Raw genomic sequence first — 57,181 nt, forward strand, 5'->3', positions numbered from 1 at the left:
AGCTTGCAAATAGGTTCTATAAACCCGCCCGACCCCACGAAAAATCCTCTTATTGATATTGCTGCAAGATGTCAGTTTTAACCGACTTTAGCTATGAGACGGGGATTTCAATCCCCGGCGGACTGAAAGCAAAACCCGATCGCCCCAAAAGTGCGATCGGGGTCGATCGATGAGTCCGAGAGTCCGACAGGGATTGAAATCCCTGTCTCATAGCTGAAGTCCACTTAAGTGGACTAAATTGAACCACAGTTTGATGAGACTGAGAAATTTGATAACGGGCAGGCAAGCGTGAGAAATGGTTGGCAATTCAGTATGGTCTCTGACCCTAGTGAGTATAGGACGAAAAGAATATGGGTTTGTTGATCTAAGCTGTTGTGCATTTAATTGGTATGTTGAGGGCTGGCTTTCCTGCCCAACCCCTACTCCCCACAAGAGGAAAAATTTATTTTACTATGCAATTTAAATGCGGATTAACTGATTGATTTCGCTAATCTTAGGATTAGTAATTACAGCCCTGATTAATCGGTTAATGGGGATATAGCAACCGCCAAGGAGGTTTCTATACTAGCGTGTCTTTTTTATTCAAACTGACAACAAGGATTTTTTGTATCGGAGGCGGAATAGGGATAATTTATCGGACAATTCAGCAGAGAAAACACAATATCTTGGTTTATGAACTCGGATCGGGTGCAAGTTACCGCCCTTTATATATTCGGTTAACCGTACTAAAATAGCCACTTTGACGCGAGAACATTACCGCCCACTCTTCGTCGTTGATTTCAATATACAAAATCGCGATCGGCACAGACAGAGCGAGGGAGCATCTCATCTTTGTAAAAATACTTCTTCTGGCTCCTTCCTTCTTCTGGCTCCTTCCTTCTTCCTCTTTCCTTCTTCCTCTTTCCTTCTGCCTCCTGCCTCCTGCCTCCTGCCTCAAAACTCCAATTTCTAGCGGAGGGCTGCAAAGGTGAGATGCTCCCCAGAGCGATTGCCTAGTTATGGGGTATTAGTGACTTCCCTTCATTCCCTGTAGGCCAAAATTAGGTATAATTGGTTAGCGCGTATTATGATAAAAGTTTAAAAAAAGAATAGCCAGGGAGGGAAGAAGCCAAACCCGATAGTGATGAGTCATTACCCATCTAAAATCTCAAATCTAAAATCTAAAATCTAAAATCTCAAATTGTATGAGCTACATCAAGATATTGACCGCAAAATAAAACAGCCGAATAAACTGGTCACTTGTTCTGATTAGTAAAGTAGCGAAACGAATAAGGTATTAGGGCATAATGTTGAGAAAGATGGAACAGGGTATGGAACTAAATTTACAGAAATTTTATAGCGCCTGCAATCCCAGCTACACCCTGGCAGTAGCAAATCAAGAAGACAGACAATACTATATCGATTTCTCATCAGTGCGGGGCGGCACAATCGTAGAACAATTGGAGCGCACCATCAGCCGTCTGTCCCCGGATGCACCTACCTGTCAATTATTCACCGGTCACATCGGCTCTGGTAAATCCACAGAATTGCTGCGGCTGCAAGCTCAATTGCAGCAACAAGGATTTCATGTTGTTTACTTTGAGTCAAGTAAAGACTTAGACATGGCAGATGTAGATATCACTGACATTTTGTTGAGCGTTGCTCGTCAGGTGAGCGAAAGCATCGAGAAAATGAAAATCAAGCTGCAACCGACGGGTTTTAAAGCTTTGCTCAAAGGGGTTGCTGATGTTTTTCAAACTCAAATAGACTTGAGCGCGGAAGCTAATGTCCCTGGTTTTGGGGAAATAAATGCCAGCACGGAGGGAGAATTTTCTCTGGCGTTGGGAATTGGCAAAATTACTGCTAAGGCGAAAGATGCTCCGAATCTGCGATCGGAGTTGAGGCAATATTTGGAGCCGCGAACTAACGTAATTTTAGATGCACTGAATAAGGAGTTGTTGGAGCCGGCTAATCAAGAACTCAAACGCCAAGGAAAACAAGGACTTGTAGTAATTATCGACAATCTCGATCGCATACACCTGTGCGCGAAACCGACGGGGCGACTGCAGCCGGAATACCTGTTTGTCGATCGCGGCGAACAATTGGCAAGACTAAATTGCCACGTCGTGTATACAATTCCTTTGGTGCTGATTTTCTCTAACGATTTGGGCCAGTTGACCAATCGATTTGGGGTAGATCCGAAGGTTTTGCCGATGGTGCCGGTGCAGTTGAGCGACGGTTCTGAGTGCTCTGAGGGTGTGGAATTGCTGCAGCAGATGGTTCTGGCGCGGGCTTTTCCCACAGTGCACCCTTCGCAGCGCTATGCTTTGGTGGGCAAGGTTTTCGACTCTGCGGAAACTCTCGATCGCCTGTGTCGAGTCAGCGGTGGTCATGTCCGCAATTTGCTGCAACTGCTGTATGGCTGTCTGCAGAAACAAGACCCTCCTCTGTCGCGGGAAACTTTGGAAAATGTGATCGTCCAGCGCCGCCACCAGCTTACTTTGGCGATCGAACCCGATGAGTGGAAATTGCTGCGCCAAGTATCCGCTACCAAAACTGTGAACGGGGAAACTAAATACCAAATATTGCTGCGGAGTCTCTGGGTGTTTGAATACCGTTACGGCGAAGATTATTGGTTTGATGTCAATCCGATTTTGGCTGACGCCAAAGAGTTTCGGGAAACAGTTGAGAGTTGACGGTTGACAGTTGAGAGTTGAGAGTTGACAGTTGAGAGTTGACAGTTGACAGTTGACGGTTGAAATCGCTCTTGGGTCAAACGAAGTTCACTTCTAGCGGACTAAAGAATAAGGGCGTTATTGTAGCAGGATGTGCTATGAAAACTAACAAAAGTCAACACTCAAAAGTCAACAGCATTGCCCGATCAACAGTCAACAGTCAACAGTCAACAGTCAACCGTTAACAGTCAACCGTTAACAGTCAACAGTCAACAGTCAACTAACAAAAATGATTAAAGGCACTACTAAACTGTTGGGAGTAATTGGTCATCCCGTCGAACATTCTCTGTCGCCGGCGATGCACAATGCTGCTATTTCCCACTTGGGAGTCGATTTTGTTTACTTGCCGTTTCCAGTAAAACCAGAGGATTTAAAGGTTGCTCTTGCAGGATTTGCGGCGATCGGCGTTCGGGGATTTAGCATCACGATTCCGCACAAACAAGCAATCTTACCGCTGCTGTCGGAAGTTTCCCCGATCGCCCGATCGATCGGCGCAGTCAATACCGTGTACCTAACTGACAAAGGTTGGTGCGGCACAAATACTGACGTTGAAGGCTTTCTCGCGCCGCTGCAAACGGGGGGTTTTCAAACTTTCCAATCAGATTCAGATCCCCCTCGTAGGGCGGGCACGGGGGCACCGCCCCTACAAAGGGGGGAGAATTGTGTCAAAGTCCCCCTTCTTAAGGGGGATTTAGGGGGCTCTCCGGGTTCCGATTGGAGTCAGAAAGTAGCGGTAATTTTGGGGAATGGCGGGGCGGCGAGAGCTGTTGTGGCTGGATGCGCTCAATTGGGATGTGCAGAGATTCACGTTGTCGGCCGCAACGAACAAAATTTAGCGGAATTTCAGCAGAGTTGGGTCAATTCTCCGATGCCCGTGCAGAATTTGCAGGTGCATACTTGGGATAATTTGTCAAGTTTAATTTCGCAGGCAGATTTGCTGGTGAACACGACGCCTGTGGGGATGTATCCGCAGGGGGAAAAGTCGCCGGTTGCGGCTGGTGAGATCGATCGAATTTCAGCAGGTGCGATCGTCTATGATTTAATTTACACCCCTAATCCTACCCAGTTTCTCAAAGATGCACAGCTTAGGGGAGCGCGAGCTATTGACGGACTCGAAATGCTAGTTCAACAAGGAGCAGCCGCCTTAAAAATTTGGCTGGATAAAGAATCTGTCCCAGTCGATGTGATGCGCCAAGCTTTACGTCAGCATTTAGGTCTAGGCTAATGCCATTTCTTCAAAAAGTAGCTTTAGTTTTCCGAATTCCTATAAGTAGGAATTTGAGGCTGAATTCGCGCTAAGCTGAGAATTAAAATATACTTGCCCCGCAATTTATGAAATTTCGAGCTATCAGCCTTTTTTTTGCTACTTGCCTAATCGGAATTTTTAGTTTGGTCTTCACTCCACCTGCTTGGGCTCTGACGCAGATTAAACTTTCCGACCTTTCTTATCGCGAATGTCCCGCAGAAATGGGAGAAGGAACAGTCACCAGCGGCAGTTCTATGGAAGCTACCTGCTTTTTGATTACTGGGAAAGCTGAAAATAGCACGGGCAAACCAGTTGTCAATGCCGATATTTTCGGCCGCATTTATGATGCCGACGACAACCCGGTGATGCAAAACCGGACTCGCTTGGGTTCTATAGAAGAAGTTCCTCCCGGAGTTAGCGATTTTCAGCTCAGAATTTCCGTTGCAGCCAATCAGAGAACACCTTTGAAGCTCAAGCAATTTAAAGCTACAGGTTTTACTGGCGTGGTTCGCCGCTAACGAAACTATTTGAGATTTTAGATTGCTGATTTGAGATTTTGGGTTGGCTGGCCGTGAAATTGCGATGCAGTTTTCGATTTGAGATTTGAGATTGTTTCTGGTTGGATGGGAATGATAAAGTCAAGGTCAATAATTCCACATTTCCCCACTCCCCACTCCCCACTCCCCATCATTCCGGTAACACCGGAATTGATAGGAGATTGTTGAGTGGCTGGCAATTTCTCATTTCTCATGTACGATAAACTCCCCAGCTTTTCAACCGGGGAGTTTATCTAAAAATGTCAAATCTAAAATTTAGTTGTCGGCAGCTAGGTCGGCAAAACAATTTACGCTCGATGCTTAAAAACTTAAGCTTTTCAAACTACAAGGATGTTTGCAAGCTGGTCAAAAGACCGATCAAGAATTCAGATCCGAACTGAAGTACAAAAAACGCAATCAGTGGCGAAAAGTCAATCCCTCCCAAGGGGGGAATAATCGATCGGAATAGATTGAGGTAAGGATCAGTTAACTGACTCAAAATCGAAAACGGGGGGTCATACCAATTGATATTGGGGAACCAGCTTAACAGCACCCGAATAATCATCAGGGCTACATAGATTTGCAGAAATGTGGACAGCGTGGTTGCCAAAAGGCCTATGGAAGAACTCATAAATTTTGCTTGTAGTTTGAGTAAAGTTTACAGACACTTTAACTGTGAGTTTAGCATAGCTGGGGGAGTGACAGAGGAGGGAGAGGGGGGAGAGGGGGAGACCAAAAGCGTTTTTGTTGTTCCTTGCTCCTTCTGTCTCCCCCTTTTAGCTGGAAAGAACAAGAGAGAAATGTGCGACAGTTGACCGATCGCCCGCATTGATCTGCCAGACTAATCTAAAATTTTAAAGGGATTCAGGAGTCGGGGGCGATCGAACCCTCGCTGCCCGGCGCCGGCGCGTTGCCGTTTACGTCGCCGAGTTGCAGCCGCACGTCATCTATTGCCTGATTTAGCTGGGCAATTTTATCTTCTAAACTCAGCCTTGCTACTTCCATGCTGTCGGCTTCGAGTTGACCGGCTTTCCTCTGGCGGATCTTTCTTGTCTTTGCTTCTGAAGGTTCACTCAGCAAAGCTTCAGCAGCGCGACGCGACAGCACCGCGCCCAAAACTGCACCCACCAAGCCGCCAACTGCAGCTCCGGCAATAAATCCCCCTGTAAAACCCTCTCGATTGCTCATAGCTCAACTCAACTGCGCGATATTTCCTTGATTTGTTTATTTTGACACTATCCCGGTGAGAAACCGGGAGATTGTTAGTTGTCAGGTAGGCGTTGCAAAATTTGAGGAGGATGGTTGTGGGGTGTCCCGCCTGCTGTGAAAATACACGCCTTCGGGATCAGAGGCCCATCCCCCAAAACAATCAAAATCATCCCGCAATTATGCAACACCGTCAGGTAAGGCGAGAATTCCGACTTCAGAGTTAAAGCGGATCATTTCCAAAGATCGATCGCCATACAGATCTTCAATGTGCTCCAAGCAGCACTCGATCGCGAAATCGTTCAATTCAGTCGGCTCAACGCCGTACATATCCTGAAACACCTCTGAGTCTACCCGACAAAAGCGCGGTCGATCGGCATAAATTCCGCATTCTCGCGTCGCTCTGTCAAAATTGATACACCAACCGTCCTCTCCGACTAAGCTCAAATAGAGCGCTAATTCGTCTTGAGATAAATACTCGTCTAAGTCTGGGCGCTCTGTTGGGTCGAGGTAACAACAAGCACCGCACTGCTTTACGCAACGCCAAGTAGCCATAGTTTGATTTTAGATTTTTGATTTTAGATTTTAGATTCGGAGCATTATGTGGAAAATGCCAAACTTTAAGAGATTTGGGCTCTTCAAGTATATCAATTGCCAGCGCCGGGGACGGAGATCCCGAAGGGGCGGTTCGATTTTAGATTTTAGATTTGAGATTGGGGGGACTTTCCGGGAAGGGGCATCAAATCCCTGGTTTCCTGTGACTGAGAGGTCGATCGTAGTTTACATTTTGTTGAATTTTGTAAAGTTCCTTAAAAAATATGGTCGATCGCCCGGTAAAATCAGAAGCGGATTTTCTAATTCAACAATCTAGACTTAATCACTACAGTCAGGAGGACAAATGGACTTTATAACCGATCTTTTCAGTGGTATGGGTGGTGTAGACTACCAACTCATTGTTCAGGTAGCTTTACTCGCAGCAGTCGTGCTTTCTGGCCCGATCGTGATTTTTCTCTTGGCTGCTAAAGGCGGCGACCTGTAATTATAGCACGCTAGGCGGCGATCGATAGTTGGGAGTTTTGAGTTTTAAATTAGGCAAAATTCACAACGCTCGATCGCCAATTTTCGCTGCTGCACGAGATTTCCGATCAAATACCGACTGATCAAATACCCAGGGCGTGTTTAGCAGTTTGAATCAAATTCTCAAAAAAAGGTAGAGATACATCGACTTCTCTAGCATCTTTGCGGGAGTTGCCTAACAAACCGATGTTTTGTCCGGGTGCAACAGCCAAAACTTGCCCTTGAGAGTTGCGAATTCTCAATTCCTCGATCGAGCCTGCAGGAGATAGACTGCAAGAATAAGTGCGATCGCAGTAATCAAACTCAACTTTTCCGAACCTCGGCGGCCTCGAAGTAGCAGCATTTGCCGGTAGCCGAACGCCCAACAATTCTAACTCCACCGATGTCTTGCCATTAAAACTATTTTCCCGCAATCGGTAAGCAATATCAACCCGCCGAGGCAAAGGAAAATATTCGCCCCAACGCCAAGCAATCGCCTTCACACTAGCCGATACATTTCCATCTTGAGTTGCAGTTAGTTTAACGTGACCTCCTTTACCCACAATTTTCTGTTCTGTTATGCAAACATTAGGCGTCCAAAAGACAGGAGCCTTATTTTCAATCCCGCAAGGTTCCAGAGCATCAATTTGTCGGTAAAGGTCGAGATTAATCTCAGCCAAATCGGCTCGCACATCTACTGAAACCAGCGGTTTTAAGTGTTCCGGCTGCAAACATTGATTGGCAAAAATTGACAATTGGCTGCGGAATTGTTCGAGATTCTGGGCCGGCATAGAAAAACCGCCCGCCGCTTTGTGTCCGCCAAATTTAGTTAATAAATCCGCGCAAAAATTCAGCCCGTCAAATACATTAAACTCAGGAATTCCCCTCGCCGAACCCCTGATAATTTTAGCGGGCGGGCACGGGGGCACGGAGGAGGATGAGGTTGTAGGGGCGGTGCCCCCGTGCCCGCCCTCATCCTCAAAAGTACCAATAAACACAGGTACGCCGTAGCGTTCCACCAACCGAGAAGCTACAATCCCGATAACCCCGTGGTGCCAACCCGGTTGCACGACAACTAAAACTCGTTCTTGCTGCAAGTCGATCGCCCTTTCCTCGCACCAAGCAATTGCTTCCTGCTCAATTTCCTGGCACAACTCCTGCCTGCGCTGATTGATTTGTTCGCACTGCATCGCATTTTTGAGAGCCAATTCGCGATCGTCCGTAGTCAGCAACTCTATCACAATTTGAGGGTCAGCCAGCCGCCCCACAGCATTAATCCGGGGCCCAAGTCGAAAACCAATATCTTCAGGCTTTAAGGAATTTTGAGTAGGGGCGGTGCCCCCGTGCCCGCCCGTGAGTTTTGAGTTGAGAATAGATGAACTTTCCCCACTTCCCGGCTGCACTCCTGCCACATGAATCAAAGCCTGAATACCCGCCAATTGCGAGTGAGGCAACAGCCGCAAACCCCGCTTTACCCAACGCCGATTAACTCCTGTCAAAGGTGCTAAATCCGCAATAGTTCCCAAGGTAAATAATTCCAGCAGCGGATTCACCAATCCCCCAACTTTTTTCATATCCTGAGCCAAAGTAATCGCCAAAACATAAGCAACGCCTACGCCAGCTAAACCGCGATAAGGCGAAGATTCTGCAATTAATTTCGGGTTGAGAATAGCATCAGCCGGCGGCAGTTTTGGCGGTAAATCGTGGTGGTCTGTAATAATAACTTTGACACCGAGTTCTCGCGCTCTGGCAACCGGGCCGTAGGCTGCAATTCCGTTGTCAACCGTGAGAATGAGAGCGACACCTTCTGAGTGAAATTCTTCTACAATGCGATCGTTAATCCCATAACCTTCTCGCATCCGGCTGGGAATAGCATAATCCACATTCGCCCCCAGAGCCCTGAGAGCTCGCAGCAACAAAGCCGTGCTCGTCATCCCGTCAGCATCGTAGTCGCCGCAAATGGCAATTTTTTGCCCTCCCGAAATCGCCTCCCGCAACAATTTGACACTCGCAGCCAAATCTGGAAACTCATCCATTGGCGCCGGCAAAACCAGAGATTCCGGTTCGATAAACCCTTGCACTTCTGTAAGCGAATCGATTCCCCGGTTAATCAGTACCTGTGCCAGCAAGGGCGACAAACCGATTTCAGTGGCAAACTGTTCGGCTTGCTGTGGTTGAGGCGAATAAATTTGCCACCGTTGGTTTGGCAATCGGTGAAAATGCGGGGGTACAGATGTCGGTAGCTCTTGCACGGAAGCTGAGGTTTAAAGATACATGATTAATCTTACCGAATTAAGTGCCTCAGTCAATCAATTTTAGATTTTAGGTTTTAGGTTTTAGATTTTAGATTGATCCTAAATATGAGTTTTTTGGGTAAAATCCAAAGGTTGTTTGTAGGAAAGCTTTTTTCGGAATCTCTCACCGCACCCCAAGAGGGATACAAGCCCTGACAGCAGTCGTGAAGACCAAAAAATTTTAGACTCTAGTTCAAACCCCCCAGATTTATCTGTGGAGTCAGTCTAAAATCTCGAATCTCAAATCGACTGGCGGGAACCGCAGAACTAAGTGTAGCAGGCGTTTGCGCTGCCCGCCCTAGGGGGCAGACTACTAATTTAATCAGGAGACTTGCATGAGTGGCGATCGACCGTCGTGGTTTAAAATTGCATTACAGGTTCGAGGGTCTGTCATTCCCTCAATTTTGCCGCGCGTTTTGCTGTGCGGCGGATTTGGGGTGTTTATTTCCTTCCTGTACTTTTTCAACTTGCCAGTATCCTTGCCGATTTTGTCTAGCATTGTACCGAGTATTGTCCTCGGTTTACTGTTAGTTTTTCGGACAAACACAGCCTACGAGCGATTTTGGGAAGGTCGCAGATTGTGGGGTACTTTAAACAATAACATCCGCAATTTGGCTCGTCAAATCTGGGTAGCAATTGAGGAAAAAGACCCGCAGGATATCATAGAAAAAAAGTCAGCACTGCGCCTATTAGTTGCCTTGGCAGTGGCAATGAAACTGCACTTACGGCAAGAATCAGTCAATCCAGAGTTGGAGCCGTTAATGTCCCCAGCGCAGTACCAAAAGCTCAAATCGATGAACAATCCGCCCCTAGAAGTTGCCTTTTGGATTGAGGATTATATGCACGAGCAGTACGAGCGCAATTGCGTGGATGTTTATCAGTTAACTGGTATGAATGAGTTGCTCAACTCTATGATTGATGTATTAGGGGGCTGCGAGCGGATTTTGAAGACGCCTATCCCTTTGGCTTACGCGATTCACCTCAAACAGCTATTGTTACTTTACTCTTTGGCACTGCCCTTTCAAATGGTGAAGGATTTGGGTTGGGGAACCGGCCCTGTTGTTGCTTTAATTAGTTTTACTTTGTTCGGCATCGAAGAAATCGGCATTGAAATAGAAAATCCCTTCGGGCGCGATGCCAATGATTTGCCTTTGGACAATATGTGTGCTGCGATGCAGCGCAATATGGACGATTTAATTTCTTTATCTCCTAGCGTTCACCAACACCTGAAAGATAAGTAGAGTCATTCGATTTTAGATTTTAGATTTTAGATTTTAGATTGGTATATAAAAGATAAAATCTAAAATCTTCTGGTTAATTTTGAACCATCAACCGCATTAACCCAGGCAAGACTAACAATAAAGGCGTCAGCCAATCTCCCCGCCGCACGTACAAAGTCCGACGATTTTAGATTTTAGATTGGTATCGAAAATCTAAAATCGTATAACCTACGGGTTAATTTCTAACAATTAACCGCATTAACCCAGCCAATACTAACAATAAAGGCGTCAGCCAATCTCCCCACCGCACGTACAAAGTTCGAGTTTGCCGCCGATAAATAGTAGCATCTCGGACTTCATAGGTATTAATTCCAGACTTCCAAACCGTCTCGCCGCGAGGATTTACAAAAGCAGAGTAACCCGTATTAGTTGCGATAACTGCCCATCTATCAGTTTCAATTGCCCGCATCACATCTAGAGCATGATGTTGATCCAGCATTGGGGGTTTGTAATGGGCATTGTTGGAAGCGGTGATCATAAATTCGCCTCCCTTCGCCGCCTGATATCGGAAAATTTCAGCAAACGCCGAATCGTAACAAATTCCGACAATGGCGCGGCCAAACGGCGTATCAAACAATTGTTTAGAATTACCGGGTACTAAATGAGCATCTAAGGGAGAAAGCCGATTAATAATCCCGCCTAAAATTTCGTAAAAAGGGATATATTCGCCTAAAGGCACTAGCTTTAGTTTATCGTAGCGACCGACAATTTCTCCAGTGCGATCGATCGCCAATAAGCTGTTAGTGATACTATTATCTTGCTGTCCGAATCCTCCAACCCAAGCCACAACGCCGCGTTCGAGAATAGCTTGGTAAAAGGAAAGAGTAGAACGCTGATACTCGTTTGTCCAGATAAAAGGTAAAGCCGTCTCTGGAATTAACACAGCATCGACTTTCCTGTCGGCTAACTGTTTGTACCCAGCCGTGTAACCTTCCAAAGCGCGCCGCCACCCCCCTGAGTCAAACTTAATCTGGTTGGGAATATTGCCTTGAATGATGCCAATTTTTAATGATGTTCCCGCCTCTTGAATTAAAGGCCGATTGTACAAACTCCAGCCTGCAATATGCAAAACTAAAAATAAACCCGCAGGCAAAATATAAGCAACCGACTTCTTCCCTCGGACTTCTCCCTTCTTACCTCGGACTCTCTCCTGCTTCCATCCATCAGTTACATCAGTTACATCCGTTACACAATCCGTTGCCGAACTTCCTTCTTCCTTCTTCCTTCTTCCTTCTATAAAAGCTTCTGCGATTAAGCCATTTACTGCTACAATAGCGGCTGTTACGGCGCTGGGCCCGGAGAGTTGACCGAGGTGCAATATTGCTAAATTGTGCGGGCTTTGCGTGTAAGATAGTGATGTCCACCACAGCGAACCTGTACTCCAAATACTTTCTAAGGCACACCACAAAGCTGTGCCAATTAAAATGCGAATCACAGGCAAGATGCCTGTGCCACTAATTTTTTGGGGAATCACAGGCAAGATGCCTGTGCCACTAATTTTTTCGGAAATCACAGGCAAGATGCCTGTGCCACTAATTTTTTCGGAAATCACAGGCAAGATGCCTGTGCCACTAATTTTGGAAATTGCGATCGCAAATAGCCACGCCCAAACGGCGACTAATGCTGCTCCCCAGAGGGTGATGAATGCCCAGCAAAAAAGTGCGATCGCCAAACTCGGCCACCAAGGAACTCCCAACCAAGTCATCGGGTGAATTCCCATAATCCAAGATAAAGCTAATCCGTGATAGCCAATTCCCCAGAGTGAAGGAAGAAGGAAGAAGGAAGAAGGAAGAAGGAAGAATTTTTGTTGTTTTACTTCTTGCTTTGGTCTTTCATAACTAACAACCAAAACCCACAGGGGAGCTAATGCTACCCAAGCCAATAGCCAAGCATTTACTGGTGCGGTTGTCAATGCCATCAAAATGCCGCTGAAAAGTGCGATCGCCCAGGCTAATGTTTTGGATTTATGAACCACGAGTTTTTCAAATTTGTGCCTGTTAAATATCGCCACTTTGATGATTGCCAAAAATAATAATTCTTAATCAATATATCAGATCGATCGGGAAGAAGGAAGCTCGGCAACGCGCAGTGTACGAGATTTAACAGATTTAACGGATTTAACTGAGAAGTTGCACCATTCTCAATAAGCTTTTTATGAACAGGCAAGATGCCTGTTCCACAAGAAAATTCACTCTTTGTGGAACAGGCCGGAAAGCCTGTTCCTGAGAATGGTGCAACATCTCAGATTTAACGGATTTAACAGAAAAAAATCTATCAAATTATACTTGCCCAAACAAAAAGCGCCCCTATTTCTAGGAGCGCTTTTTGTTAATCAAAAGCTAAATTTAGCCGTTGATGGAAGGAGCAACCAAAGCTACGGGAGTTGTTTCACCGGCCGCCAAGTCGAGAGGGAAGTTGTGAGCGTTGCGCTCGTGCATCACTTCCATACCCAAGTTAGCGCGGTTGATGACATCAGCCCAAGTGTTGATGACGCGACCTTGCGAGTCGATAACCGATTGGTTGAAGTTGAAACCGTTCAAGTTAAACGCCATCGTGGAAATACCCAAAGAGGTAAACCAGATACCGACAACTGGCCATGCACCTAACAAGAAGTGCAAAGAACGGCTGTTGTTAAAGCTCGCGTATTGGAAAATCAAACGACCGAAGTAGCCGTGGGCTGCAACGATGTTGTAGGTTTCTTCTTCTTGACCGAATTTGTAACCGTAGTTCAAAGATTCAGTTTCGGTTGTTTCGCGAACCAAAGAAGATGTTACCAAGGAACCGTGCATGGCGGAGAACAGAGCACCGCCGAAGACACCAGCAACTCCCAACATATGGAAGGGGTGCATCAGGATGTTGTGCTCGGCTTGGAACACGATCATAAAGTTGAATGTGCCGGAGATACCCAAGGGCATACCGTCAGAAAAGCTGCCTTGTCCGATCGGGTAGATCAAGAATACTGCGGTGGCTGCTGCAACTGGTGCAGAGTAAGCGACGCAGATCCAAGGACGCATACCTAAGCGGTAGGACAATTCCCATTCACGACCCATGTAGCAGAAAATGCCAATCAGGAAGTGAAATACTACCAATTGGTAGGGGCCGCCGTTGTACAACCACTCATCGAGGGAAGCTGCTTCCCAGATGGGATAGAAGTGAAGCCCGATCGCATTCGATGAAGGAACAACAGCACCAGTAATGATGTTGTTGCCGTACATCAAGGAACCAGCAACTGGTTCGCGGATGCCGTCGATGTCCACTGGAGGAGCAGCGATGAAGGCGATTATGTAGCAGATGGTAGCGCTGAGTAGAGTTGGGATCATGAGCGTCCCGAACCAACCTACATAAATGCGGTTATCCGTGCTAGTTACCCAGTTGCAAAACTGCTCCCAAACGTTGGCGTTTTCGCGACGCTGTACGGTTGTTGTCATAAGAAACATTCGGTAAGTGGGAAACGACTCGGCGGTTTCAACCGCCTTGAATCCCTTGCGGGGCTGGAGAGGTATGGTTGCCTCTCCGGTGAGGTATGGTTGCCTCAATCTCCTTTTCGGGGTAATGTTCGCTTCGCCAAGGTTATCGGGGCTTGTCACGCTTACAGCACTGTCTCAGTGACTTTAAGGCTGTTTAACTGTAAACAACAGAGCGGAAAACTAGCGTCGCATTTTCCGGTGTTATGACCCCAATAACGTAGTCAGTGAAGACTTAGGCTGGTCAATACAGCTTGCTTGATTTCTCTTACAAGCTCAGTGGCTTTAGCCCTGAGTTACTGACTTGGTTTATGATGGCTTAATTGAATTTTCAAGGTTCGTTGTGGGGATGCCCCACGCTTATATTAGTAACACCATTCACTCTAGTTTGCCAAGGGATTACTGCTGACAATTTAAAGATTTTACAAACATTTACAAAAATTGGATTCTTGGTAAATATTTATAGTTTTTTACAAAGCAATATTACCCACATAACCGGTTAAATATAGCGACCTGAAGAACTGAATCTATTAGCTGTAGATGGGTTCAGCAGTTTTAGCAAATTATTTTTTTCAGGTCGATTCTCTTTCTGTTTAAATATCTCTTAATTACGTCTGGGGGAGAGGATTTTTAATATTTATTCACATATAGCCGGTGGATTCTGCGAGGGGAAATTTTTATCGGGAGAATAGTGAAAAGCGGGTTTCTAGTGCGGGCTGCATTCTCAATAATCTCCAATCCACGGGGTTTATTGACGAAAAAAGAAACCCGGTTTCTGAAGCGCTGGGCAATAGAAATCAACCGGGTTTCTGAGGATGAGTCCGCAAGTTCTGCGTAAAAATTAGGCTTTAGCCTGGGGGCCACTTCATCTGCCGTCCGCCGAGAATGTGAAGGTGCAGGTGGTCTACAGTTTGGCCGCCGTCGCTGCCGCTATTAATGACGACGCGATAGCCGTTGCTAAGTCCGAGTTGTTCTGCTACCCGTTTGACAGTCAGCAGCAAGTGCCCCATGAGAGCATGATCTCCCGACTCGGCATCGGCTAATTTGGCAATAGGCTGTTTGGGAATGACGAGGATGTGGACGGGTGCTTGCGGATGGATATCTCGGAACGCGAGGGCCAAGTCGTCTTCATAAACGATGTCTGCCGGAATCTCTTTGCGGATGATTTTGCTGAAAAGCGTTTCTTGAGTTGTCATGGGTGTTAACGAACGAAGGAAGAAGGAAGAAGGAAGAAGGAAGAAGGCGGAAGGGGGAAGAGGGAAGAAGGCCCAAGTGGGAAGTGGGAAGAGGGAAGGCCCAAGTGGGAAGGGAGAAGGGGAAGTGGGAAGAGGGAAGAGGCAGCAGGAGAGAGGGAAGAGGAGAAAAAGAAGAGGCAAGGAAAAGTTTTCTTGCCTCTCCCGATATTCATTAGTCATTGTTAATCATAATAGATGATGAATCAAGGACAGGCAAATTAAGGATAAAGAAAAATGCTTGCTAGGGTTTGGAGTGCATCGATCGTTGGAATTGACGCGGTAAAGGTGGGTGTTGAGGCTGATGTGTCAGGGGGGCTACCGAAAATCGTCGTTGTGGGGTTGCCCGATTCTGCGGTGCAAGAAGCTAAAGAAAGGGTTAAGGCTACGCTAAAAAATTCTGGATATGCTTTTCCGATGCGGAGTATTGTGATTAATTTGACTCCGGCGGATTTGCGGAAGGAGGGGCCGAGTTTTGATTTGCCGATCGCCATTGGCATTTTAGCAGCATCCGAACAAGTCAGCGGTCAACTTTTGGGAGATTATTTGTTTTTAGGGGAACTTTCTTTAGATGGGAGTTTACGGCCTGTGGCTGGGGTTTTGCCGATCGCCGCTGCTGCTCAAAAAATGGGTATTTCGGGGTTGGTTGTACCGGCTGGTAACGCGCAAGAAGCGGCTTTGGTGCACGGAATATCTGTTTATGGTTTTGAGAATATTTTTGCAGTTACTGATTTTTTGAACAATCCTGAAGTTTATTCGCCTGTAGAAGTAAACGGTAGAGAAGAGTTAGCCAAAACCCGGTTTTCGGGTCTAGATTTAAAGGATGTAAAGGGGCAAATTCACGCGCGGCGGGCTTTGGAAATTGCGGCGGCGGGGGGACACAATTTAATTTTTGTGGGGCCGCCAGGGAGCGGTAAGACTATGTTGGCGAGGCGTTTGCCGGGTATTTTGCCGCCGCTGACTTTTGATGAAGCTTTGGATGTGACTCAAATTCATTCGGTGGCTGGGTTGTTGAAGGATAAGGGGAGCTTGGTGGGCGATCGACCTTTTCGCAGTCCTCACCATTCGGCATCTGGCCCTTCTTTGGTAGGTGGCGGCAGTTTTCCGCGTCCGGGTGAAATTTCTTTAGCACATCGCGGCATACTTTTTTTGGATGAATTAACTGAGTTTAAAAGAGATGTTTTGGAGTTTTTACGACAACCGCTGGAAGATGGTTATGTGACGATTTCTCGGACTAGACAATCAGTGATGTTTCCGGCTCAATTTACATTAGTTGCTAGTACGAATCCTTGCGCTTGCGGTTATTACGGCGATTCGATTCAACAGTGTACTTGTTCGCCGCAAAAGAGGGAGCAATATTGGGCAAAACTTTCGGGGCCTTTGATGGATCGGATTGATTTGCAAGTGGCCGTAAATCGTTTGAAACCCGAAGAAATTACGCGACAGCCGACGGGGGAGGAGTCGGAACCGGTGCGGGTGAGGGTGCAGCGGGCGCGAGAGCTCGCTACTCGCCGTTTTCAGTCGGAATCTAGTTTGCGCTGTAATGCGGAAATGCAAAGCAGTCACATTAACACATGGTGTCAGTTGGATGATGCTTCTCGGAATTTGTTGGAGATGGCGATTCGGAAGTTGGGGCTTTCGGCGAGGGCGAGCGATCGCATTTTGAAGGTTGCTAGAACTATTGCTGATTTGTCGGGGGATGAAAGCTTGAAAACGAATCATGTGGCGGAGGCGGTGCAGTATCGGACGATCGATCGGATGCAGTAAGTCAATCGATTTTAGATTTTAGATTTTAGATTTTAGAGGCGACCCCACGGATAAATGCGGGGGCTCTTCTGATTTTCGATTTTCGATTTGGGATTGATTCCACGGATAAATCACGTGGGGGGTACCACCTTTGAAATTCTTGGTCAGCAACGGCTCAAAACACACAAGACCCCGATACCCGACTTCTTAAAGAAGTTGGGAATATAACAGTTGATTCGGCGATTTAAATCGCTTCTAAACATACAAAGTCCCAGCCGAGGGGGACTGAGGGATTAAGGGGGTATTTAAGCTGGATTGATGTTGTCCAATTATTTAATTGAGCCACTGAAACGCCCCGATTTTCCCATGTTTATTGTCGGATTTTGTGCTGCATAGTGCCAGGATCACTGGTGACACTTGTGTAAGTTCTGTTAGTGTTAGATTGGGGGAGGCGACAGCAAACCAAGGCAGCAGTTAAAGTGGCGATCTAGGAAGCTTTAGACCAACTGCCCGAAAGCTAATCAACTCAATTGTATCAGCGCAAATATCAAGAGGTTTATCAGCACGTCTAGGAATCTTATTCTGAGGCCACACGCAGTATTTAGACCACTGCAGCTTGAAGCTGGTGTCAATGCCACCCACCCACAGCTTTTGTCAAAAATTCCTCATAATTTCATCAAAAATTCATCAAGTTTTTACCCACTTTTTGTCATTTTTACTGTAATTTATGATACCGATCGCCCAAGTTGCCCGAAGATCCACAACGGCAGAATTTTTAATATTTAATTTCCCGCTCTCCCTCTCCCTCGCTCTCCCTCGCTCTTCCTCGCTCTTCCTCTTTCTCTCGCCCCCTCTCCCTGTTTCACCCTAAAATTTGAAATTTTTGAGTGACGAATTATGGCACGATCGCAGCGCGTTTTGATACCATTCAATCAAGCGCAAGACAATCAGGGAATGCACTGGAGGTGTGTAAATGGAGCTTTTCGCAGAACAAAAACGGTGCTTGGATTGCTTGGTAAGCTCGATCGAGCAATTGGGAGGTCAAGTAGACATTCCCAAGCTGGAGCAGATAGCTGAGCTAATCATTCAAACAATGAGAGGGCCTTGGCGCTACTTTCACACGTCGGAACACATTTTTGAGGTCGGGGGGTCAGTCGATCCGATCGAGGTGCTGGCTGCGCTGTTTCACGACCTCGTGTACGTGCAAGTCGATCAGGGCGTTAGTTTCAATATTAGCAGCGCCCTTTGTCCTTTTGTCAAAGAGGTGCGATCGCAGTTAGTTATTAGAAATGAAACCGAACTGCCCGACGATGCCATGTATCACCTAGTGGCCTCAGTATTTGGGTTTATTCCCGGCAAGACTCTCTCTCCGTTTGGCGGCCAAAACGAATTTTTGAGTGCCGTTATTGCTGCCAAATCTTTGGAGCCTTTTTTGCCAGCTAGTACGATCGCCGAAATCGCCGCTTGCATCGAAGCTACTATCCCTTTTCGTCCCGTTTCGCCCAGCGGTTTGAGCGCGATCGAACTTTTGCACCAGCGTTTGGTAAGTGCGAACCGCGATTTTAACTTGGGATGGAGCGATGCCCAAATCGTAGAAATTGTCAAGCGTGCTGTCAGGTTAGCCAATCGGGATGTAGAGAATTTTGCCTCTCCCAATTCCTCTAATTTTTTAGACAATACCTGGAATTTGATGCCAGAAACCAACCACGAATTGACCAATGTTAATTCCTATACTGTTGCCGGATATCGCAGGTCTCTGCAAAAAATGGAAGGATTTTTGAACTTCCTCAAACCCGAACTGGTTTTCCAGCAGTTTATGCAAGAGCCGGACGATGCAACCTACGCTAACCTGATTGCTAGAACTCGCAAAAATATCGAAGTTGCTAAACTTTATCTGGGGGTCAAGCTAATTACTATCGCCATTTTAGAAGCTCTTTCCTACCGTTTGGGGCGCGATATTCCGCTTTCAACTATGATGGGAGAATTGCGTACACCAGGATTTAAAACCTCGGTTTTGGAGGATTACTTACCCAACAGACAGAGCGCCTACCCCTTAGACAGTCAGTTGCAAAGAGAAGTGTTAGACCTGCTAGAAATAGGACGCAATCAAGAATCGCGCTATGATATTAAAAACTCCCCGGTTTCTACGTTTATTATCAAATCTATCGGCTTTGCTGAAACAGAAAACTTTTTGAAGAAAGCTCAAGAGTTTTTTGCAGATCCTACTTCTTCGGAAGAGTTTCTCTCTTACTGCGCTCCCGATGTCATCGAGACCATCACCTCCGGCGTGATGAAACTCTTTGACAGCAGGAAGACGGCTTTAGGGAAAGTTAAATTAGTTCACCAAACTGTTTCTTAGGATAGGTTGGCACACTCTTAAAACGTTTTCCACCGCAGAAACCAGGTTTCTTGAGTTCAGCCACAATGTCCGGTTAGTCTGAGATGTTGCACCATTCTCGCTTAACAGGCTTTCGCGCCTGTTTCACAAAGAATGAGTTTTCTTGTGGGGAGTAGGGTTTGGGCAGGAGATTCCGCCTATAGCAGGCTTATTGATAATGGTGCAAGATTTCACTTTAAACCCTAAAAAAAAGTCCTCTTTAACTAATATGTTGCACCATTCTCAATAATCCTTTTTTGGGCGGGCTAGAAGCCCACCCCACAAGAAAATCTACTCTTTGTGGAACAGGCATCTTGCCTGTTCTTGAGACGCAAGATGCCTGTTCCACAATAAAATTTATATTTTGTGGAACAGGCATCTTGCCTGTTCTTGAGAATGGTGCCAGATATCAGCTTTAAAGGACTTTAGCGATGAGTCTGGCGTTTGAACCCCTGGCAAACTAATTCGACATCAAACTTCTATTGCGGTGAACCAGTCGCACCCTCTGCGCCGGAGTTGCTTTCAGGTACAGCCGTATCCGTAGGATTAGACTCGCTCCGGCTTTCGGTATTAGTTTCGCCGCTGGTACCTGCTCCAGGAGCGCCCTCATCTTGAGTTGGAGAAGGAGTAGCTGAACTCTCAGGTGCTGCAGTTGGCGGAGTGGAAGCTGGCTCATCCTGCGGATTCGGAACCGTAGTATTGGTATTATTTGACGGCGAAGATGGAGACGGCGCTGCTTGCTGAGCGGGTGCATCTTGCTGCTGTGAATTTGGAATTGTAATATTGATATTGGGAGCCGGACTTGGTTGAGGAGCCGGAGTTGCGTTTTGAGCTGGACTTGGTTGAGGACTCGGCGTAGCCTTTTGAACGGGAGATGGTTGAACCGGAACCGGAACAATCTTTTGAATTATCGTTTTTTCTCTCTCTATAGTCCGAGTCGGAGCTGGTGTTGCTGAAGGCTGATTCGCTTTCGGTACAACAATCACAGGAGCAGCAGTAGGAGTAGGAGCCTCCTCACCCCGATTGAAGTAATATACACTGCCCAGAACTAAGCCTACCAAAGAAGTAAGAAGAATCCCTAACAGTAACCCGCGACCAGCATTCTCGTTATCGCGGACTTCTTGGACTCCTACTTGGCGGTGGTTTTCGGCAATTTCACCCTGTACATAACCTTGGTGATGAGCTGCTTCTTTAGAAGCCTTCGCAGTTGTACTCGGAACACTTGTAGTGGTTCGCGTTGTACTGACGTGACCGTTAGTTGCATCGGTGTGAACTTCTTGATGAATTTCACGGCTAGAGCTATTTTCTTCGTTAGGTTTCATAATTATCTTCGCCACAACTATTCAAAAAATATTTGTCTGTAGGAGATGCTCTGGTTGGAAAACTTGAGCTAAGCTGTTGAGCATTTGAATCACTTATTTCAACTCACTGTCAAGATTCAGGCAAGATTCATGTGTAAGCATTTGGCGTTTTGCTCATACCCAGTTTAAATGCTTAACAGCTTTCTGCTTCGGGAGTTTAGAGAACTTTTGGTTTTTCCTTCATTTGTATCGAATCTAACTCGCCAATATATTAACCAGGCTCTACCCCCAGAGTGATTGCCCAAGTCTCCAAAGGAATAGGATTAGCCGGACTTCAACAAAGAATACCCGCTAAATGAGTTATTTATAATGCTTGCTGTGCAAGCATATAGCAAGCCTTGCAGGAGTCGTAAAAATTTTACGACTCCTGCAAGGCTTGCTATATTTATAAAGCCAGTTTGTGCTTGAAATTTGTTCAAGTCCGGTTAGATAACCACAATTAAGTTTTTAGTAGTAAAGACAAGTTTTTTCTCATCTAAGGTGTCACGCATTTAAATTGCATATTCAGGGCGGGCTTTCTGGCCCAACCCCTACTCCCCACAAGACGGCGAATTGTTTGTTGACATTCTATTTAAATGCTGAACAGCTTATCAATAGATGATAGTCGTACTCACTACCAACAAGCTTGATTACGGGATATTAACCGGACAGGAGCCTTACTAACAACTGAGTTTTTTACTCGGTTCTTTCAATGATGATGGTAAGGTGAGCGACTAATGCACCTATCGCTCCTATTGCTGCAATGACTGGAAACAAGGCCGCACCGATGACTCCACCGACTACTCCCACCGTCAGAGGAACTTCTACCAAAATCCGTCCCTCTTCATTTTTGATAATGATGCGGCGGATATTTCCTTCGTGAATCAGTTCTTTAACTTTAGCAACCAAATCGTCCCCGTTAATCTTCAATTCCTCGACGCTAACTTTTTCTTGAGTATAAGTAGGGGTTTCTAAAGGAGTCGTTTCAAAATTAACTTCACTAATTTTGTCGGCCGAAACTTTGTCAGATACAGGTATTGATTCGAGTTCTCTTGTCCCGACTGGTTCTTGTAGGCGTTCTGTAGGTGTGTCCATTTTTTGTTCTCCTTTTAGGTAAAAGTATTTTTGTATAGAATTATATTGAAATATAACACGCAACTTTTTTTGAATCAATCATTCTTTTGGGTGATCTTGCTGCTGCTGTCGTGCTTTTCTGAAGGTTTGATGATGAAAATTGCCTCACTCTCTCGCTTCTGGGGTTATCCCATCTGTCCCTCTCTCCTTGTGCGGTTTAGTTAACTGTCTGCTTCTAACCCCCGCACCGCGTAACCCTTGAAAAACTTCCAATCCAGACAGCGAAAGGATGAGAGCGACTTTCACACTCTCTGAGGCTCAGACTCAACAGGTGTACAGGTTGAAATACTGACATTGTACTGAAAGTACGATCGTCCCGCCGTGTATAGAATTACCACCTCTCGTTCGGGAAACCGCACATGGAAACCGTCGCTTACTTTCCTCAAATGTCATTTCAATTTAGCTCAGTGCGATCGCCCAACCAAACCCCACCCCCCGATGTTCCTCAAATCAACATCTTAGAGTTTCTAATGAGAATTGCCTAAAATCAAGGGGGAGGAGAAGAAATAATGATCGAAATATTACCGCAACCAAACCAACTTCGTCAAATTGAAGTTGAAGTTGGGGAAAATTCGGGTACAATAGAATTATTTATTTCTGCTTCCTCTTGATTCTCCGTCTCCGATTTGCCAGCGACAGAATGTGAATTTCAAGTTGGTGCCCCGACGGTACTTTTGTGGAAACTTTTAAGGCAGGTTAAGGGGATGTGTGGAATGTGAGTTTTAGTTGCGATCGCACAACTTTAGCATCTGCCGGGAAAAATTTCCTCGGTGAAACTTTGGAGTGTCCATGCGGCTAAAGTATAAGCTGCCGAACTTGACAAATTGCTCGCCATCGGCTGTCCCTGGCTCGGAGACTACCTACAATACAATATTCGGGTTGAGTGCGATCGGCATTTGTGCAAAAAAACTGACAATTGAGATTTATTGGCAATTGCCGGAAACCTGTTTTGCCTGAATTTTAAAATCGGGCGATCGGCGGCCGATTTGTCGCTATTCTTGTCTTATTGTAATATAATTTGACGCAAGGGGTAATACGAAATGTACTGCCACAGGTCGCAGATGTCTATCCATCTGAACCAAGTTAATGTCATCAAACATTAAAAATAGTTATGACTGTTATATTCGGATTAGCAAAATCTTGGATATATAAAATTTACTACATAGTCAAGTTTCAAAAGGGTGTCTGCTGTTAAATCAATCTAACCTGCAATATCGTTTCGGGGGACACCAGCACGATTTAAGACAAAAAAAATCCTGCTGAATTAACTCGATTCCAGGGAGCAGAGGGAAGTTGATAACTAAGCTATAAAAAGAGTTGAAAAGGCCGTCTAAATAGTAGGCAAGACTCCAGCAGCCAACCGCAACTGCCAATTACCAAAGGAGGGAGCAGTGTATGAAACTGACGGGTTGAGTCCCCTAAAATCGCCGCTTGGTTTGCGATCGACTCTACAGGAATTAACCCTGTACGACTTTTTCCTAGAATCTGAGTGTCAGGGGGACGAAGTTGCTAAAATTTTTCAAGCAAACCCTTTAGTTCCTGGCATCATCATCACTCAGCAAGGAAAGTTTATAGGGATGATTTCGCGGCGGCGTTATTTTGAACACATGAGCCGCCCCTACAGCTTGGAGTTATTTTCTCAACAGCCTTTGTTCATACTCTACCGCTTTACTAAAACGGATATGTTGGTTCTCGATCGCGAAACCTCAATTATGACAGCAGTGCGGCAGTCTTTGGAGCGATCGCCCGAACTAATCCACGAACCAATTGTAGTACAGGTAGAACCGGAAACTTACAAACTTTTAGACGTACACCAACTGCTGCTTTCTCAGTTGCAAATTCACGAGTTATCAACCGTGGCGATGCGAGAGTCGCAAGCGCAATTGAGACATCAAGCCCAACAGCTCGAACTTGCCCTGCTGGAACTTCAGCGCACTCAAACTCAACTAATTCAAACAGAGAAAATGTCTTCTTTGGGGCAGTTAGTAGCAGGAGTAGCTCACGAAATCAACAATCCGATCGGCTTTATCTACAGCAATTTGCACCACGCTAAAGAGTACACGCAAGCTTTAATGCAGATGCTTGACATCTACCGACAGCACTGTCCCGAACCCATCGCAGCAATTGAAGCGGAAGCAGAAAAAATCGAACTCGATTATTTGCTAGAAGACTTGCCAAGAGTCTTAAGTTCTATGCAGCAAGGTGCAGAAAGAGTGCGCGACATCGTTTTGTCGCTGCGGAATTTTTGCAGATTAGACGAAGCTGAAATGAAGCAGGTCAACATTCACGACGGTATCAACAACACGATTATGCTGTTGCAAAGCCAGCTTAAAGCGAAACCGGGGCAGGAGGCGATCGAAATTCACAAAGAATACAGCGAATTGCCGCTGGTGCAGTGCTATCCCGGACAGCTCAATCAGGTATTTATGAATATTTTACTTAATGCAATTTACGCTCTTGTTGAGTCTAATACATACGAAAATGTCGATAAAAACAACCATAAAAAGTCGCAATTAGGCGATCAAAATCAGTCTTGTACAACGACTCAATCATCAGTTTCTAACTCTACCAGCCTGATTCCTACGATTCTGATTCGCACCGAGTTAATTGAGAAAAAAAAGGTAATAATTAAAATTTCTGACAACGGCCCGGGGATGACAGAAGATGTTCGGAAGCGGTTGTTTGACCCTTTCTTTACTACTAAGCCGGTCGGCCAAGGAACGGGTTTGGGGCTGTCGATTAGCTATGAAATTGTTGTCAACCAACACGGCGGCGCATTGAAGTGCTTTTCGGAACCGGGAAAAGGAGCAGAATTTGCGATCGAAATTCCGCTTCAACAGTCTTCTCTAGCACAGATTTTGCCTCGCTTTGCGTGATATAGCAGAAGGAAGAAGGCAGAAGGAAGAAGGCAGAAGGCAGAAGGCAGAAGGCAGAAGGAAAAAGGCAGAAGGCAGAAGGCAGAAGGCAGAAGGCAGAAGGAAAAAGGCAGAAGGAAAAAGGCAGAAGGAAAAAGGCAGAAGGAAGAAGGCAGAAGGCAGAAGGCAGAAGGCAGAAGGCAGAAGCAATAAAAGTTAGGGACTCGGCTGTTGAAGCTGCTTCTTGTCAAACTTTCGTTCTTCTCGCTTGAGACTAAAGAATAAAGCCCGTCGGCTACCGCGAACCTTTGCAAACCCACTTCCACAAAGGATGACTCGGCCCCTGTTGGCGAATGCGGCGAACTTGTTGTTCCAAACCCTGTTTTTCCCGCAGGGGCAATCCTCGCACCATATTGCGACTTTGCCAAGTTAGCACTGCTAAAGTCATTCCCAAGCACAAACCCAAACCGAGAGTCGGCCAACGATTAAAAGATAAACCGTAGCGCACCGCCGCCCAAGTGAAGTGTTCTAACCACAAAGCGATTTCGCGGCGCAAACCCCAAATGCTCAAAGAACCGACGCTAATCCACAGCAATATCACAGTTAACCAGCGGCCGTAAACTGTTAGTTTGTGAAGCCTTTGGACTTCAATTTCAAAAGTTTGGTCAGTAGTCATTTGTTATTTGTTATTTGTTATATTATGTCCGGTAGATTACCCCTAATACGGTAGGGGCGGGTTCACGAAAAATATCTGCCAATAATTGACAATATCAAAAACCCGCCCTTTTAATCGCTCGATTGGACATGATATTATTTGTCATTTGTTATTTGCCATTTATCATTGGTGATTGATTATTGATGATTTATTATTAGTCAGTCAACAGTTAACCGTCAACAGTTAACCGTCAACAGTTAACCGTTAACAGTCAATTAAACTTCCTCTGACTGGTTGATTCCTTCTGCGGGGACGGGGATAGACTGGCCCGGGCGACTGCGCCACCAAGCTAGCAGCGTACTGGCAATGAAAATACTCGAATACGCACCCGCAATAAAACCGACAATCAAAGCTAAAGCAAAGTATTTGAGGGTTTCGCCGCCAAACAAAAAGATTGAAAACAATGTCAGCAGCGTTGTCATCGTCGTGTTAATTGACCTTCCCAGCGTCTGCATGACAGCATCATCGACAATTTGATTGATTGGCTGTCCCGGATTTAGCTTGATTACTTCGCGCACGCGATCGTAAATTACGACTGTATCGTTAACAGAAAAACCGATAATTGTCAAGAGAGCGACCACAAATAAGCTGTCAACTTCCACTCCTTGAACTAAACCCAAAAACGAGAAAACACCAAGAGTAACCAACACGTCGTGGAATAGAGCAACGAAAGCAAAAAAGGCATAATCCAACTGAAACCGGAATGTTAGATAAACCGTAATTCCGGCAAAAGAAAGAAATAAAGCCAACAATCCCGAAGTAAATAATTGTTTACCGAGGGTAGGCCCAACCGTATCGATTTGAGTAGATTGAGGAGAAAAAGTGCCTATCTTTTCGCTCAAAGCTGTTTGCAAATTAGTCCGCTGTTCGACATCCAAAGTTTTTGTTCGCAGTGACAAACCGCGCTGTTCTTTGCCGATAACTTGAAGGCTGCTGCCACCTAAACCTTGGGTGTCCAGGACTTCACGGACAGCAGCAAGATCGATGGGTTTACAATTTTCCGGTTTCGTGCAGTCGAGCTCAAATTGCAGGCGAGTGCCGCCGACAAAATCTAAACTTGGGCGCAGCGGTGCGCGGATGTCGGGACGACTCCAAGAAATCGCCATCGACACTATACCTGCGAGGATTATAGCGGCGGAAATACTCCACCAGAGCGATCGCTGTTTGATTACACTGAATTTCATAATTTAGCGGGAATTGGGAATTGGGCATTGGGAATTGGGCATTGGGCATTGGGCATGGGGCATTGGGCATTGGGCATTGGTAATTAATTTACAACTAATTTTTAGCGGTTTGTAGCTGACAACTCTTAGCGATTACCAACTACCAATTACCAATTACCAATTACCCATTAGCTATTAGCAGTTTTCGACAAACCGGGACAGAACCACTGAGGTTTCCGCAATGCTGGAAAGCTCAATACTACGAACAGCAGAGTGCGGCTGCAAGTGAGCGCCGTAAACATACTCACTCCCACCCCCAATGCCAGAGTTACAGCAAACCCTTTAACTAAACCAGCGCCCAACCAGAACAAAGCAGCACAAGCAATAACTGTTGTGACGTTACCGTCTAAAATGCTGGAAAAAGCGCGGTAAAAACCCGATTCTACCGATCGATAAAGCGATTTCCCCGCCCGCAACTCTTCCCGCGTGCGTTCAAAAATCAGCACGTTAGCATCCACAGCCATCCCGATGCTGAGCACAAAACCAGCTATTCCCGGCAGCGTCAATGTCACTCCCAAAAGCACGAAAGCTGCCCAAGTTAATAGAGCATAAATTAACAGCGCAATATTGGCAATTACGCCGGGGAGTCGATAGTAGGCAACCATGAAAATCAAGACTAAAACTAAGCCGCCGATACCTGCGTTAATACTGCTTTGAATGCTGTCTTTACCCAAGCTAGCGCCGATGGTGCGGTTTTCGACAATTTCGACCGGCACAGGCAAAGCGCCGCCCCGCAATTGCACTGCTAAATCGTTGGCTTCTTGCGTTGTAAAGTTGCCTTGAATTACGGCACTCCCACCAGTAATTCCTGTTTGGGCAAATTCAACGCCGACGACTGGAGAACTGATCATTCTTTCGTCTAGGAAAATACCGATACTGCGTCCGGTGCCGGCTAAATTTTTAGTGAGTTGGGCAAATAGTTCGCCTCCTTTGGAATCGAAAACAAGAGCAACGTTCCAGTTGTTCCCAGCCGCCAAGGGTTGAGGTTGAGCGTCTTTGAGGTTTTCGCCGCCGAGGCCGCTGCTTTTGAAGAGTTTGGCGATCGCCTCATTGCTTCTTTTCAAAGCAGCCTGATTTTCTTTAATAGCCGCCTCATTCGGGCTAGTTTTCAATTCTGCTTGTTTGACCAGCAATTCCTGCTGCAACTGCCTTTCAATGCCTAATTGTGCTTCTGTTCCAGGCAGTTGTTCCAGAAATTCTAGCTTTGCCGTGCCGCCCAAAACTCGTTCTGCTTGCTGCGGGTCATTTACTCCGGGCAACTGCACGAGAATTTGGTCTTCTCCTACTGTTTGGACTAATGCTTCGGAAACACCCAAACCGTTGACGCGGTTTTCGACAATCCGCCGCACTGCTTCTAACATTCCCTGGTCAATTTTGGGAATTGTGGGGGTAGTTTTTACCTGAATTGTGAGTTGCGACCCTCCTTGCAAGTCTAATCCCAGCCGCGTCGGAATTGTTACTATTACAGTAATGGCGGCGATGATTAAAACAAAAATTAGGGCTAATAGGGAACGTTGTTTTTGCATATTTAATTATTAGTCATTAGTCATTGGTCATTAGTCATTGGTCATTGGTCATTAGTCAGTAGTTAGGTGGAAGAAATAATCAATCTGTGCATCCGTGTTTTAGCATCAATGTCCTGCTGGCAGATATCGTTAGTTTTAGCGAACAACCAAAGAATGATAACTAATGACTAATGGCTAATGACTGATGACTATTTATACTCGCAAAGCTACCATTTTTTGGACGGCCTCGACAATTTGATTGGGCTGGACAATGGTCAGTCTTTCCAAATTCCCGTTGTAAGGTGTGGGAATATCTTGTGAAGACAGGCGCAAAACTGGTGCGTCGAGTTCGTCAAAAAATCGATCGCTGATTGAGGCAATTAGTTCGGCACCAATGCCTCCTGTTTTCATGCACTCCTCTACAATAATTACTTTGTGAGTTTTGCGAAGGGATGCGCCGATGGTCTCCATGTCCAGGGGTTTGAGAGAAATTAGGTCGATTACTTCTGGATCGTAACCTTCTTTTACCAGGGCGGGGACGGCTTGCATGACGTGGTGTCGCATCCTCGAATATGTCACGATTGTGACATCTTTGCCCGATCGCACAATTTCTGCTTTGTCCAGCGGCACTAAATATTCTGTTTCTGGCAAATTTTCTTTGAGGTTGTAAAGAAGAACGTGCTCGAAAAACAGAACGGGGTTATCGTCGCGGATAGCTGATTTTAAGAGTCCTTTGGCGTTGTAGGGAGTCGAACAGGCGACTATTTTCAAACCGGGTACTGCTTGGAAATATGCTTCTAAGCGCTGGGAGTGTTCGGCGCCGAGTTGCCGGCCCACGCCGCCGGGCCCACGAATTACCATTGGCATTTTGAAGTTGCCGCCCGACGTGTAGCGCAGCATTCCGGCGTTGTTGGAAATTTGGTTGAAGGCCAGCAGCAAAAAGCCCATGTTCATGCCTTCGATGACCGGCCGCAGCCCCGTCATTGCTGCGCCTACTGCCAGGCCTGTAAAGCTATTTTCGGCGATCGGGGTGTCGAGCACTCTAAGTTCGCCGTATTTGTTGTAGAGGTCTTTGGTGACTTTGTAGGAACCGCCGTATTGACCTACGTCTTCGCCGAGTACGAATACGGCGGAGTCGCGGGCCATTTCTTCGTCTAACGCCTCGCGGAGGGCGTTGAACAATAAGGTTTCTGCCATAGGAGGTTAAGCAATGATTGCAGGAGGGTCAGACTAGAATATTAACCTTTTGGGGGTGTCGATGAGGATGCGATCGCAAATTCGGCAGTTAAAACCTGAGATTTTCCCAATCTTTATCATAACATTTGTATTATGTCAATGAATATTTAAGAAGTTAAAATAATACTAACTTGCCTGCCCACAGCAGAGGAATATTATGCTCCAGACAAAAACTCAACTAACTCTGGAAGAGTTTTTCGCTCTTGGCGAAGGAGAAGGCGATATTACCTACGAACTTATTGACGAGCAAGCAGTACCGAAGATGTCACCTAAAAAATTTCATTCTCGCCTCACCCGAAGCCTAATAAAAATCCTCGAACAGTGGGGTGAGGAACGGGGAGAAATTGGTGTAGAATGGGCGGTAAGATTAACCAGACTGGGGCGAGACTGGGTGCCTGTACCCGATCTTTTATATGTTTCTTACGAACGCTTATCTCCTGACTGGAATCAAGATGAAGCCTGTCCTGTAGTCCCAGAATTAGTCATAGAAATTATTTCACCAGAACCAACTTTCGGTCAGTTAGCTGCTAAAGCGAGAGATTATTTAGATGCTAAGGTATTGCGGGTTTGGGTAGTAGATAGCAAGGCGAGAAGCATTACAGTTTTTTACCCCGATGCAGCACTGCAGACTTATAGGGGAGATACGCTATTAACAGATACACTTTTTGAGGGATTAGAATTTACGGCAGAACAGCTATTTCAGATGGCAAAAATACCATAAACTTTTTTTAGGATGAGTGTGTGGTAGTTGACAAGCTATTCCCTATTTAAATCAATATTGTCAATGATGGGCATTCGATGTTGCAATTTTAACCCTAGCAAAATCCAGTCTTCCAAAGTTGAGCGCAACTCATTTTGACACTCCTTTAAAGTTGAACCAAAGGCGATGACTCCCTTGCAAACAGGAATTTTCCCAACAAAGCTACGATCTTCAAGTTTGTCATACATCGCCTCCGCCATTGCTTTGTCAACGTATTCGCTCAGAATGAATTTTACAGTCATTGAGTTTCCTTTTGCTTGGCAAATATTTGGCTAGTGGGTATTTACGGTTCCTCCACAGTTCCATTTATTATATTTCTTTTTTTTGTTAAATACCTCTAGTTAAAAGAGTCCCAACTCATACCTTATAGGAGACCAGTTTATATCATAAATATTTGTTTTTGTCAAGCTCCGGCATTTAGATTTCCGAAAAATGTTTTTGCAATAAATCGTGAATAAATCGATAACGCCGATCGCCAGTTTTTTGCAGCAACAAGCGATCGCTCGCAGCATCGAGAAAACGCCTGTAATCCCAAGGAATGTAGCCCTTAGACCACAGTACAAGGTGCAATATAAAACTTTCAATCCCCGGAAGTCCCGGCAACAAAGCACTAATTACCGCAGCAACAGCGCCGGCAATTAATCCCCAAATCGACCCGGAGACTAGGCTGGCAATTAATCCCAAAAGCACCCAAATCAGCCCGCCAACCAGCTTAACTCCAAACTGATACTTGCGCCGTTCCTCGTCTGTTTGCAGCCAGCTAGATGGTATGCGATCGAGGTAAAATTCTTGAATTCCTTCCTGTTCCATCCTTCTCGCCAACCATCCCAGCCAGTGGCGAATTTGTTCGGGCCGCAGTTCCTTACCTCTGGGATACTGCTTGACTTCGCCGGTGATTTGGTGGCGAATATACGCAGTTAACAGATATTTGCGCTGTTCTTCTGCGGAAGTAATGCGCTTCCAAGCTTCAATTAAAATATCGTCGTAAGCCAGAGCCATCATGCTCAAAAGCAAGGGAACTTTTGCCAATTTCAACAACTCCGGCTCGTGCTCAATGCTGTACCAAAGTTCGCGGCTTCGGGCTTCTAGCAGATAATTTTGGATTTTAGTTTCTGTTAAAGGTTTCAATAAAACCGCTGCTTGCAGGCGAAATCGACTTTCGCAGTTTTTGTAAGCATCAAAACTGCTGCAAGCTACTAAATGTTTGGGTTTAAATTCGCTTTCAACAAATTGATTAATTGCTTGAATGCAGATATTTTGGCGGTGGGTTTCTACTTCGTCCAAACCGTCGAGGAGAGGCAGCAATTGTTTTGCGACAAGCCATTTTTTGCCCACCGCAGGAGAGATGCCGTATTTGAACTGAAGTTGAGCAATTAACCAATCTGCGATCGCCCCAGATTCTGCTTTCCACGATCCGAGTTCAAACAGCACTGGTACTGGCAAACTAGCATCTTTTTGGGCGCGGGAAATTAACACGCGAGCTAATTCTAGCAGCGTCGTAGTTTTGCCTGCACCCGTCGCTCCCAAAATTACCAATTTGCCACCGGTGCGATCGAACACTTTGGCAATGCTTGCTGTGGGAGGAAGCCGAAAACTCGGACGGTTGCCCGCTTTCACTTCCACATCCCAACAGCGGTTAACACCAACAGGAGGCGAGTCTTGGCTGAGGTTAGCGAGCACAGCAGCGTGCAAAGACTGCGCGAGGCCTGCTTGGACTTCCTGCTTCACCTCCTCCAACAATCGATCACGAGGCTGTTGCAATCTCAGAGGAATCAATTTTGACATTTTATGTACCTCGCGCTGAACGCTGACCTTCGCAAATTTGCGCGCAATTGACATCCACTCCGCGCTCTCTGCGACGGAGATTCCTAAGACTCACGACTTAGGTTTCTGTTTCATAGCACCAGCCTTAACAGATTTACTCTGTTCGGGTCTTACAGTCGCTCCACAGACATTCACCGCAAGCCCTGCGGCAAGAATATTTTTAGCAGCATTTACATCTCTATCGTGATGTGTACCGCACTTAGGGCAATCCCACTCTCTGATATTTAAAGTCAGCTTGTCAACGATATGTCCACAATGTCCACACCGCTTCGAGCTAGGAAACCATCGGTCAATTTTGACAAAAGTACGACCGTACCAGTTGCACTTATATTCAAGTTGCCTGACGATTTCCCCCCAACTAGCATCACTAATCGAGAGAGCGAGTTTTCTATTTTTTACCAGATTCTTCACAGATAGATCCTCGACTGCAATCACTTGGTTTTCACGAACCAGTCGAGTTGTCAACTTGTGAAGAAAATCATTGCGAGCCTCGCTAATTTTTGCATGAACTTTAGCGACTTTCAACCTTGCTTTGTGGCGGTTTTTAGAGCCTTTTTTCTTTCGGCTAAGCGCTTTTTGAGCTTTACGTAACTTACGGCGCTTTGCTTTGAAAGTTTTAGGGTTAACAATCTTCTCGCCATTACTCAAAGCGATCAGGCTAGTAATACCCAAATCCAAACCAATTTGATTAGGAGACGCCGGTAATGCAGCTATCTCAACATCTACCAGTAAAGAAACAGTCCACCGTCCAGACGGTGAGAGCTTCACCGTAATTGTTGATGGTTCTGCGCTTTCTGGGAGTTGACGACTCCATCGGATATCCAAGGGTTGAGTACATTTAGCTAAAAATACTTTGCCATCTTTCCACCTAAAAGCGGCTTTAGTGAATTCAGCATTACCGCCGTGATGCTTTTTCTTGAAGTTCGGGTATTTTGCCCTTCCTGCAAAGAAATTAATAAAGGCAGTTTGTAAATGTCTCAATCCTTGCTGTAATGGCACACTGCTAACTTCATTGAGAAACTGCAAGTCTTCCTGCTTTTTCCAACTGGTTAGCATTGTTGAGGTTTCCGAGTAGCCGACTCGCTCTTGACGTTCATACCATGCTTCTGTCCTTGCGGCTAAAGCACGGTTGTAAACTAATCGAGTACATCCCATCGTTCTTCTCAGCAAAGTTTCTTGCTCAGGAGTTGGATAGAATCGGTACTTAAATGCTTTTTGTGTCATACTTACATTGTATCAGATATTCTGTAAGGTCTTCAAATTAATGTAAAGCCGTCCTAGAAGGGCGGGGTTTTAAACCCAAATTTTCGATAACCCAGAGCAAGATTACCATCAGTATAGGCGTCCAGTATATATTGACTCAAATTATTGCGACAATTATGGATATGAAATTTTATCTAAAAATCCTGACCCTGTGGCCCGCACTAGGTATTTCCACTATAAATTAACTGGCGATCGCCTCAACTCCTAAACAAAAATTATTAGTATAGATACAGAGAGGGTTTTTTATGTCATTTACGAAGGGTCAAATCATCACAGTAAGCTTAGCAGGAGTTGCAACAGCGGTGGGAGTAGCTGTTGCAACTATACAGTCGGGTGCGATGAAACAATCCCATCTTCCCCTCGTTGAATCGCCGACATCCACCAGAAACCAGATTGCAGGGCCGAGGAACAACCCTGAATCTCGGCAACCAGAACCTCTGCAAGCACAAACCCAAGCGGCAGAATCTCCGAAATCCCAACCCCAACCGGCAAAAACACCAGCACTTCAATCCTCGCTAGTTGCAGGAGTCTCTGGGCCAAAAGTTGAGCCAGTAGTTGTCACACCGCCCAATTCTGGTTGCAAAATCAGTATGGCTGTAGTCAGCGATCCCAATCCACCGCTAAATGTGCGATCGATCCCCCAAGTAAGGGGCAGCAACATAGTAGGAAAACTTAAAAATAATACCTTTGTTTCAGTCGCCGAAGAACAAAACGGTTGGCTGCGAATTACCGATCCGCCCGGTTGGATTGCCAAAAACCGCACCGAAAGCAGTTGTTCTAACGTCAACCAGCAGATTAATTTTCTACCGGGAGGAGATGAGGCAATTGTTAAAGGTCGAATCATCGGCGGCGGCAGCCACTCTTACCGGATTCGCGCCCGAAAAGGTCAAACAATGACTGTTAGGAATCGGAAAGATGTTTTCCCCCAAATTATAGCTCCGGGGGGCAAACTTTTAGCAGGAAATCCTTATGAAGGCAATGAAACAGAATGGACTGGAAAAGTGCCAGTTACGGGCAATTACACATTACAACTCGACTCAAATTTCCGGGGGTACGAATACGAATTTTTAGTACAAGTGCGATAAATGTGCAGGTTCGTAGTAAGGACTTTAGTCCTGATTCTTAACATTAACTATTCTTAACATTTGTTGAGATAAAGTCAGAGACGAAGGAGCTAAGCTTTTTCAATACTATGCTGCTGATACAGACAATGATGAAATAAACAAAGAAAGTCACCGCAAAATCCACTCCTGAGATGAGGTTGAATAAACTCAGCAATGTACCATGAACTAGATATAGTTCAAAAGAGTTTTCGCCTAAAAAATTTAGAAAGGGAGAGCGAATTTTGAAATTCCCTAATAAGATTATTAACCCAATTATCAAAATAGCGAAGGAAATACCTATAATATCGTGAGCAATAACATTAATTAGAGGATAATAAATGTTGGCATTAGGACTGGGGGATTTCATCCATACCCATAAATGTAAACCTACAATACCAAAGGATAGATATAAAGTAAAAGTTTCAATATAATGATTGAGGTGGTTTTTTACGTGAGCAAAAATACTCGATAATTTTGGCTTTTTCCCTCGGAGTAAGTTTTCCAATTTTTCAATAATTATTTGGGAGTTGGCCGCTATCCAACACCCAAAGGGAAAACTAAAAGAATTATTAACCCAGGTGTCGGGTGCTGGTGAAATACCGACAAGTATAGCCGTTAAAAAAAAATAAAATATTTTAGATTTATTCAATTTATTCATACTAAAAATTACATAAGTAATGCAATACCAAAAAAGAATATATACTATAAACCACATATTCATATCCAAAGTTGAGGGAGCCAAAAATATATTGAGTAAATAATTACCAATACCACTTCTTTTATTTAATATAAAATAATCAAATATTAGAATTTTACAAGTCATGGCTAAGATAAATGGTATGTAAACTCTCATTACTCTTTTGGAAAAAAAGTTATGTAATCCTTTTTTTTCAATAGATAGAAAAATTCCATATCCCGAAAGTACCAAAAAAATAGATACACTGGGAAAACCTAGGTGATGAAGAAGAGATAAATAACCGGGATTGCCCAGAGCAAGAGATACATGATGAACAATGATGATCAGGATGGCAATTCCTTTCATTTGATTAGTCTGTAAAATTGATAAGGGTTGCTCTCTTACACTTTTTCTGAAGCTAATTAAAATTAATATAGACAAAATAGTAAATGTAGTTAATATACTCCTATTGTCTACTGCATTATTAACTGCCAAAGCTAGTAAATTTTGATTCATAAACCAATAACTAAACATAAAATGCTCCTGTGGATTTTTATATTAAGTAGGTAGGCGCGAATAAACTTGGCCGGGTCGTCACAGAATGTAAAGCTATCATAACTGCCAACGATTGCTTTCCTTCAGATAGCTGTACAGGAAAAGAAACTGCTTCTAGTTTATACCCTCACGGCAAAAGCGGTTAAGCTGTCGCGCATTTAAACTGTATATTCAGGGCGGGCGGGACGCCCAACCCCTACTCCCCACAAGAATTTAAATTTTTTTGACATACAATTTAAAGGCAGAACAGCTTACTATAATCAAGGAATCGCCCCCAACGATATATCAAGAATCGCAAACTTCTGCCAATCTTCTGAATCAAAGTGCCACCATTCAGTTGTGATACCGATAAATCCGTGTTTTTTCATCGCATCCTTAAGCACTTGACGATTTTTCCGAGATTCCGCGCTGCCGCCTTGATAATCTCCGTGAGCTTTTTCGGTAAAATCATCGTAAGGTGTGGGCATTTCTAATTCTTTGCCGGTGCGATCGACTAAAGTCAAATCTATAGCAGCACCGCGATTGTGCCGGGAACCCCTAGCAGGATTAGCAACATAGCGCGGATCTGGCCAAGCTTGCCACATTTGCTTAGTCACAGAGAAAGGCCTGTAGCAATCGTAAACTTTCAAACCCAATCCGATTTTTTCCAAATCTGTTTGAACTAGCCCTAACTGTTGAGCAACAGAACTTCTCAAGGCGCATTTCGATATAGGGTAAAGCTTTCGTTTCAAGAAATTGTTAGTAGTGGCGTATCGGATATCGAGGCGAATGTTGGGATTTACGCTGCGGATGTCAACCAGTCGCGCCGAACTGGGAAGTTGACTCATGAAAATACTTTCAGGTACTACGGGGTTTGGTTCGGGTTGGGTAATTTGCACTTGTGGCGGCTCCTGGGCGCGGACAAATGTTGTATGGTGCAGACCGTGAAGCGAAGCTATCCCGTAGGGACTCGCACATAGGAACACTAGCATAAATGCGATCGGGTATTTTCTAAAACGTTTAAATTTCATAGCTGTTCTGATTGTTAGTGTTAGAGAGTAGATTACAACCAAAAGCTAAATGCAACACACCGATCGCCAAGGCTCAAATCAGATCGGGATCAATACCCTGCGAGCGCAAATAAGCCGCTAATCGTTCTTTTTGTTGCTGTTCCCGATCGGCTCGTTGGCTCTCAGCTTCAGCCCGTTGGCTCTCAGCTTCAGCCCGTTGGCTCTCAGCTTCAGCCCGTTGGCGTTCCTGTTCGGTATGAAGGCGTTCGAGTCGGGCTTGTTCGCTTCCAATCAGCAACAAATTACCCTGGTTATCCCACCAACGCAACCATCGCTGTGTTTGATTTTGATAACTACCTTCCCATACACCCAACTCCACTCCCATTAGTTCGATCGAGTAGTGTCCGCGATCGTTTGGTTCCAAGCGAATATAACGAGTATTCACCCAGTTGTAGACTTCTAGTTCACCGGTTTTGATGATGTAGATAGCGTAGTAGGGAATCCGAATAATCTGCTCGTATACCCAGAACTTTCCAGGCTTCTGAGTTACACCTTCTGATCTGCGAGATAGAGGAGTATTATCGCGTTCTTCCGAACCATTTCCACTAGCAAGCTCGATCGCAATTAGCGGCACCATATACTCGCGCCACAACACGTAAGAGCGACGAATTTCTCCATCCACGAGGGGTGGAACATTGGGGACGTAGAACCAGTCGGGGGCTTCGGCTCCGCGTTCTGGTGGGTCGGTTTCACGCCAGTAGATGCCACTATCTTGCCCGATCGCATACATTCCGTCGGGGTGGAGAGTTTGCAGCGTGGTTCCCAGGGAGTCGGTGAGCAGAATACACTGAGGATGTTCTTGGAAGTTTTTCACAAACGTGCCGTCGGATTCGGGGAGTTGCGTGTGATCGGGGAAGGCGCGGACTGGGGTTATAGGACTAAGGCTTTGGGTCATGACGGGTACGCGATCGATTGGCGATCGGGACTGATGCTCTGTTCACAGCATAGCGATTGCTGCTGCAATTGTGTCGATCGAAGCAGGTTTTGACATAACCTAGTGGGACTTAGACAAAAACTGAGGTTAAAATGTCTAAGTCTCATTAGCTAGAAAATTCCCGATTTCTTCAAATTCCCAAGCGCTGATACACTAAATCTAAGTGCCTCAATTGATACTGCGGATCGAAACAATCATCAATCTCTTTGGTGGTCATCTTAGCTGTTACCCGATCGTCCTTAGCAATTAAATTGTAGAAATTGCCGCCCGGTTTGTTCCAAGCTTCGTGAGCACAAGATTGCACAATTTTGTAGGCGTCTTCGCGACTGGTGCCTTTTTCTACTAAGGCTAACATCACGCGCTGGCTGAAGATGACTCCGCCGTAAAGGTTCATGTTTTGCTTCATGTTTTCGGGATAGACTAGCAGGTGTTTTACTAAGTCTGTGGTTTCTACTAACATGAAGTGAGTTACTGTAGAACTGTCGGGCAAAATCATTCGTTCTACGGAACTGTGAGAGATGTCTCTTTCGTGCCAAAGCGCTACGTTTTCTAAGGCTGCGACGGCGTTGGCGCGGACGATTCTCGCCATTCCTGTGAGTCTTTCCGATCGAATCGGGTTGCGTTTGTGAGGCATGGCGGATGAGCCTTTTTGCCCTTTGGAAAAGAATTCTTCGACTTCGAGAACATCGGTGCGTTGCAGGTTGCGGATTTCTACTGCAAAACGCTCGATCGATGCTGCTAAGAGTGCTAAGGTTTGGACGTATTCGGCGTGGCGATCGCGCGAAATGACTTGAGTCGATGCGGTATCGGGTTCGAGTCCGAGGTTTTGACAGGCGATCGCTTCAATTCGCGGGTCAATATTAGCATAGGTTCCGACTGCGCCGGAGATTTTGCCGACTGCAATGGACGATCGCAAATTCACCAATCTTTCTCGGCTGCGAAACACTTCTGCCAGCCATCCTGCTAGTTTAAAGCCAAAGGTGATGGGTTCGGCGTGAATTCCGTGCGATCGGCCAACCATGACGGTATTGCGATGCTGTTGAGCCTGATAGCGAATAGCTTGACTCAATTCTTCGACACGTTCTAACAAGATATTGACGCTAGCGACTAATTGCAGCGCCAAAGCGGTATCGAGCACATCGGAACTGGTTAAGCCGAGGTGAATGTAGCGGCCGGCATCGCCTACATATTCGTTGACATTTGTCAAGAAGGCGATCATGTCGTGGCGGACTTCGGCTTCAATTTCGAGGACTCGTTTGGGATCAAAATTAGCCTTAGCTTTGATTTCTTCGACTGCCGCGGCGGGGATGTAGCCGAGTTCGGCTTGAGCTTCGCAGACAGCGATTTCTACTTGCAGCCAGGTTTTCAGTTTGGCGGTTTCAGTCCAGATGTTGCCCATTTCGGGCAAAGTGTAGCGCTCTATCACGGTGGGAGTTGGGGAATGCGATCGTCCTATTGTACCTCTGCGAGGGGATACAAGAGTCATAGGACTTACACATGGGCCCAGAAACCGGGTTTTTTACGAAAATACTTTGTTTCAGCCCGCAGATTTGGTAAAAACCCGGTTTCTTAAATCAACTCGGTTTTTGTCGTTTGGGCGATCGGCTATAATATCCTAAACCTCATTAGCGGGCATCACTCATGCCTAAAAAAATCAGAGAATTGAAAAGCCTATTACTAAAAGCCGGCTTTACTTACAGACAGGGAAAAGGCAGTCACACTGTATGGGAACACCCATTATTACCTGAAAAAATTACACTATCAGGTAATGATGGTGATGATGCACCCAATTATCACGAAAAAAGAGTAATTTCTGATTTACAGAAGCTCAAGGAGATAGAAGAATGAATAGCCATTACAGTATCATTATCCAGTGGTCAGAAGAAGATCAACTTTTTGTTGTCAGTTTACCTGAGTTTACCGATGTCATGCAGCCTTGCACTCACGGACACACTTACGAAGAAGCGGCCAAACACGGACAAGAATTGTTAGAAACATTGATTGAACTCTATCAAGAAGATGGCAAACCTCTACCAGAACCTCAGACCTTGGGGAAACGATTACAGATAGCGTAAAATGAAACAATTGAGGTGCTTAGGCAAATCGAAGCAGAGGAGAAAGTATGAGTTGGATCGGTGAGAATATTCGTCGCTTGTTGCGATAAGTTTTGGGGAGAAATCGCCAGCCAAATCAAGACGTGCGTATCCAGCAAAATATTCATGCTTCACCCAACCAAAACGCATCAGGAAGTGGCTCGTTAAAATCCTCACTCATCCAGCCCATCCCTTGATGCAGGCCCAAAACCCGTTGTTGCCCAGGAGGAGGTTCAGCTTCAACTGAAGTGTTTTCGGGGTTCGATCGCATCTGTCGTTCCAGCAAAAACTCTGCAAAAGTTAACAGAAGCTGCTGATTTTCCGGGAGTAAGTGTTGTAACTTGCCTAGCAAATCTTCCAAAAGTTCGATCGTTTGAGAAGTCATCTTCCCTCAATGTTAGCGATAGTCTCATTATACGTTATTCTTTGGCGATCGATGCTCATCTTGAAACAAAAGCACCATTGATTTCAACACTTGCTACTGGCCGAAAACCAGCTTGCAATAAACCTGTTTCTAGTTTTTTACTGCGTTCTATCTGATGTTGCCCACTTGGGGCAGGGTGTAGGGATCGATCGCGCTTGGAGTCAGAGAGTGCGATCGCCCTATTGTACATCTGCGAGGCATCGGTCTTGAGTCGGGATGGGGAATTTCGGGCGATCGGGCGATCGAACTTTCCGATTTCTGGATTTGAATATTTCGTTTGTTTCGGATATTGCGTTTATGGCAGAGTAAGTGTTATCGTGAAGGAAACAACCAAGTATATGCCGGCCAAATACTTACATACCCTTCCAGCAATGGCTGCACAGGTTTTCCCCGATCGCGGCCTCTGTCTGCTGAGGCATAAAATATTGGCTCTTTGCTTCAAAAACAATCACATCAAAAAAGATATTAATTATGTTGAACCAAAAAGCATCGCTTGAGTCAGTTTTGATTCCTGAACAAAAACAAGAAGAAATAGCAAAATTATATCGGATTCTCAGCCACGAATTTGCACAACCAAAATTAGTCGGAAGTAACGGAGAAGAGATAGTAATTCCTGAATCAGTCTACAGCATTTTGCGTCAGGTCGTGCGTGCAATGGCATCAGGTCAAGCTATCTCTCTAGTACCTCACAATCACGAACTGACAACACAAGAAGCTGCTGATATTCTGAATGTATCCCGACCATTTCTGGTCAAGTTACTAGACCAGGGAGAAATTCCTTGTATCAAAGTAGGAAAGCATAGACGTATTCGTTTGGAGGATTTAACTTTATATAAAGAACATCGAGACAACAAACGTCGCAAACACTTGGATCGGCTAATCGAGATGACCGAAGAAGCTGGTTTGTACGAGGCATAGAAATAATTCCAACATTAATATGTCTAAGCTTAGTGTTGTCCTCGATGCTTGTGTCCTGTTTCCTATGTATCTGCGCGATACTCTGCTTTCCACCGCCGAGGCTGGTCTGTATTTACCGTATTGGTCGCAGAAAATCCTTGATGAAGCAATGAGCAACCTTGTCCGCCAAGGGATATTATGCCAGGAGAAAGCAATCAATCTTGAAGCGGAAATCAATGCAGCCTTTCCCGAAGCAATAATTGAAGTACCTGTCGGCTTAGAGCAAATCATGAAAAATGACCCTAAAGACCGTCATGTTCTTGCTGCTGCTGTAACAGCCAAGGCTGATGTCATTGTTACCAGCAATCTAGCGGATTTCAAAGCAAAGGATTTAGCTCCTTGGAACATCAAATCGCTGTCACCTGATGAGTTTATGAGCGAGCTATTTGACGAATACCCGGACTTAATAGTGAGATTATTACGGCAACAGTCGCAAAGGTACAAAAAACCTCCGAAGACTGTTGCTGAATTACTTGAATTTTTGGAAAAAAAAGCAGGTATGCCCAAATTTGCTAGTGATATTTTGTTATATGAATATAGTCTAGATATGGTGCAAACTGCGGAAACAGTCTTAAGGAACTACGGCAGAAAAACACCCGAAGGCGGTAAATTTCTTGAGGGAGATCGGTATCGTATTTGGCAGCAAGAAAAAACACTTACAATTACTGCGAAAGATGGTAGAGGTGAAATTCTACGATTTCAGAATGAGGAAATTGAGGGGAATATCTCATCAGAGGATATCAAAGCATTAAAAATATTTGCTCAAAGCTGGGATCGAGAATTAACAATAAATAGGGTTGAGGAGCAACAAGCTGATTAAAATAACCGATTTGCAGAAGCTGAAGGAGATAGAAGAATGAATAGCCATTACAGTCTCATCATCGAGTGGTCAGAAGAAGATCGACTTTTTGTTGTCAGTTGGCCGGAGTTTACCGATGTCATGCAGCCTTGCACTCACGGACACACTTACGAGGAAGCAGCAAAACAGGGACAATAATTGTTAGAAACATTGATTGAACTTTATCAAGAAGATGGCAAACCTCTACCAGAACGTCAGACTTTGCGAAAACGATTACAGATAGCGTAGAGTTATTGTACAATATCTGCTCCCATTCACTTATGCCTAAAAAGATTAGAGAATTGAAAAGCCTATTACTAAAAGCAGGATTCATTTGTCAGCCCGCCAAAGGCAGTCATAGTAAGTGGAAGCATCCCAAATTAGCCAAGGCTATTATCATAGCTGGCAAAGACGGAAATGATGCTAAACTATATTTAGAGAAGTTAGTAAACGAAACAATTGAGGTGCTGAGGCAAATCGAAGCAGAGGAGACAGAACCATGAAATATACAGTTGTGATCCAATGGTCAGAAGACGATCGGTGCTTTGTCGTGTTTTTGCCTGAATTTGAGGATGTAATGCAACCAGTAACTCACGGAGATTCTTATGAAGAAGCTATCTATAATGCGCGAGAGGTGCTAGAGTTGCTAATCGAAAGCTGTCAAGCAGAAGGTAAACCATTGCCAGCAACTAAGAAGCTAGAACGATTATTTCAGGCTGCTTAAATTTGTTCACAGCAATATCAGTCAAGTATGGAATAAGTGCAAAACATATACACTCTGCTAAACGGGGCGTTCGAGTTGTGCTTTGATCCTTTCAAACTTCTTGACAATATCAAGAGAGTACAGTCGTTCCGAACACTGACTGCAAACATAGGCGGGAACTTTGAGCGTTACTACTTTTCCGCCTCCTTTGATTTTCTGATTTACTTCTTTTTCTAGTATTTGCCCCGCACAAACGGGGCATTTCTCAAAAGGCAGCAACTTTATCTCCTTACACGGCGGCTGAACCAGCCTTTATCACAGTACGCTGTAACGAGCATAGCCCACTTTGTCTCTTCATTATATGCCCAGACACTATTAACTTTAACACCACTCTTGGTGATGCCGTTGATCGAGCAAGTAGGATTATAATAACGTTTGTAGTAAAAATTTTCTTCAATCACAGTGCCACGCAGCGCTGAATCGATAACGCCTTCTACCAGAAGATCACATTCTTCCATGCGATCTATGGCGTGTACTGAAATACAGATGCGGCCCGCTTTAATTGCTTCTACGGTCAACTTATGCAGCTTTGATTTACCTGTTCCCATTTTGGCACCTTTTTTTGACACAACTATCCCGCTGAAAGTAAAATTCACGCTGGATATTTTATGCAAATGGGTGCTAGGCAGGCTACGTCATAAGTATCTGTGAGTCGTTTTTAAGTTGTCTCTTTAAGAATAACGCTCTTTACTGTGATGTGCAAGCTTTATCGCCAAACAATTATGGCTTGTGAAAAAAACGAATAACTAGAAATCGGTACATTACTCGCGATGATGGGATTTGTGGTTTTGACGACTCTTCAAGCTGTCTGCCTAAATACCAACCCGAAATTCTATCTGATGTTGCCCATTTCGGGCAGGGTGTAGAGCTCGATCGCGCTTGGAGTCGGGGAGTGCGATCGCCCTATTGTACCTCTGCGAGGCATCCGTCTTCAGTCGGGATGGGGAATTTGGGGCGATCGAACTTTTCAGATATGTGACACATCGTCCGTAGACCGATCGTCCGCAGAGACTGAAAATTGGCAGATGAGTCGATCGAAACAGAAAATTCTGCGTGCTTTAGGTCATCTCGTAAAGCAACGCAGGACAGCGTTGGGAATTTCGCAAGAGGAGCTGGGAATGCGGGCTAATTTAGACCGCACCTATATATCTGGAGTCGAACGCGGAGTCAGAAATCCGTCAATCACTGCAATTGCAAGTCTAGCTACCGGCTTGGGCACAACAGTTTCCAATCTTCTCGAAAATCTAGAAATAGAAGCGGAAAATATAGAGTGAGCAATCAAGATTTACCAGGAACAATTAAAGCTCAATTAAAACAAGACTCAACTCAATTCAAAGTCTTTAATCTCCTCTCAGACCAAAAATGGCACTGTCGGGAGTGCGAAGGCAAACAGATAGCATCAGCTCAATATGCTGGCGGTGGCGGAATTCAGGGATTGCAGCGCGGAACAAGGAAGCGCCCCGGTCTGGTTATTGTAACAGAAAAGAGATACTGTCAAACTTGTCAGGCAACAGGTTTGGGCGATTTGTGGACAGGAGAAATTAAATCAGCAAATTCTGCTGCTAACATACCCGCTTCTCTGGTAAAAAGAATTCTCGAAGTTTACTTTTATACAGATGTAATCGAACAGAGAAAACGAGCAGCTCATGAGTTAGTAATTGACCATAGATTCCCAATGGAGCGTTGGGGAGATAATGAGCCACCACACCTGGCATCTATGAGCGAATCTGAAATCAAGGCAAAGTTTCAGTTGCTCAAAAAAGATGCTTCAGGCAATCACAATCTTCTAAAATCTCGAAGTTGCGAACGCTGCATCAAAACAGGGAAAAGAGGCACACCTTTCGGAATCAAGTTTTGGTATGAAAGAGGCGAAGACTGGCCTTCCATACATCAGCGCGGCGCTGAAGCTGAGGAAGGCTGCACAGGATGCGGCTGGTATGATTTTGAAACTTGGCGAAATGCTCTCAATCAAAAACTAGCTGACTCTGTTCGGGAGGTTTAACAGTAACTAAGCTAGGCTTGTTAAGCGCAATATCAGTCAAATATGGAATAAGTGCAAAACCGATACACTCTGCTAAACGGGGCGGCACGGCATTTCCAATTTGCCACATTGCCTTTTTCATTGAACCTTCAAAAATAAATGAATCCGGGAAACTTTGCAATCTAGCCATTTCGCGAGCTGAAATAACGCGGTTGAGATAAGGATGAATATGAGTGCCGCCGTGATTTTCTTTAACAGTCATACTGGGTTTTCCCGGATACTGTCGCTTGAAAGCATCGGCGTAGCTTTCATACAAAGAACCGCCTGGTGGAACTTTAGCAAGTCTTTCCATGTACTCAACAGAATGACGAGTCCATTCGTGGTTAATTTCGGGGATGGGAGTATACTCTGGTAAATCATCAATTGCTGACTCAATCGCTTTGTATTGTTCGGGTAACAATTGCGGCTTCGGATAGGGATTTGGCATCCCGAATCTATTGGCAATAAAAATAGCTCGCGGGCGGATTTGCGGGACTCCATAGGCGGCTGATTCCAGAACAGCAACGGACATATGGGGATAGCCAATTTCTTGAAAAGCCTCGCAAATGGCTTGCTTAACAGCTCCTTTTTGTATAGTCAATATTCCTGGTACGTTTTCCATGACAACATACCAAGGACGTATTTCAGAGACAACGCGGACAAACTCTCTAAATAAGCGATTTCGAGGGTCGTTGGGGTCGCGTTTTCCTGCAACTGAGAAGCCTTGACACGGCGGCCCACCTACAACAACATGAACTTCTGGCGAACCAATTTCAGCGAGCAAATTTTGGGGATTTAAGTTTTTTATATCGTCGCACAAGTGATGGCAATCAGGAAAGTTTTTTGTATGAGTTGCCGAGGCGATCGCATTAATTTCAACACTTGCTACTGGTCGAAAACCTGCTTGCAATAAACCTTGGGTCATGCCGCCCGCACCGCAAAAAAGATCGACAAATGTATAGTCTGATTTTGGCAGTGACTGAGATTCAACATCAATGAATATCTTGTAGGGGTCGCAGTCATTTGCTTCTAGTTCGCGTTGGATGCGTTCGTAACGCCCTAATTTTGCTTTCTTCTGCTTTTTGGCAGGAATTAATTCTTCCTCATTTGAGAATAAAGACAGTTGTATTGCTTCCATTTTATATTTTTTTACTGCGTTCTATCTGATGTTGCCCACTTGGGCCAGGGTGTAGGGATCGATCGCACTCTGCGACTCCAAGCGCGATCGTCTCACATATTGCACCATTCTCGCTTAACAGGCTTTCCGACCTGTTCCACAAAGAGTGAATTTTATTGTGGGGTGAACCCCAGAACCCGCCCATAACAGGCTTATTGAGAATGCGACAAGATGTGAGTTGCAACTGAGATGTTGCACCATTCTCGCTTAACAGGCTTTTCGGCCTGTTCCACAAGAGATGAATTTTATTGTGGAACAGGCCGAAAAGCCTGTTCCTAAAAAGCTTATTGAGAATGGTGCAATATCTCAGTTGTCAGGCAGTATTCTCCTAAAAAACCAGGTTTCTGAGTCCCAGCGCCTCGATTTTCAGCTTTTAGAGAGATGTAAAAACTCGCCCGATCGCTACACTATTAACTAGGAACTCAGCAATTTTGGAGAAGAGGTGAATTGAAATTCGTTTCCGACCCGCAAATAAAAGTCAAAATCCGCAAAATGAACGAGCGGGTGCGGTGGCAAGAACAGTCGATCGTCCATCGGGGAATAGACCAAACTCGGATGGTTTTAGAATCTCAAACCACCGACTCTCCAGAGTTTTCGTTTTTAGTCGTAGGCGACAGCGGCACGGGCAATCACCGCGGCTACAATCCCCAGCGGCAGATTGCCGAACAGATGGTCTCCGAGCGCGAAACCTGCCGTTTCGTCCTCCACACGGGCGATGTAGTTTATCTCGTCGGTTCCAGCGAATATTACTTGCAAAACTTTATTCGCCCCTACCGAGAATTTATAGTCGGCGGCGAGCATCCCTCTCGGATTGCCTACGATCGCATGGTGTTTAACTTTCCGTTTTTGCCCGTACCGGGAAACCACGACTATTACGACTTGCCCATAGTCTACGGCATTCTGTCGGCGACAGCTTTGCCGCTGCGCCGGCTGTTGGGTTCCAAGTTGGATCTCGATGTCGGCTGGCACGGTTCCGATCGCGGAAATACCTACGCCAAAGCCTTTCTCGACTACCTCAAAGCTCACAAAATGCCGGGAGAACTCGATCGCCACCTAGACGCCCACTACACCGCCAGCACCAGCACAGGCCGCTGCCTCCGCTACCAACCCGGACGCTTTACCCGCTTACCCAACCGCTACTACACCTTCCGCAGCGGCGGCATCGACTTCTTCGCCCTCGACTCCAACACCTTCAACGAACCCTTACCGATCCCGAAAACCAAACAGGGCGACATTCGCCGCCAGAATTTGGAACTCGATCGCCAGAAGTTGGAACAAGAAAAATTGGCAATGCTCGAAATGTGCGATCGGCTCAAGCCGGAGATTCCCGAGGAAGACGAACAGCTAGACGACTTGACCGCCAAATTAGAGCAAGTTGACGAAATGTTGATGGATATTGACAAACAACTGTCCCCCGACAAAACAGCCGCCACCGACGTTGAACAGCTCGAATGGCTGAAAAAAAGGCTGATTAACTCTTGGGGCGATTCCGAGGTGCGGGGGCGGGTAATTTACCTGCACCATCCCCCCTACGTGACCGAGGCAACAAAGTGGAATCAAGCTCAAACTTTGGCGGTTCGGTTGCGATTGCGCGAGGTACTCGACGGGGTGGCCGATGCAGTTGGGGATGTGGCGCAGGGGCGTCCGCTAGTAGATTTGGTGCTGACTGGCCACGCTCACTGTTTGGAATACCTGCGGACTGGGAATACCGGACACGGCGACTCTGGGATTAATTGGATTGTCTGCGGGGGAAGCGGCCACAGTCTCCGCCGCCAGCGTCCGGAAGGGCCGATGTTGCAGGAAGCATTGAGTCCTGAAGCTTATCGGTTGGCGCGGCAGTCTGGTTCCGAAACAGCCAGCCGGCGGGTAGCGGAATCTTTGCTATTTGTCGGCCGCAGCGGCCAAGGTTCCTACAAACGCCGTCCTTATTCGTGTTTGCGGATTGATGTTCTCGATGGGTGTCCCCCCAAGTTCCGCATCCGACCTATGGTTGTCGAACGATTTGAGGGGAAATGGCAGGATATCTCGATCGAACCTTTTGTGATTTAGCATCAGTCATTCAATTTGATTGCGGGGAGTAGGGTTGGGCACGCGAGCCCGCCCAAACAGGCTTTCCAGCCTGTTCCACAAAAATTCAATTTGATTGTGGGTTGGGCACGCGAGCCCGCCCAAACAGGCAAGATACCTGTTCCACAAAACCAACCTCACTTAATTCAGGAGAAAAATTCCATGATTGCTAACTTAACCGCCACCGGCTGGGAAATTATTTACCACCGCGCCCATGCTTTGCTCGCCGCCCAACTTGGCGGACAGTGGAAGCGCTCGAAATCTCCGCTTCGCTTGTACGAAACCATAGCCGCGATTTCGCATCACGATGATTTGGAGAAAGAGTGGGAAGAAAATATTTTAACTGAAGCGGGCGCGCCCTTTGATTTTACGTTGCAGACGGAAACTTCTCTGCCGAAAATTAAAGCTATGGCGCAGAATTCCCTATATCGCGGTAGGTGGGTAGCCATGCTGATTTCTATGCACATGAGCTATCTCAATGAAGGAAAGCGGGGAGAGTCGAAGGAACTCGACGAATTTTTGGACGAACAACTGGAAAATCAAAAAAAATGGCAAAAAGAGTTGAATATTTCTCAGGAAGATGCTAAGGCAGCTTATGCTTTTTTCCAGTGGTGCGATCGGCTATCATTAATTCTTTGCTGCCGCGAGTTACCGGCCGGAGAACGAGCTTTAGAAATTGCTGTCGGCCCGGACGGCAAGCGCTACGATATTGTACAGCACAGCAACGAACTTGTGACGGTAACTCCTTGGCCTTTTGAAGACGATAAGTTTACTGTGAACGTCGAAGCGTGCCTTTTGGATAAAGTCAAGTTTGACAGCAACAAGGAAATCAAGGAAGCGTTGCACAAAGCTCGGCGCGAAGTCTTAGAGTGGACTTTTGTCAAGTCTTAATTAAACCTGTGAAAAATAGGTGAGGGTTGTTGTCGAAGTTTAGCGGGTCTGGCATTTGTGTTAACTTAATGTTAAAACCATGTCTAAATAAGGGTTATAGTTGAGTCTTGATCCCCCCTAGCCCCCCTTAATAAGGGGGGGACAAGAACACTCAAAGTCAACCCCTAATCCCCTTATTAAGGGGGATTTAGGGGGAGCGAAACTTCGATATAAACGTTACGTATTACCTATTACCTATTACAAACTATGAAACGTTCAGCTTGCCTAATTTTCAATCCCGTCGCCGGCAACAGCGACCCCGACCAAGACTTAGCTAAAATTCAGGAACTTTTAGAGCCTTTTATTGACTTAGACATTCGGCTGACAACCCCAGAATTAGACGCAGATCAAATCGCCCGCGAAGCTGTTGATAGAGGAGTTGAGGAAATTATTGCTTGCGGGGGCGACGGCACATTATCAGCAGTTGCTGGGGCGATTGTCGGCACAAATATTCCTTTAGGAATTATTTCGCGGGGAACGGCTAATGCTTTTGCTAATGCTTTAGAGATTCCGAATACAATTGAAACCGCCTGCGCCACTATTTTTGGAGGGTTGACGCGGGTGGTGGATGCGGCGATTTGCAACGGTGAAATGCCGATGGTTTTGTTAGCGGGAGTGGGTTTTGAGGCAGAAACTGTCGAACTCGCCGATCGCGAAATGAAGAATCGCTGGGGAATGCTGGCTTACATTCTGTCGGGAATTAAACAGTTAAACAATTTAGAAAGATTTGAAGCGGAAATCGAAACCGAAGATAGAATTATCAGCCTTACTGCTGTGGCGGTGACGGTGGCGAATGCAGCGCCGGCTACTTCGATTTTAGCTCAAGGCCCGGCGGGGATTGTTTTTGATGACGGCTTGCTGGACGTGACGCTGGTTGCGCCTCAGAATAAAGCTGGGGCGATCGCAGCTTCTTATCACCTTTTGCAAACAGCTTTGAGTGGCAATCCTACCGATCGCGACGACATCGGTTATTTGCGGGCAAAAAAAATAAAAATTACTACCGATCCGCCTCAAAAAGTGGTTTTAGACGGGGAAATCATCGGCATGACTCCGGTTTCTATTGAGTGCGTTCCGGGAGGTTTAACTATTTTTGTACCGCGAATTGAAGAAGAGCCGGTGGTAGAAAAACTCACTGGTTTAGCGGACATCGAAATTACATTGAAACCCTCAACTTAAAATTTTTAGCGACACAAACAATAAGAAAGACCGCGCGGGCGGTCTTTGTTTTTTAGGCTTCTAAAATTTGGCGAATGCGGCGCTCCAAACGTTCGAGGTCGAGTCCGCCTTCATCGCGGCTGATGCGGCGCACGGTGACGTTAACATTGCTCAAATCTGCCAGCAAATCTTGCAGGATTTCTTGTTGCTGCCGAGCTTGAGTTATTTCGCGCGGTTCCTGCACCAAATCGCGAACGATTGTATCTTCCGCGCGCGAAGCAACGATCGGGTCTGCTTCGCCGTCTACGTGCACGAAAGTGCGCCGACCCGGCCCCCGTTCTTCTTCAATTGGTATTACTGCTGTTACTCGATCGGATCGTACATATTTGCCAAATCCCAGGTGGACTAAGACAGAAGATTGTATTTTCATAGATAGCAAGTTTTATTTGTTAGTTATCTATATTTTAACTTTGCCAACTCGGAGATGACCACTAATATGAGAGCTATTATTACTACAATATATGTCGGTTTTTCCTGGATATTATCGTTGTCATCTTGCGGAAAAAATGGTAATATTTTTGGTTGATTTTCCGCCGTCTGATTTCGCACTATCTGACAGTCCGGCAGGGGTTGAAACCCCTGCCTCAAAGCTAAAGTCCTCTTAAGAGGACTGAAGAATTTATTCAAAATGCTCGGAGTTGTGAATTGAATTTCATCAAGCAATCTTATTATATATCATATCAATTTCGGTTGGATATGATATGTTGCACCATTCGTGTGATGTAGGGGCGGGTTCGCCCAGAGCCTTTTGGGGTGCAAATAGGTTAAATAAACCCGCCCGATCCCATCGAAAATTCCTTTGTTGACTCTTTGTGCAACGTCGAGCGTTCGATCGGAATGATTTAACCACAGAGAACGCAGAGAACACAGAGAAAGAGAAGAGAGAGATTAATAATTCTGATGTTAATAGATTTGATATCATTCAATATCTGGGTTGAATCCAATTACTAAATAAAAATACGATTCCACAGTCCTATGCAAGAGGATATTCCCACAATCCGACAGTCTGGCAGGGGTTAAAATATTCCCACAATCCGACAGTCGGGCACTGGTTAAAATATTCGCATAATCCGACAGTCCGGCAGGGGTTAAAATATTCGCATAATCCGACAGTCCGGCAGGGGTTGAAACCCCCGCCTCATAGCGAAAGTCCTCTTAAGAGGACTGAATAATTTATTGAAAATTATCCTATTGGTGGGTAAAAAATTCGCAAATAATGTTAATGCATATCAAGATAATACCTGGGTCGAATCAAATTGCTAAATAAAATATGATTCCCTAGTCCTATGCAAGAGGACTTTTGCTATGAGACAGGGGTTTCAACCCCTGGCGGACTGTCGGAATATGGCAAATCTCGGACTGTTAGATTACTATCGGAATATGGCAAATCTCGGATGGTTAGATTACTATCGGAATATGGCAAATCTCGGATGGTTAGATTACTATCGGAATATGGCAAATCTCGGACTGTTAGATTACTGTCGGAAGATGGCAAATCTCGGATTGTGCGAATCTCGGACTGTCAGTGGGCGACAGTTGGCTGATGGGTTACCATAAAAATAGAGCATTTTGCGATCGCCCGCAGCGCATTTCAGGGACACAGCCTACCGATTCGAGATTTGAGCATTACTTCCACGGACAAACAGGAAAGCCTAAATCATGTTAATTAGTCTCGACTTAGTTATCAGCCTCCTGACAGCCATTCCCCTCGGCACCATCAGAGACAAGTTTCAGCGCAACGAAACTGTCATCAAACTCTTAAAAAAATTTAACCTCGACCCCGATGCTCCGCCGGCAGATTTTAGCGGAGTTTATGTTTATACTTTAGTAGAATACGGCGCTGGCAAACCCAAGCAGATTTTAGAACTGTTTCGCCAAAAAGAGATTGAATCAGCATTTCGCCAAGCCTTCGAGTCCGATAGCCCAGCCATTTTAATTAAAGCAGGCGATGACTATCTGAATGAGAGTGCTTTAGGCAAAGAAATTCGAGATTTAGGCATTGACCCCAGACGGGAATTCATGGCATTTGCCGCCGTGTTTATGGAAGTAGCAAAGCGGACGCGGACGCTGGGAGATGTGATGGTGGGAAATGCGATCGCCTCTTTGCAAAAACGCCTATCTCTGGTAATGGATCGCATCGAACGCCTCCCCACTATCGAAGGAATTCGCACCGAATTTGCGCGGTTGGAATCCGAAGATTATCCCGCACTTCCCGCAGCAGCATCAACTAATATTCAAAAGTCTCAAGCTTTTATTTTATCACAACAAGTGCGCGGTTGGTTTGAAACATTAAGTTATAAGTTTGAAACCTATCAAATCTCGGAGGATAACTATTTTGAATGGATTATCAATGTCCCCGTCAGACACAATCGGTACGATCGCATTTTAGTGCGCGGAATAGCCGGAGAAGCGGGACTCAGAGATATCTCGGCCTTGCGCCAGTCGGTGGAAAAACAGCGCACCGATGAAGGATGGTTAGTCACCGCCCGCCGCATCAGTCGCGCAGCGCGGGATGAAGTAGATAAACCAGAAAATAGCGATCTAGCTTGCTATACTTTCGATGAATTACTCGACCAAGATGCCGATTTTACGGCTTATCTGGATTGGCTGGAAACTGAAATCACCAGCCGGGGAATTAATACTAAATACGTACCGCTAGCTTGTACGAAAGAAGAAATCGACCCCGATACTCACCGCAAAATAGGCGTCAGTCATTATGGCGATCGAGATGGCTGGATTGAAGGTTATATTGACCTGTGGTTGGATGACCCAGTAAAAGAACATATTTCAGTTTTAGGAGAATTTGGAACCGGGAAAACTTGGTTTGCGATGCACTATGCTTGGATGGCGCTGCAACGCTACAAAAAAGCTCAAAAAAGCGGCTTAGAACGTCCGCGTTTGCCGTTAGTAATTCCGCTGCGAGATTACGCCAAAGCAGTTAGTGTCGAGTCGCTATTTTCCGAGTTTTTCTTTAGGAAACACGAGATACCTTTGGCGGGTTATTCGGCTTTTGAACAACTGAATCGGATGGGTAAATTTTTGTTGATTTTCGATGGTTTTGATGAAATGGCCGCTAAGTGCGATCGGCAAGAAACCATCAACAACTTCTGGGAACTAGCAAAAGCCGTGGTTCCCGGCGCAAAAGTCATCCTCACTTGCCGTACCGAACACTTTCCTGAAGGCAAGGAAGGACGGGCATTGTTCAATGCAGAACTGCAAGCATCAACAACCATTTTAACAGGCGAAACTCCCCAATTTGAAGTCTTAGAATTAGAGAAATTTAACGACCAACAAATTAGCCAAGCGCTGTCATTTCAAACAGAAGCGGCGACAGTAGAAAAAGTGATGGGAAACCCGCAACTATTGGATTTAGCGCGTCGCCCTGTGATGACCGAGTTAATTTTGGAAGCATTGCCCGATATTGAAGCTGGAAAACCTGTCGATATGTCGCGGATCTATCTGTATGCGGTGCGGCGGAAGATAGAGAGAGATATCAAAGCTGAACGGACTTTTACTTCGCTAGCAGATAAGCTTTACTTTTTGTGCGAGTTATCGTGGGAAATGCTGTCTACAAACCAAATGAGTCTGAATTATCGCGGTTTTCCCGATCGCATTCGAGGCCTGTTTGGTTCCGTCGTCCAAGAGGAAAAAGACTTAGACCACTGGCATTATGACATGATGGGTCAAACGATGCTAATCCGCAATGCAGATGGCGATTATACTCCGGCGCACCGTTCGTTGTTAGAGTTTTTTGTCGCTTATAAATTTGCAGCGGAATTGGGAGTTTTGGCCGCAGATTTTACCGAATTAGTTGCGCCCGAACAGTCTTGTGTCAATCCTGATGCAGAACCTCGATCGTACACTTGGTCAAATTATTGTCGGCTTCAAGCCCAGAAGAGAAATAATGGTGAACTAATCGCACCTTTGAAGGGATTTGTTGCTGAAGATTTAGATCAACTTCTTCAGAGTTTCGGACAAGCGCCACTGACGAAAGCAGTCATGGATTTGTTGTTGCCGATGCTAGTAGGGGCGGTGCCCCCGTGCCCGCCCGACCAAGGTTTAGGGGCAACCACGGGGGGATTGCCCCTACTCGAAATTATAGAAGCAACGCGAGGTAAAACAGAAACTGAAGTAGGCTACGTGGGAGGCAATGCGGCAACTCTGTTGTTAAAAAAGGACAAGACTGCTTTAGAAGGGAAAGACCTCTCTAGTGCAGTTATTTTAGGTGCTGATTTTACAAACGCGACGCTGCGCCACGTCAATTTGGCTGAAGCGAATTTGGCTAATTCTACTTTTACTAAAATCTTCGGCAGTGTTCGGTCAGTAATATTTAGTCCAGATGGCAAACTGTTAGCTACAGGTGATACTGATGGCATAGTTCGCTTGTGGGAAGCTAGCAGTTGCAGAGAAATATTGACCTGTAAAGGACATACCAACGTGGTGGAGTCAGTCGCCTTCAGTCCTGACGGCAAAATACTTGCTAGCGCCAGTTATGACAAAACGATCGAGTTATGGGATGTCAAGACTGGTGAATGTTTAAAAGTTTTCCAGGGACATACCGAATCAGTAATGTCAGTCACCTTCCATCCTGATGGAAATATACTCGCTAGCGGTAGTTTCGATCGCACGGTAAGGTTATGGGATATTCGCACGGGTGAATGCTGCAAAATTTTGCAAGACCATACTAAAGTTGTATTTTCAGTTGTTTTCCATCCTGCTGGTGAGATGCTTGCTAGTGGCAGCGGCGACCAAACAGTGAGGCTATGGAATATCGGTACTGGTGAATGTCTCAAAACTTTGCAAGGTCATACTAAAGTTGTATTTTCAGTTGCTTTCCATTCTGCTGGTGAAATACTTGCTAGTGGAAGCGCCGACAAAACAGTGAGGCTGTGGAATATCGGTAGCGGTGAATGTCTCAAAACTTTGGAGGGACATTTGGATCAAGTACGGTCGATCGCCTTCAGTCCAAATGGCGAAATACTCGCTAGTGGAAGTCACGATCGCACAACGAAGCTGTGGGATATCCGTACTGGTGAATGCTTGAATACTTTGCAAGAACATAACGATCGAATAGGGTCAGTCGCCTTCCATCCTGCTGGTGAAATACTTGTTAGTGGAAGCGGTGACCAAACGCTGAAGCTGTGGGATATCAATACTGGTGAATGCTTGAATACACTGCAAGGGCATAGCAATCAAGTAAGGTCGATCGCCTTCAGTCCCAACGGTGAAATGCTGGCCAGCGGGGATGACGCGCAAACAGTCAAGCTGTGGGATGTCAGCAGTGGTGAATGCCTCGAAATCTTGCACGGACATCTCGATCGGGTAGACTTGGTTGCTTTCAGTCCAAACGGTGAAATACTTGCTAGCGGCAGTTATGACGAAACAGTGAGGTTGTGGGATGTTAGCAGTGGTGAATGCCTCCATACTTTGCCAGAGTGGGGAAATGAAGTACACTCGATCGCCTTCAGTCCTTCGGGCGAAATACTTGCTAGTGCAAGTTATAACCAAACATTGAAGTTATGGGATGTCAGCAGTGGTCAATGCCTCAAAACCTTGCAAGGGCATAACAGTTCAGTACACTCGGCTGCTTTCAGTCCTTTGGGCGAGATATTTGCGAGTACAGGTTATGACGGAACCGTAAGGCTGTGGGATATCCATACTGGTGAATGCCTCCAAATTTTGCAGGCGCATACGGCTTGGGCGCGGGCGATCGCCTTTAGCCACAACGGTGAAATACTTGCCACTGGAAGTGTCGATCGAACAGTCAGACTGTGGGATGTTCGCAGCGGTGAATGCCTTCTAATCTTGCAGGGGCATACTGATTGGATAGGTTCAGTTGCCTTTAGTTCTTCTAGTGAAATACTTGTTAGTGGAAGTGTCGATGGAACGGTAAGAATATGGGATATCCGTACAGGTGAATGTCTAAAAATTTTGCAAGATCATACCAGTAGAATTAACTCAGTTGCCTTCAGTTCAAATGAAAAAATTCTTGCTGCTTGCAGTCGGGATGGCACAATTATGATGTGGGAGATTGAGACTGGTGAGTGCCTCAAAATCCTCAAAAGTGACAGACCTTATGAAAACATGAATATTGCTGGAGTTACGGGTTTAACGGAAGTTGAGAAAGTTACGCTCAAAGCTTTAGGGGCTGTTGAAAATTAATCATCGCAAAGGAGGAAGTATGCAGTCAGCAATACGAATTACAACCAAAGTTCTTGCAGGAAATAAACTGGAAATTTAAGTGCCGCCTGGATCGGTGGGCGAAGATGTTGAAGTTTTTGTGATTATACCAGAACAGCCTCCGTGGCGGCGTAAAGTGTTGGAATTGCTTACAGAAATCCGCAGCCGTCACGTTTCCAGAACTGTTGAAGAAATCGATCGCGAACTTCAGAACTATTAGTCTATGAGCTTTATTCCCCGCTTCTCATACAATCACAATCTGGTTAAGCATTTGGGAGTCATCGAGGGTGCCCGTGCTGTCATTAAGGTGTTACCATTGCCACCTGATACGACTCTACGCCTGCGCCACGATGCTTTGCAAAGAAGTACGCGCAGCTCTACTCAGATTGAGGGTAATCCCTTGGATGAAGCGGCGGTGCGACGGGCGATCGCCAGGAGCTCGCGCACGGGAAGTGATGCTGAACAGGAAGTCCGAAATTACTGGCGGGCACTCGATCGCGTGGAAGAATTCGCAGAAGCCCAAACCCCGATTACAGAAGCATTTATCAAAGAACTGCACCGAATAGTCATCGTGCGCGGTCGCGGGCGGCGGGGTAGCAAAAGCGAGTATCGCATTACAGAATGCCCTGTGGTGGATACAGTCACGCGGGCGATCGATTACGGACCACCGGAACCGGGGGACGTACCCGCCCTGATGCGGGAATTAGTCGATTGGCTATCTTCAACGACAGCAGCAGAATGGTCAGCCCCTATCCGTGCGGCTATTCTGACGCACCGCTTTCTCAGTATCCATCCATTTAACGACGGGAACGGTCGCACGGGACGGCTATTGGCTACTGCTGAACTGTGGCGTTCCGGCTATCGAATGCGAGGGTTTTTCTCATTTGATGAGTATTTTAATGCCGATCGCGATCGCTATTACCGTTCGTTGCAGATGGGACTGCCGGTGAACTTCTACGAAGGTCGCCACGACCCAGACCACACGCCCTGGCTGCTTTACTTTGTGGAGACGATGGCTCGTGCCGCCGATGAACTGCAAGCTAAAGCTAAGTCTCTTTATCAAGGCGCTTCTCCTGATGCCCTACCCTGGGAAGCATTGCCACGTCGCTCTCAACAACTGATACTTTTAATCCAGACAATCCCCGACAATCGGCAACAATCTGAATATAGCACACTCATCAGACAGGTCCCAGA

60 protein-coding genes are annotated in these 57,181 nt (G+C 45.7%); 31 read left to right on the top strand and 29 right to left on the bottom strand.

What is annotated here, in order from left to right:
* Positions 1–779: 779 nt before the first annotated feature.
* Positions 780–965 (bottom strand): hypothetical protein, encoded by a 186-nt coding sequence (locus tag QUA00_RS20810; protein ID WP_333410984.1) that lies wholly within the window; start codon positions 963–965, stop codon positions 780–782.
* A 345-nt stretch (positions 966–1,310) separates the two neighbouring features.
* Between QUA00_RS20810 and QUA00_RS20815 the strand changes: the two genes are divergently transcribed.
* The 3 genes from QUA00_RS20815 to QUA00_RS20825 all read left to right on the top strand — a co-directional run bounded on the left by QUA00_RS20815 (position 1,311) and on the right by QUA00_RS20825 (position 4,478).
* Positions 1,311–2,675, top strand: a complete 1,365-nt coding sequence (locus QUA00_RS20815; protein WP_333410985.1) for a P-loop NTPase fold protein — start codon at positions 1,311–1,313, stop codon at positions 2,673–2,675.
* Between the two features lie 268 nt (positions 2,676–2,943).
* Complete coding sequence (locus QUA00_RS20820) at positions 2,944–3,939, top strand: shikimate dehydrogenase (protein ID WP_333410986.1); 996 nt, start codon at positions 2,944–2,946, stop codon at positions 3,937–3,939.
* A gap of 107 nt (positions 3,940–4,046) precedes the next feature.
* The gene (locus QUA00_RS20825) at positions 4,047–4,478 is read left to right on the top strand and encodes a hypothetical protein (RefSeq protein WP_190657424.1); all 432 of its coding nucleotides are present in this window, start codon (positions 4,047–4,049) and stop codon (positions 4,476–4,478) included.
* 17 nt (positions 4,479–4,495) lie between these two features.
* Here the strand turns inward: QUA00_RS20825 and QUA00_RS20830 are convergent, their stop codons facing one another.
* The 4 genes from QUA00_RS20830 to QUA00_RS20845 all read right to left on the bottom strand — a co-directional run bounded on the left by QUA00_RS20830 (position 4,496) and on the right by QUA00_RS20845 (position 6,257).
* Positions 4,496–4,711: a hypothetical protein gene (locus QUA00_RS20830; protein ID WP_333410987.1), complete on the bottom strand. Its 216-nt coding sequence runs from the start codon at positions 4,709–4,711 to the stop codon at positions 4,496–4,498.
* A gap of 128 nt (positions 4,712–4,839) precedes the next feature.
* On the bottom strand, positions 4,840–5,127 hold the full coding sequence (locus tag QUA00_RS20835; RefSeq protein WP_333102770.1) for a YggT family protein: 288 nt from the start codon (positions 5,125–5,127) through the stop codon (positions 4,840–4,842).
* A gap of 233 nt (positions 5,128–5,360) precedes the next feature.
* Complete coding sequence (locus tag QUA00_RS20840; RefSeq protein ID WP_333410988.1) at positions 5,361–5,684, bottom strand: hypothetical protein; 324 nt, start codon at positions 5,682–5,684, stop codon at positions 5,361–5,363.
* A 198-nt stretch (positions 5,685–5,882) separates the two neighbouring features.
* Entirely contained in the window at positions 5,883–6,257 is a 375-nt protein-coding gene (locus QUA00_RS20845; RefSeq protein ID WP_333410989.1) for a YkgJ family cysteine cluster protein, read from the bottom strand.
* 343 nt (positions 6,258–6,600) lie between these two features.
* Between QUA00_RS20845 and psb30 the strand changes: the two genes are divergently transcribed.
* The gene (gene psb30, locus QUA00_RS20850) at positions 6,601–6,741 is read left to right on the top strand and encodes a photosystem II reaction center protein Ycf12/Psb30 (protein ID WP_333054512.1); all 141 of its coding nucleotides are present in this window, start codon (positions 6,601–6,603) and stop codon (positions 6,739–6,741) included.
* A 121-nt stretch (positions 6,742–6,862) separates the two neighbouring features.
* Here psb30 and QUA00_RS20855 read toward each other — a convergent pair whose 3' ends face one another.
* The gene (locus QUA00_RS20855; protein WP_333410990.1) at positions 6,863–9,010 is read right to left on the bottom strand and encodes a DHH family phosphoesterase; all 2,148 of its coding nucleotides are present in this window, start codon (positions 9,008–9,010) and stop codon (positions 6,863–6,865) included.
* A 377-nt stretch (positions 9,011–9,387) separates the two neighbouring features.
* On the opposite strand from QUA00_RS20855, the gene QUA00_RS20860 reads away from it, so the two are divergent.
* Positions 9,388–10,293, top strand: a complete 906-nt coding sequence (locus QUA00_RS20860; RefSeq protein WP_333141722.1) for a bestrophin family ion channel — start codon at positions 9,388–9,390, stop codon at positions 10,291–10,293.
* A gap of 214 nt (positions 10,294–10,507) precedes the next feature.
* Here QUA00_RS20860 and lnt read toward each other — a convergent pair whose 3' ends face one another.
* The 4 genes from lnt to QUA00_RS20880 form a co-directional block, all read right to left on the bottom strand.
* Positions 10,508–12,343, bottom strand: coding sequence for an apolipoprotein N-acyltransferase (lnt, locus tag QUA00_RS20865; RefSeq protein WP_445305755.1), 1,836 nt, complete (start codon positions 12,341–12,343; stop codon positions 10,508–10,510).
* Positions 12,283–12,498 (bottom strand): hypothetical protein, encoded by a 216-nt coding sequence (locus QUA00_RS20870; protein ID WP_333410991.1) that lies wholly within the window; start codon positions 12,496–12,498, stop codon positions 12,283–12,285. The genes lnt and QUA00_RS20870 overlap by 61 nt, the downstream gene beginning before the upstream one ends.
* A gap of 179 nt (positions 12,499–12,677) precedes the next feature.
* Entirely contained in the window at positions 12,678–13,760 is a 1,083-nt protein-coding gene (psbA, locus tag QUA00_RS20875) for a photosystem II q(b) protein (RefSeq protein ID WP_333410992.1), read from the bottom strand.
* Between the two features lie 884 nt (positions 13,761–14,644).
* Positions 14,645–14,992, bottom strand: coding sequence for a histidine triad nucleotide-binding protein (locus QUA00_RS20880; protein ID WP_006631073.1), 348 nt, complete (start codon positions 14,990–14,992; stop codon positions 14,645–14,647).
* On the opposite strand from QUA00_RS20880, the gene QUA00_RS20885 reads away from it, so the two are divergent.
* From QUA00_RS20885 to QUA00_RS20895, 3 genes are all read left to right on the top strand, one after another.
* Positions 14,991–15,230, top strand: coding sequence for a hypothetical protein (locus QUA00_RS20885; RefSeq protein ID WP_333141726.1), 240 nt, complete (start codon positions 14,991–14,993; stop codon positions 15,228–15,230). The genes QUA00_RS20880 and QUA00_RS20885 overlap by 2 nt on opposite strands.
* 35 nt (positions 15,231–15,265) lie before the next feature.
* On the top strand, positions 15,266–16,795 hold the full coding sequence (locus tag QUA00_RS20890) for a YifB family Mg chelatase-like AAA ATPase (protein ID WP_333306884.1): 1,530 nt from the start codon (positions 15,266–15,268) through the stop codon (positions 16,793–16,795).
* A 952-nt stretch (positions 16,796–17,747) separates the two neighbouring features.
* A complete protein-coding gene (locus tag QUA00_RS20895; RefSeq protein ID WP_333306886.1) occupies positions 17,748–19,133 on the top strand; it encodes a hypothetical protein in 1,386 nt (461 codons plus the stop codon).
* Positions 19,134–19,371: 238 nt separating this feature from the next.
* Here QUA00_RS20895 and QUA00_RS20900 read toward each other — a convergent pair whose 3' ends face one another.
* The 3 genes from QUA00_RS20900 to QUA00_RS20910 form a co-directional block, all read right to left on the bottom strand.
* Positions 19,372–19,530: a hypothetical protein gene (locus tag QUA00_RS20900; protein WP_333410993.1), complete on the bottom strand. Its 159-nt coding sequence runs from the start codon at positions 19,528–19,530 to the stop codon at positions 19,372–19,374.
* Between the two features lie 100 nt (positions 19,531–19,630).
* Positions 19,631–20,473: a hypothetical protein gene (locus QUA00_RS20905; protein WP_333410994.1), complete on the bottom strand. Its 843-nt coding sequence runs from the start codon at positions 20,471–20,473 to the stop codon at positions 19,631–19,633.
* A gap of 714 nt (positions 20,474–21,187) precedes the next feature.
* Positions 21,188–21,586: a DUF4342 domain-containing protein gene (locus QUA00_RS20910; protein WP_333141735.1), complete on the bottom strand. Its 399-nt coding sequence runs from the start codon at positions 21,584–21,586 to the stop codon at positions 21,188–21,190.
* A 398-nt stretch (positions 21,587–21,984) separates the two neighbouring features.
* Between QUA00_RS20910 and QUA00_RS20915 the strand changes: the two genes are divergently transcribed.
* The 3 genes from QUA00_RS20915 (at position 21,985) to QUA00_RS20925 (ending at position 24,700) form a co-directional block, all read left to right on the top strand.
* Positions 21,985–22,110 carry a hypothetical protein gene (locus QUA00_RS20915; RefSeq protein WP_333173889.1) on the top strand — a complete coding sequence of 42 codons (126 nt, stop codon included), beginning with the start codon at positions 21,985–21,987 and terminating at the stop codon, positions 22,108–22,110.
* 906 nt (positions 22,111–23,016) lie between these two features.
* Entirely contained in the window at positions 23,017–24,501 is a 1,485-nt protein-coding gene (locus QUA00_RS20920) for an ATP-binding protein (protein WP_333410995.1), read from the top strand.
* Complete coding sequence (locus QUA00_RS20925; RefSeq protein ID WP_333306893.1) at positions 24,494–24,700, top strand: hypothetical protein; 207 nt, start codon at positions 24,494–24,496, stop codon at positions 24,698–24,700. Before QUA00_RS20920 ends, QUA00_RS20925 begins: the two co-directional genes overlap by 8 nt.
* Positions 24,701–24,775: 75 nt before the next feature.
* Here the strand turns inward: QUA00_RS20925 and QUA00_RS20930 are convergent, their stop codons facing one another.
* The 4 genes from QUA00_RS20930 to QUA00_RS20945 all read right to left on the bottom strand — a co-directional run bounded on the left by QUA00_RS20930 (position 24,776) and on the right by QUA00_RS20945 (position 29,120).
* Positions 24,776–25,156: a hypothetical protein gene (locus QUA00_RS20930; RefSeq protein ID WP_333410996.1), complete on the bottom strand. Its 381-nt coding sequence runs from the start codon at positions 25,154–25,156 to the stop codon at positions 24,776–24,778.
* A gap of 254 nt (positions 25,157–25,410) precedes the next feature.
* The gene (gene secF, locus QUA00_RS20935) at positions 25,411–26,379 is read right to left on the bottom strand and encodes a protein translocase subunit SecF (protein ID WP_333306897.1); all 969 of its coding nucleotides are present in this window, start codon (positions 26,377–26,379) and stop codon (positions 25,411–25,413) included.
* A 167-nt stretch (positions 26,380–26,546) separates the two neighbouring features.
* Entirely contained in the window at positions 26,547–27,944 is a 1,398-nt protein-coding gene (gene secD / locus QUA00_RS20940) for a protein translocase subunit SecD (protein ID WP_333141745.1), read from the bottom strand.
* 192 nt (positions 27,945–28,136) lie between these two features.
* Positions 28,137–29,120: an alpha-ketoacid dehydrogenase subunit beta gene (locus QUA00_RS20945; RefSeq protein WP_333141747.1), complete on the bottom strand. Its 984-nt coding sequence runs from the start codon at positions 29,118–29,120 to the stop codon at positions 28,137–28,139.
* Between the two features lie 196 nt (positions 29,121–29,316).
* Between QUA00_RS20945 and QUA00_RS20950 the strand changes: the two genes are divergently transcribed.
* Positions 29,317–29,880: a Uma2 family endonuclease gene (locus tag QUA00_RS20950; protein ID WP_333141749.1), complete on the top strand. Its 564-nt coding sequence runs from the start codon at positions 29,317–29,319 to the stop codon at positions 29,878–29,880.
* Positions 29,881–29,915: 35 nt separating this feature from the next.
* On the opposite strand, the gene QUA00_RS20955 is transcribed toward QUA00_RS20950, so the two are convergent.
* From QUA00_RS20955 to QUA00_RS20965, 3 genes are all read right to left on the bottom strand, one after another.
* Positions 29,916–30,161, bottom strand: coding sequence for a type II toxin-antitoxin system HicB family antitoxin (locus tag QUA00_RS20955; RefSeq protein WP_333410997.1), 246 nt, complete (start codon positions 30,159–30,161; stop codon positions 29,916–29,918).
* A 175-nt stretch (positions 30,162–30,336) separates the two neighbouring features.
* On the bottom strand, positions 30,337–31,704 hold the full coding sequence (locus tag QUA00_RS20960; RefSeq protein WP_333410998.1) for an NACHT domain-containing protein: 1,368 nt from the start codon (positions 31,702–31,704) through the stop codon (positions 30,337–30,339).
* 90 nt (positions 31,705–31,794) lie between these two features.
* Entirely contained in the window at positions 31,795–32,967 is a 1,173-nt protein-coding gene (locus QUA00_RS20965; RefSeq protein WP_333141755.1) for an RNA-guided endonuclease TnpB family protein, read from the bottom strand.
* A gap of 284 nt (positions 32,968–33,251) precedes the next feature.
* Between QUA00_RS20965 and QUA00_RS20970 the strand changes: the two genes are divergently transcribed.
* Positions 33,252–34,091 carry an SH3 domain-containing protein gene (locus QUA00_RS20970; protein ID WP_333410999.1) on the top strand — a complete coding sequence of 280 codons (840 nt, stop codon included), beginning with the start codon at positions 33,252–33,254 and terminating at the stop codon, positions 34,089–34,091.
* Positions 34,092–34,134: 43 nt separating this feature from the next.
* On the opposite strand, the gene QUA00_RS20975 is transcribed toward QUA00_RS20970, so the two are convergent.
* The 4 genes from QUA00_RS20975 to purB all read right to left on the bottom strand — a co-directional run bounded on the left by QUA00_RS20975 (position 34,135) and on the right by purB (position 38,749).
* The gene (locus QUA00_RS20975; protein WP_333411000.1) at positions 34,135–35,301 is read right to left on the bottom strand and encodes an acyltransferase; all 1,167 of its coding nucleotides are present in this window, start codon (positions 35,299–35,301) and stop codon (positions 34,135–34,137) included.
* A 299-nt stretch (positions 35,302–35,600) separates the two neighbouring features.
* Entirely contained in the window at positions 35,601–36,350 is a 750-nt protein-coding gene (locus QUA00_RS20980; RefSeq protein ID WP_333411001.1) for a M15 family metallopeptidase, read from the bottom strand.
* A gap of 73 nt (positions 36,351–36,423) precedes the next feature.
* Entirely contained in the window at positions 36,424–37,284 is an 861-nt protein-coding gene (locus QUA00_RS20985; protein ID WP_333411002.1) for a Uma2 family endonuclease, read from the bottom strand.
* 169 nt (positions 37,285–37,453) lie between these two features.
* Positions 37,454–38,749, bottom strand: a complete 1,296-nt coding sequence (gene purB / locus QUA00_RS20990; RefSeq protein ID WP_333141872.1) for an adenylosuccinate lyase — start codon at positions 38,747–38,749, stop codon at positions 37,454–37,456.
* Positions 38,750–38,964: 215 nt separating this feature from the next.
* Between purB and QUA00_RS20995 the strand changes: the two genes are divergently transcribed.
* On the top strand, positions 38,965–39,171 hold the full coding sequence (locus QUA00_RS20995) for a type II toxin-antitoxin system HicA family toxin (protein ID WP_106148795.1): 207 nt from the start codon (positions 38,965–38,967) through the stop codon (positions 39,169–39,171).
* A complete protein-coding gene (locus tag QUA00_RS21000; protein ID WP_293354324.1) occupies positions 39,168–39,398 on the top strand; it encodes a type II toxin-antitoxin system HicB family antitoxin in 231 nt (76 codons plus the stop codon). The genes QUA00_RS20995 and QUA00_RS21000 overlap by 4 nt, the downstream gene beginning before the upstream one ends.
* 142 nt (positions 39,399–39,540) lie before the next feature.
* Here QUA00_RS21000 and QUA00_RS21005 read toward each other — a convergent pair whose 3' ends face one another.
* Complete coding sequence (locus QUA00_RS21005; protein WP_333141764.1) at positions 39,541–39,801, bottom strand: DUF2281 domain-containing protein; 261 nt, start codon at positions 39,799–39,801, stop codon at positions 39,541–39,543.
* 194 nt (positions 39,802–39,995) lie between these two features.
* Between QUA00_RS21005 and QUA00_RS21010 the strand changes: the two genes are divergently transcribed.
* From QUA00_RS21010 to QUA00_RS21035, 6 genes are all read left to right on the top strand, one after another.
* Complete coding sequence (locus QUA00_RS21010; protein WP_333141766.1) at positions 39,996–40,337, top strand: hypothetical protein; 342 nt, start codon at positions 39,996–39,998, stop codon at positions 40,335–40,337.
* The gene (locus tag QUA00_RS21015) at positions 40,312–40,758 is read left to right on the top strand and encodes a helix-turn-helix domain-containing protein (RefSeq protein WP_333141768.1); all 447 of its coding nucleotides are present in this window, start codon (positions 40,312–40,314) and stop codon (positions 40,756–40,758) included. Before QUA00_RS21010 ends, QUA00_RS21015 begins: the two co-directional genes overlap by 26 nt.
* A gap of 19 nt (positions 40,759–40,777) precedes the next feature.
* Entirely contained in the window at positions 40,778–41,617 is an 840-nt protein-coding gene (locus QUA00_RS21020; protein ID WP_333141770.1) for a PIN domain-containing protein, read from the top strand.
* Between the two features lie 36 nt (positions 41,618–41,653).
* A complete protein-coding gene (locus tag QUA00_RS21025) occupies positions 41,654–41,794 on the top strand; it encodes a hypothetical protein (RefSeq protein WP_445252028.1) in 141 nt (46 codons plus the stop codon).
* Positions 41,795–41,916: 122 nt separating this feature from the next.
* On the top strand, positions 41,917–42,138 hold the full coding sequence (locus QUA00_RS21030; RefSeq protein WP_333141773.1) for a type II toxin-antitoxin system HicA family toxin: 222 nt from the start codon (positions 41,917–41,919) through the stop codon (positions 42,136–42,138).
* Positions 42,135–42,359 (top strand): type II toxin-antitoxin system HicB family antitoxin, encoded by a 225-nt coding sequence (locus tag QUA00_RS21035; protein ID WP_333141775.1) that lies wholly within the window; start codon positions 42,135–42,137, stop codon positions 42,357–42,359. The genes QUA00_RS21030 and QUA00_RS21035 overlap by 4 nt, the downstream gene beginning before the upstream one ends.
* Positions 42,360–42,416: 57 nt before the next feature.
* Here the strand turns inward: QUA00_RS21035 and QUA00_RS21040 are convergent, their stop codons facing one another.
* Positions 42,417–42,617, bottom strand: a complete 201-nt coding sequence (locus QUA00_RS21040) for a YgiT-type zinc finger protein (protein WP_333141777.1) — start codon at positions 42,615–42,617, stop codon at positions 42,417–42,419.
* A 2-nt stretch (positions 42,618–42,619) separates the two neighbouring features.
* On the bottom strand, positions 42,620–42,946 hold the full coding sequence (locus tag QUA00_RS21045) for a DUF4258 domain-containing protein (RefSeq protein ID WP_333411003.1): 327 nt from the start codon (positions 42,944–42,946) through the stop codon (positions 42,620–42,622).
* A 477-nt stretch (positions 42,947–43,423) separates the two neighbouring features.
* On the opposite strand from QUA00_RS21045, the gene QUA00_RS21050 reads away from it, so the two are divergent.
* Both QUA00_RS21050 and QUA00_RS21055 read left to right on the top strand, forming a co-directional pair.
* Positions 43,424–43,672, top strand: a complete 249-nt coding sequence (locus QUA00_RS21050; RefSeq protein WP_333141781.1) for a helix-turn-helix domain-containing protein — start codon at positions 43,424–43,426, stop codon at positions 43,670–43,672.
* Positions 43,669–44,400, top strand: a complete 732-nt coding sequence (locus tag QUA00_RS21055) for a restriction endonuclease (RefSeq protein WP_333411004.1) — start codon at positions 43,669–43,671, stop codon at positions 44,398–44,400. The genes QUA00_RS21050 and QUA00_RS21055 overlap by 4 nt, the downstream gene beginning before the upstream one ends.
* Here QUA00_RS21055 and QUA00_RS21060 read toward each other — a convergent pair.
* Complete coding sequence (locus tag QUA00_RS21060; RefSeq protein ID WP_333141785.1) at positions 44,363–45,556, bottom strand: DNA cytosine methyltransferase; 1,194 nt, start codon at positions 45,554–45,556, stop codon at positions 44,363–44,365. The genes QUA00_RS21055 and QUA00_RS21060 overlap by 38 nt on opposite strands.
* Positions 45,557–45,833: 277 nt before the next feature.
* Between QUA00_RS21060 and QUA00_RS21065 the strand changes: the two genes are divergently transcribed.
* The 4 genes from QUA00_RS21065 to QUA00_RS21080 all read left to right on the top strand — a co-directional run bounded on the left by QUA00_RS21065 (position 45,834) and on the right by QUA00_RS21080 (position 49,768).
* On the top strand, positions 45,834–46,013 hold the full coding sequence (locus QUA00_RS21065) for a hypothetical protein (protein WP_333300448.1): 180 nt from the start codon (positions 45,834–45,836) through the stop codon (positions 46,011–46,013).
* Positions 46,014–46,042: 29 nt separating this feature from the next.
* Positions 46,043–47,644 (top strand): metallophosphoesterase, encoded by a 1,602-nt coding sequence (locus QUA00_RS21070; RefSeq protein WP_333411005.1) that lies wholly within the window; start codon positions 46,043–46,045, stop codon positions 47,642–47,644.
* A 180-nt stretch (positions 47,645–47,824) separates the two neighbouring features.
* Positions 47,825–48,553 carry a DUF3891 family protein gene (locus tag QUA00_RS21075; RefSeq protein WP_333306925.1) on the top strand — a complete coding sequence of 243 codons (729 nt, stop codon included), beginning with the start codon at positions 47,825–47,827 and terminating at the stop codon, positions 48,551–48,553.
* Between the two features lie 246 nt (positions 48,554–48,799).
* The gene (locus QUA00_RS21080; protein WP_333306927.1) at positions 48,800–49,768 is read left to right on the top strand and encodes a YegS/Rv2252/BmrU family lipid kinase; all 969 of its coding nucleotides are present in this window, start codon (positions 48,800–48,802) and stop codon (positions 49,766–49,768) included.
* 52 nt (positions 49,769–49,820) lie between these two features.
* On the opposite strand, the gene QUA00_RS21085 is transcribed toward QUA00_RS21080, so the two are convergent.
* A complete protein-coding gene (locus QUA00_RS21085; RefSeq protein ID WP_190740317.1) occupies positions 49,821–50,177 on the bottom strand; it encodes a hypothetical protein in 357 nt (118 codons plus the stop codon).
* A 935-nt stretch (positions 50,178–51,112) separates the two neighbouring features.
* Here QUA00_RS21085 and QUA00_RS21090 point away from each other — a divergent pair.
* From QUA00_RS21090 to QUA00_RS21105, 4 genes are all read left to right on the top strand, one after another.
* Positions 51,113–51,364 carry a hypothetical protein gene (locus QUA00_RS21090; RefSeq protein WP_333411006.1) on the top strand — a complete coding sequence of 84 codons (252 nt, stop codon included), beginning with the start codon at positions 51,113–51,115 and terminating at the stop codon, positions 51,362–51,364.
* A gap of 102 nt (positions 51,365–51,466) precedes the next feature.
* Positions 51,467–55,969, top strand: coding sequence for a WD40 domain-containing protein (locus QUA00_RS21095; protein WP_333411007.1), 4,503 nt, complete (start codon positions 51,467–51,469; stop codon positions 55,967–55,969).
* Between the two features lie 79 nt (positions 55,970–56,048).
* Complete coding sequence (locus QUA00_RS21100; protein WP_333141798.1) at positions 56,049–56,207, top strand: hypothetical protein; 159 nt, start codon at positions 56,049–56,051, stop codon at positions 56,205–56,207.
* Between the two features lie 3 nt (positions 56,208–56,210).
* Positions 56,211–57,181: Fic family protein (locus QUA00_RS21105; RefSeq protein WP_333411008.1), on the top strand; the 971-nt coding region annotated here is incomplete at its 3' end.

This window comes from Microcoleus sp. T2B6, assembly GCF_036700475.1.
Classification (GTDB): domain Bacteria; phylum Cyanobacteriota; class Cyanobacteriia; order Cyanobacteriales; family Microcoleaceae; genus Microcoleus.

Coding starts and splice junctions, on each gene's coding strand:
- QUA00_RS20885 (WP_333141726.1), top strand. CDS start 14,991: ATGGGTGTTAACGAACGAAGGAAGAAGGAAGAAGGAAGAAGGAAGAAG.
- QUA00_RS20955 (WP_333410997.1), bottom strand. CDS start 30,161: ATGACTGTAAAATTCATTCTGAGCGAATACGTTGACAAAGCAATGGCG.
- QUA00_RS20815 (WP_333410985.1), top strand. CDS start 1,311: ATGGAACTAAATTTACAGAAATTTTATAGCGCCTGCAATCCCAGCTAC.
- QUA00_RS20830 (WP_333410987.1), bottom strand. CDS start 4,711: ATGAGAAATGAGAAATTGCCAGCCACTCAACAATCTCCTATCAATTCC.
- QUA00_RS20890 (WP_333306884.1), top strand. CDS start 15,266: ATGCTTGCTAGGGTTTGGAGTGCATCGATCGTTGGAATTGACGCGGTA.
- psb30 (WP_333054512.1), top strand. CDS start 6,601: ATGGACTTTATAACCGATCTTTTCAGTGGTATGGGTGGTGTAGACTAC.
- QUA00_RS21090 (WP_333411006.1), top strand. CDS start 51,113: ATGAGACAGGGGTTTCAACCCCTGGCGGACTGTCGGAATATGGCAAAT.
- QUA00_RS20965 (WP_333141755.1), bottom strand. CDS start 32,967: ATGACACAAAAAGCATTTAAGTACCGATTCTATCCAACTCCTGAGCAA.
- QUA00_RS20985 (WP_333411002.1), bottom strand. CDS start 37,284: ATGACCCAAAGCCTTAGTCCTATAACCCCAGTCCGCGCCTTCCCCGAT.
- QUA00_RS20915 (WP_333173889.1), top strand. CDS start 21,985: ATGGAAACCGTCGCTTACTTTCCTCAAATGTCATTTCAATTTAGCTCA.
- QUA00_RS20900 (WP_333410993.1), bottom strand. CDS start 19,530: ATGCCTGTTCCACAAAATATAAATTTTATTGTGGAACAGGCATCTTGC.
- secD (WP_333141745.1), bottom strand. CDS start 27,944: ATGCAAAAACAACGTTCCCTATTAGCCCTAATTTTTGTTTTAATCATC.
- QUA00_RS20825 (WP_190657424.1), top strand. CDS start 4,047: ATGAAATTTCGAGCTATCAGCCTTTTTTTTGCTACTTGCCTAATCGGA.
- QUA00_RS21020 (WP_333141770.1), top strand. CDS start 40,778: ATGTCTAAGCTTAGTGTTGTCCTCGATGCTTGTGTCCTGTTTCCTATG.
- QUA00_RS21080 (WP_333306927.1), top strand. CDS start 48,800: ATGAAACGTTCAGCTTGCCTAATTTTCAATCCCGTCGCCGGCAACAGC.
- secF (WP_333306897.1), bottom strand. CDS start 26,379: ATGAAATTCAGTGTAATCAAACAGCGATCGCTCTGGTGGAGTATTTCC.
- QUA00_RS21065 (WP_333300448.1), top strand. CDS start 45,834: ATGAATTTTATTGTGGAACAGGCCGAAAAGCCTGTTCCTAAAAAGCTT.
- QUA00_RS20835 (WP_333102770.1), bottom strand. CDS start 5,127: ATGAGTTCTTCCATAGGCCTTTTGGCAACCACGCTGTCCACATTTCTG.
- QUA00_RS20970 (WP_333410999.1), top strand. CDS start 33,252: ATGTCATTTACGAAGGGTCAAATCATCACAGTAAGCTTAGCAGGAGTT.
- QUA00_RS21075 (WP_333306925.1), top strand. CDS start 47,825: ATGATTGCTAACTTAACCGCCACCGGCTGGGAAATTATTTACCACCGC.
- QUA00_RS21000 (WP_293354324.1), top strand. CDS start 39,168: ATGAATAGCCATTACAGTATCATTATCCAGTGGTCAGAAGAAGATCAA.
- QUA00_RS20960 (WP_333410998.1), bottom strand. CDS start 31,704: ATGTCAAAATTGATTCCTCTGAGATTGCAACAGCCTCGTGATCGATTG.
- QUA00_RS21005 (WP_333141764.1), bottom strand. CDS start 39,801: ATGACTTCTCAAACGATCGAACTTTTGGAAGATTTGCTAGGCAAGTTA.
- QUA00_RS20895 (WP_333306886.1), top strand. CDS start 17,748: ATGGAGCTTTTCGCAGAACAAAAACGGTGCTTGGATTGCTTGGTAAGC.
- QUA00_RS20930 (WP_333410996.1), bottom strand. CDS start 25,156: ATGACTACTGACCAAACTTTTGAAATTGAAGTCCAAAGGCTTCACAAA.
- QUA00_RS20840 (WP_333410988.1), bottom strand. CDS start 5,684: ATGAGCAATCGAGAGGGTTTTACAGGGGGATTTATTGCCGGAGCTGCA.
- QUA00_RS20995 (WP_106148795.1), top strand. CDS start 38,965: ATGCCTAAAAAAATCAGAGAATTGAAAAGCCTATTACTAAAAGCCGGC.
- QUA00_RS20950 (WP_333141749.1), top strand. CDS start 29,317: ATGCTCCAGACAAAAACTCAACTAACTCTGGAAGAGTTTTTCGCTCTT.
- QUA00_RS21035 (WP_333141775.1), top strand. CDS start 42,135: ATGAAATATACAGTTGTGATCCAATGGTCAGAAGACGATCGGTGCTTT.
- QUA00_RS21060 (WP_333141785.1), bottom strand. CDS start 45,556: ATGGAAGCAATACAACTGTCTTTATTCTCAAATGAGGAAGAATTAATT.
- QUA00_RS21045 (WP_333411003.1), bottom strand. CDS start 42,946: ATGGGAACAGGTAAATCAAAGCTGCATAAGTTGACCGTAGAAGCAATT.
- QUA00_RS20880 (WP_006631073.1), bottom strand. CDS start 14,992: ATGACAACTCAAGAAACGCTTTTCAGCAAAATCATCCGCAAAGAGATT.
- QUA00_RS20860 (WP_333141722.1), top strand. CDS start 9,388: ATGAGTGGCGATCGACCGTCGTGGTTTAAAATTGCATTACAGGTTCGA.
- QUA00_RS20945 (WP_333141747.1), bottom strand. CDS start 29,120: ATGGCAGAAACCTTATTGTTCAACGCCCTCCGCGAGGCGTTAGACGAA.
- QUA00_RS21085 (WP_190740317.1), bottom strand. CDS start 50,177: ATGAAAATACAATCTTCTGTCTTAGTCCACCTGGGATTTGGCAAATAT.
- QUA00_RS20820 (WP_333410986.1), top strand. CDS start 2,944: ATGATTAAAGGCACTACTAAACTGTTGGGAGTAATTGGTCATCCCGTC.
- QUA00_RS20975 (WP_333411000.1), bottom strand. CDS start 35,301: ATGAATCAAAATTTACTAGCTTTGGCAGTTAATAATGCAGTAGACAAT.
- QUA00_RS20910 (WP_333141735.1), bottom strand. CDS start 21,586: ATGGACACACCTACAGAACGCCTACAAGAACCAGTCGGGACAAGAGAA.
- QUA00_RS21015 (WP_333141768.1), top strand. CDS start 40,312: ATGTTGAACCAAAAAGCATCGCTTGAGTCAGTTTTGATTCCTGAACAA.
- QUA00_RS21050 (WP_333141781.1), top strand. CDS start 43,424: ATGAGTCGATCGAAACAGAAAATTCTGCGTGCTTTAGGTCATCTCGTA.
- QUA00_RS20845 (WP_333410989.1), bottom strand. CDS start 6,257: ATGGCTACTTGGCGTTGCGTAAAGCAGTGCGGTGCTTGTTGTTACCTC.
- QUA00_RS20905 (WP_333410994.1), bottom strand. CDS start 20,473: ATGAAACCTAACGAAGAAAATAGCTCTAGCCGTGAAATTCATCAAGAA.
- QUA00_RS21095 (WP_333411007.1), top strand. CDS start 51,467: ATGTTAATTAGTCTCGACTTAGTTATCAGCCTCCTGACAGCCATTCCC.
- QUA00_RS21030 (WP_333141773.1), top strand. CDS start 41,917: ATGCCTAAAAAGATTAGAGAATTGAAAAGCCTATTACTAAAAGCAGGA.
- psbA (WP_333410992.1), bottom strand. CDS start 13,760: ATGACAACAACCGTACAGCGTCGCGAAAACGCCAACGTTTGGGAGCAG.
- QUA00_RS21025 (WP_445252028.1), top strand. CDS start 41,654: ATGAATAGCCATTACAGTCTCATCATCGAGTGGTCAGAAGAAGATCGA.
- QUA00_RS20980 (WP_333411001.1), bottom strand. CDS start 36,350: ATGAAATTTAAACGTTTTAGAAAATACCCGATCGCATTTATGCTAGTG.